Origin of the sequence: Enterobacter sp. BNK-8, from assembly GCF_048685095.1 — a bacterium.
Lineage (GTDB): Bacteria > Pseudomonadota > Gammaproteobacteria > Enterobacterales > Enterobacteriaceae > Enterobacter > Enterobacter quasiroggenkampii.
Map to the genome: position 1 here is coordinate 1,085,855 of NZ_JBLQTN010000001.1, position 56,573 is coordinate 1,142,427.

Consider the following 56,573-nt stretch of genomic DNA (forward strand, 5'->3'; position numbering starts at 1 on the left):
CACGCGGCGGGCGTCGCCGCTGACCTGCAGCACGTCGCCTTTGTTGAGCACCACGTTGTCGTCGATAGGCATCTCAATCTGGCTGCGGATCACGCGGTTGAGGAAGCAGCCGTGGTCGGTCAGCTTCAGCTGCGCCAGGCGGCGGCCCACGGCGTTATGGTTTTTCACCACGATCTCTTCTGTGACGATGCGCATGTCGAGCAGATCGCGGTCGAACACCTCTTTGCCGTTACGGAAGCTCGGGTCGAGACGGGCGTGGGCGTCCGGGTAACCTACCAGCGCGATGTCATCGCCCATCTGCAGCACCGCGTCGCCGTCCGGGTTCGCCAGAATGCCGTTGCGGCGGATACGTTCGATGTAGCAACCCGTCTGGCGGTAAATCCCCAGCTCACGCAGATTTTTGCCGTCAGCCCAGGCAACCAGCTCTGGTCCGACGCGATAGGCGCGGATCACCGGGAGATAGACTTTACGTTTGGAGTCGGTATCGAGACCGCGCTCGCGGGCGATTTGCTGGGCGCTGGTCTGCAGATCCTGGTGCTGCAGTTTTGGCAGGTAGCGTGCGCCGACAATCAGGCTCACAAGACCAATCAGATAGGTCAGGGCATAGCCCAGGCTCAGGTGGTCGAGTGCGGTAGAAAGCTGCGCGCCGGCCATGCCGGAATGGCGCAGGGTATCACCGGCACCCACGAGCACAGGGGTGGACGTCATGGAGCCTGCCAGCATACCGGCCGTTAACCCGATATCCCAGCCAAACAGTTTACCCAGCCCTAACGCGATCAGCAGCGCGCTGCCGACCATTACCAGCGCCAGCATCAGATAATTTTTGCCGTCGCGGAAGAAAATTGAAAAAAAGTTCGGTCCCGCTTCCACGCCAACACAAAAAATAAACAGCATAAAACCTAAGTTGAGCGCGTCCGTGTTAATGCTGAAGTGCTGCTGGCCTAATAATAAGGAGACGACTAAAACGCCAATGGAATTACCAAGTTGAACTGAACCCAGGCGCAATTTACCCAGGCAAAGGCCCAGCGCCAGTACCACAAATAATAACAGGATGTAATTCCCATTTAACAAGTCTGCGACGTTTATATTCACGGAGGCTAACTTCTTGTTTACCAGTAAGTTGTTGAATGAAAGGACTTTTTGGGCTACTGTTTTCTGGGTCAGGGAAAGGCGTTAACGCTCCCTGTTTCCTGCTTTATTCCCTAAAACATTAGCTGGCGTGTAGTTTAATCGTATTAGCTACTGACAGCTACTGATTATCGCATCACCCTGTGCGTACTTTGGCAAGGATTGCCGCATTGCTTTATCTGACTGGGCGTCTACCCGACGAAAGTGTATTTGATAGAGATAAGTCAGGAGGATAGTTTGAACATTAAACGAAACTGGGCGGGGGTGATCAGCTGCTTTTTGCTGTTCACGGTCGTATGCATGTCGCTTGCTTTTAACGTGAAAGGGGCATTCAGGGCATCGGGTCATCCGGAGCTGGGGCTGCTCTTTTTTACGCTGCCGGGGGCTGCTGCCAGTTTTCTCTCCCGTAAAGGGGAGGTAGTGAAGCCGCTGCTGGGCGCCATGCTGGCTGCGCCGCTCTGTTTGCTGCTGATGCGCTTGCTCTATATCTCAACGCGGAGTTTCTGGCAGGAGCTGGCATGGTTGATGAGCGCTGTATTCTGGTGCGCCCTTGGCGCGCTCTGCTACTTATTTGTGCGCAGTCTGTTTCATAACCGGCGGCATCACAAATAAAAACGCCCTCTCGGTGAGGGCGTCTTCACATTACTGGGCAGCAAACAGGCCCAGATGCTCTTTGGCGTAAGCTTCAAAGTCAGTACAGCCGCCGATGTGTTTCTGATCGAGGAAGATCTGCGGTACGGTTTCAACCGGCTTACCGACGGTTTTCTCGAGATCCGCTTTCGTGATACCTTCCGCGTGGATATCCACGTAGCGGAAGTTGAAGTCATCGCGCTCTTCGGTCAGTTTCTCAGCCAGCTCTTTCGCGCGTACACAGTATGGGCACCCTGGACGACCAAAAATTACTGCAAACATTTCTCTCTCCTCAAAAAACAAGCCTGACGGCGAATAAGACATATAGTGCCCGATAACCTGCCGCCATTAAAGAAGGTTTCGCCTGTCGCTTTGATACAGTCAGGCTATGTTTCGCCAATTACATCGCGCAAATCATTGCCTATACTGGCTGGCATAAGGTTTAAGCACGACAAAGAGAGAGAAGATGACACCCACAATTGACCTGCTCCGTTCCCACCGTTCCATTCGCCACTTCACCGATGAGCCGATTACCGAGGCGCAGCGTGCCGCGATTATTGACAGCGCCAGGGCGACCTCGAGCTCCAGCTTCCTGCAGTGCAGCTCCATTATCCGCATTACCGACCCGGCCATGCGCGAGCAGCTGGTGACGCTGACCGGCGGGCAGAAGCATGTGGCCCAGGCGGCGGAGTTCTGGGTGTTCTGCGCCGACTTCAACCGTCATCTGCAGATCTGCCCTGAGGCCGAGCTCGGGCTGGCCGAACAGCTACTGCTGGGGGTGGTGGATACTGCGCTGATGGCGCAAAACGCCTTCACGGCGGCAGAGTCGCTGGGGTTAGGCGGTGTCTACATTGGCGGCCTGCGTAACAACATCGAAAGCGTGACCGAGCTGCTGAAGCTGCCAAAACACGTGCTGCCGCTGTTTGGCCTGTGCCTCGGCTGGCCTGCGGATAACCCGGATCTGAAGCCGCGCATTCCTGCGGCGATGCTGGTGCATGAAAACCACTACCAGCCGGTCGATCAGGACGTCCTGAATCAATACGATGAAGAGCTGGCGAACTACTACCTGACGCGCGGCAGCAATAACCGTCGTGATACCTGGACTGACCATATTCGTCGCACCATCATTAAAGAAAATCGCCCGTTTATTCTTGATTATCTGCACAAACAGGGCTGGGCGACGCGATAGTCCATTTATCCTGCGCCTGCCTGCGTATATGATACGCAGGCTTTTTCCATGTCTTCAGAGAGGTGCAGGGTGAAAATTGCCATATTGTCCGGGATGGAACGCTCTATTCATGTAAGCGCCTGAGAGAAGCGGCGGCGAAACGCGGGCATCAGGTTGAGATCCTCGACCCGATGTCCTGTTATATGAACATCGACCCGGCCGCCTCGTCGATTCACTACAAAGGTCGCAAGCTGCCGCATTTTGATGCAGTCATCCCCCGCATCGGCTCCCAGATTACCTACTACGGCACCGCCGCGCTGCGCCAGTTCGAGATGCTGGGTAGCTATCCGCTCAACGAATCCGTCGCCATTTCCCGCGCCCGCGACAAGCTGCGCTCGCTGCAGCTCCTTGCCCGTCAGGGGATCGATCTCCCCGTCACGGGGATTGCCCATTCACCGGACGACACCAGCGATCTGATCGACATGGTGGGCGGCGCCCCTTTGGTGATCAAGCTGGTGGAAGGCACCCAGGGCATTGGCGTGGTGCTGGCGGAGACGCGTCAGGCAGCGGAGAGCGTGATTGACGCCTTCCGCGGGCTGAATGCCCACATTCTGGTGCAGGAGTATATCGAAGAGGCCAAAGGGCGCGACATCCGCTGCTTCGTCGTGGGAAACGAGGTGGTGGCAGCCATTGAGCGTCAGGCCAAAGAGGGCGATTTCCGCTCTAACCTTCACCGCGGCGGCGTCGCGCGTGTAGCCGATATCAGCGACCGGGAGCGGGAGATTGCGGTGAAAGCCGCGCAAACCCTGGGGCTGGACGTGGCGGGTGTAGACCTGCTGCGCGCAACGCGCGGGCCGCTGGTCATGGAGGTGAACGCCTCGCCGGGGCTGGAAGGCGTGGAAAAAACCACAGGGGTCGATATTGCGGGTAAAATGATCTTATGGATCGAGCGTCATGCGACGCCGGGCTACTGTCTGAAAACGGGTGGTTAAATGGATTACCGCGCGCTTTTTGAGTACCCTATGTGAAGTTTTTATTAAAGAGGCTGCATCGCGATGGATTTACAGGTCGTACCTACACTGGATACGTTACGTCAATGGCTTGATGATGCCGGAATTACGTTCTTCGAATGCGATTCCTGCCAGGCGCTGCATCTGCCTCATATGCAGAATTTCGACGGCATTTTCGATGCCAAAATCGATCTGATTAACGACGTGATCCTTTTCTCCGCGCTGGCCGAAGTGAAGCCGTCCGCGTTACTGGCGCTGGCCTCCGACCTGTCGGCCATCAATGCCAGTTCTTTGACGGTGAAGGCATTTCTCGACATACAGGATGATAATCTGCCAAAACTGGTCGTTTGCCAGTCTTTATTCTCCGGGGCAGGGCTGTCGTTCAAGCAGTTCGCCTGGTTTATGCGCCTGAGCGAAGAGCAAATTTCGATGGTCATGATGGAAGCCAATGCACACCATCTGCTGTATAGCGCGGAAGATGATGCAGAGAATAATGATGCATCTCCCAATTTTCTTCACTAAGCCTGTCTGACTTTTGCGCAGTCGCTGCCATGGCGGCTGCAGAAGGCCATTTTTTCTGCTGCTTTTAACCTTCCTTTAAAGAATTATTCACCTCCCTGAAGGCCGTTTCGGCTTATCACGTAGACTTAACCTGCATAAAAAATTGATAAAAGGCGTTTTTTCGTCTGGGCTATAGCCGGAGACACGGGCTACAGTTATTCTTGCGATGCTTCAAAAAGCGAGCGGAAGCTGCCGGGTAAAGAGGTTTCTTTTTATTTTGAGCAGAGCGACAAACTATGCATGATTTTTGCATATATCCAGATTGCACAGTTTTAGTTCGTTTGTTAACGAGCTTTCAGAAGGAATAACACTATGATCGCCTTGAATAAAAAATGGTTATCGGGTCTGGTTGCGGGTGCTCTGATGGCCGTCTCTGCCGGCACGCTCGCTGCGGAACAAAAAACGCTGCACGTTTATAACTGGTCTGACTATATTGCTCCCGACACGGTGGCAAATTTTGAAAAAGAGACCGGCATTAAAGTGGTCTACGACGTGTTCGATTCCAACGAAGTGCTGGAAGGAAAACTGATGGCGGGCAGCACCGGGTTTGACCTCGTGGTGCCTTCCGCAAGCTTCCTCGAGCGCCAGCTGACGGCAGGCGTCTTCCAGCCGCTGGATAAGAGCAAGTTACCGAACTGGAAAAATCTCGATCCGGAAGTGCTGAAGCTGGTGGCCAAGCATGACCCGGACAACAAATACGCGATGCCGTATCTCTGGGCGACCACCGGTATCGGCTTTAACGTCGATAAAGTGAAGGCGGCGCTGGGCCCGGACGTGAAGCTGGACAGCTGGGACGTGGTGCTGAAGCCGGAAAACCTTGAGAAGCTGAAAAGCTGCGGCGTCTCCTTCCTCGATGCGCCGGAAGAGATTTTCGCGACCGTGCTGAACTACCTGGGCAAAGACCCGAACAGCAATAAGGCGGATGATTACACCGGCCCGGCGACCGATCTGCTGCTGAAGCTGCGTCCAAACATTCGTTACTTCCACTCTTCCCAGTACATTAACGACCTGGCGAACGGCGACATCTGCGTCGCGATTGGCTGGGCAGGGGACGTATGGCAGGCGGCTAACCGCGCGAAAGAGGCGAAAAACGGCGTGAACGTCTCTTACTTCATTCCGAAGGAGGGGGCGCTGGCCTTCTTTGACGTCTTCGCGATGCCGGCTGACGCGAAAAACAAAGACGAAGCGTATCAGTTCCTCAACTACCTGATGCGTCCTGACGTGATCGCCCACATCAGCGACCACGTTTACTATGCGAACGGTAACAAGGCCTCCGTGCCGCTGGTGAGCGAAGAAATCCGTAATAACCCGGCTATCTATCCGCCAGCAGATGTGTTCGCCAAGCTCTTCACCCTGAAAGTCCAGGATCCAAAAATTGACCGCGTGCGTACCCGCGCGTGGACCAAGGTGAAAAGCGGTAAATAACGGCGTTTGGTATTGCTGCCCGGAGGCGCTATCGCTTACCGGGCCTCTACAACCCGTAGGCCGGGCAAGCGTTAGCGCCGCCCGGCGATGCGCACCCTGACGGTGCGTTTGCACCAGTTTTGATCTCTACCGGAGAACACCCCGTGAATGACGCGATCCCCCGCCCGCAGGCGAAAGTCCGTAAAGCGCTGACCCCGCTGCTTGAAATTCGTAACCTCACCAAATCTTTTGATGGCCAGCATGCCGTGGACGACGTCAGCCTGACGATCTATAAAGGCGAAATTTTTGCCCTTCTGGGGGCCTCCGGCTGCGGTAAATCGACCCTGCTGCGCATGCTGGCCGGTTTTGAACAGCCTACCGCCGGGCAGATCGTGCTCGACGGCGTGGATCTCTCCAGCGTGCCGCCGTATCAGCGCCCGATCAACATGATGTTCCAGTCCTACGCGCTGTTTCCGCATATGACGGTGGAGCAGAACATCGCCTTCGGCCTGAAGCAGGACAAGCTGCCGAAAGCCGAAATTACCGCGCGCGTGGCCGAGATGCTGAGCCTCGTGCACATGCAGGAGTTCGCGAAGCGTAAGCCGCACCAGCTCTCCGGCGGCCAGCGTCAGCGCGTGGCCCTGGCCCGCAGCCTGGCAAAACGCCCGAAACTGCTGCTGCTCGACGAACCGATGGGCGCGCTGGATAAAAAGCTGCGCGACCGTATGCAGCTCGAAGTGGTCGATATCCTTGAGCGCGTGGGGGTGACCTGCGTGATGGTGACCCACGACCAGGAAGAGGCCATGACTATGGCCGGACGTATTGCGATCATGAACCGCGGCAAGTTCGTGCAGATTGGCGAGCCGGAAGAGATTTATGAGCATCCGACCACCCGCTACAGCGCGGAGTTTATCGGCTCGGTTAACGTCTTCGAAGGGCTGCTGAAAGATCGTCAGGAAGACGGTCTGGTCATCGAATCGCCGGGGTTGCAGCATCCGCTTAAGGTTGATCCGGATAACTCGGTGGTGGATAACGTGCCGGTCTACGTCGCGCTACGTCCGGAGAAGATCATGCTCTGTGAAGACCCGCCTGCTGATGGCTATAACTTTGCCGTCGGGGAAGTGGTGCACATTGCCTATCTGGGCGATCTCTCTATCTATCACGTGCGCCTGAAAAGCGGGCAGATGCTCAGCGCGCAGTTACAGAACGAACATCGCTATCGCAAGGGACAGCCGACCTGGGGCGACGAAGTGCGCCTGTGTTGGGATGCAGACAGTTGCGTTGTGCTGACGGTATAAGGAGCGGCCAATGAGTACACTTGAACCTCCAGCCCGCGTCGAAAAGCCGGGCGGCTTTGCCCACTGGCTGACGCGCATGCAGATGAAGCACGGCCGCAAGCTGGTGATCGCCATGCCATACGTGTGGCTGATCCTGCTGTTTCTGCTGCCGTTCCTGATTGTTTTCAAGATAAGCCTGGCGGAAATGGCGCGGGCGATCCCGCCTTACACCAACCTGCTGGACTGGGCCGACGGGCAGCTGACGCTGACCTTAAACCTGGGTAACTTCCTGCAGCTCACCGACGACCCGCTCTATTTCGAAGCCTATCTGCAGTCGCTGCAGGTGGCGGCGATCTCGACGCTCTGCTGTCTGGTGATGGGCTACCCGCTGGCGTGGGCGGTGGCGCACAGCAAGCCGTCGACGCGAAATATCCTGCTGCTGCTGGTGATTTTACCGTCGTGGACCTCGTTCCTGATCCGCGTTTACGCGTGGATGGGGATCCTGAAAAACAACGGCGTGCTAAATAACTTCCTGATGTGGCTCGGGGTTATCGATCAGCCGCTGACGATCCTGCACACCAATCTCGCGGTCTATATCGGCATTGTGTACGCCTATCTGCCGTTTATGGTGCTGCCGATCTACACGGCGCTGACCCGTATCGACTACTCGCTGGTAGAAGCGTCGCTCGATCTCGGTGCCCGTCCGTTAAAAACTTTCTTCAGCGTCATTGTCCCGCTGACCAGGGGCGGCATTATCGCCGGGTCGATGCTGGTCTTTATCCCGGCGGTGGGGGAGTTTGTGATCCCGGAACTGCTCGGCGGGCCTGACAGCATCATGATTGGCCGCGTGCTGTGGCAGGAGTTCTTCAATAACCGCGACTGGCCGGTGGCCTCGGCGGTGGCGATCGTGATGCTACTGCTGCTGATCGTGCCGATCATGTGGTTCCACAAGCATCAGCAGAAACAGATGGGAGATCACGGATGAACAACTTACCGGTAGTGCGCTCCCCGTGGCGAATTGCGATCCTGGTTATCGGCTTTACCTTCCTGTATGCGCCGATGCTGATGCTGGTGATCTACTCGTTTAACAGCTCCAAGCTGGTGACGGTATGGGCAGGCTGGTCGACGCGCTGGTACAGCGAGCTGTTCCACGATGATGCGATGATGAGCGCGGTGGGGCTGAGCCTGACCATCGCGGCGCTGGCGGCGACCATGGCGTCCGTGCTGGGCACGATCGCCGCACTGGTGATGGTGCGCTTCGGGCGTTTTCGCGGTTCAAACGGCTTCGCCTTTATGATCACCGCTCCGCTGGTTATGCCGGACGTGATCACCGGTCTCGCGCTGCTGCTGCTGTTCGTGGCCCTGGCACATGCCATCGGCTGGCCGGCGGACCGCGGGATGCTCACCATCTGGCTGGCGCACGTCACCTTCTGTACCGCCTATGTCGCGGTGGTGATCGCCTCGCGCCTGCGCGAGCTGGATCGCTCCATTGAAGAGGCGGCGATGGATCTCGGCGCGACGCCGCTGAAGGTCTTTTTCATCATCACGCTGCCGATGATTATGCCGGCGGTGATCTCCGGCTGGCTGCTGGCGTTTACCCTGTCGCTCGACGATCTGGTTATCGCCAGCTTTGTTTCCGGCCCGGGGGCGACGACGCTGCCGATGCTGGTCTTCTCCAGCGTGCGCATGGGGGTCAACCCGGAGATCAACGCCCTGGCCTCTATCATCCTCGGCGTGGTCGGAATTGTCGGATTTATCGCCTGGTATTTGATGGCGCGCGCGGAAAAACAGCGCGTGCGCGATATCCAGCGTGCAAGACGCGGCTGAAGGATTTAAAATTTCCAGTGATGTGCCGCGCATGACGCGGCACTGTTTTTCAGGGAAGTAAAACATTGGGATTATTAAAAAAATCACGTATTACGCACGCACGTCCTAACGTACCTGCACTGGTTCAGGTGGCGGCGCTCGCCATTATTATGATCCGCTGCCTGGACGTGCTGATGATTCTGAATACCCTGGGTGTGCGCGGCATCGGTGAATTCATTCACCGCAGCGTGCAGACGTGGAATCTGACGCTGGTCTTTTTGAGCAGTCTGGTGCTGGTGTTTATCGAGATCTACTGCGCGTTTTCGCTGGTTAAAGGGCGCAACTGGGCGCGCTGGGTCTATATGCTGACGCAGATTACCGCGGCGAGCTATCTCTGGGCCGCTTCGCTGGGGTATGGCTACCCGGAGCTGTTCAGTATTGCCGGTGAGTCCAAACGCGAGATCCTGCGCGCGCTGTTTATGCAGAAACTGCCGGACATGCTGGTGCTCTTTCTTCTCTTCGTTCCGGCCTCCAGTCGACGGTTCTTCCGCCTGCAATAATGTGTATACACGTCATCCTTCAAGCCGTCTCTGCGTTGGCCGCGTCTGTTCACCCCAGTCACTTACTTGAGTAAGCTCCTGGGGATTCTCAGACTTGCCGCCTTGATACAACTTGAATGATTTTGTGTATATAATCGCAGCCCTCGTGATTTTTAAGGTTTTCATATGCAGTGCGCACTCTATGACGCCGGACGCTGCCGCTCCTGTCAGTGGATAGAACAACCGGTCTCTCAACAACTCACCGCCAAAATGGCCGACCTGCAACAGCTGCTGGCAGAACACGCGGTGGGCGAGTGGTGCGCACCCGTCAGCGGCCCGGAACAGGGTTTTCGCAACAAAGCCAAAATGGTGGTCAGCGGCAGCGTGGAAAAACCGCTGCTGGGGATGCTGCACCGCGACGGCACGCCGGAAGATTTAACCGACTGCCCGCTCTATCCCGACTCCTTTGCGCCGGTCTTTGCCGCACTCAAGCCGTTTATTGCCCGGGCAGGGTTAACGCCCTATAACGTGGCCCGCAAGCGCGGCGAGCTGAAATACCTTCTGCTGACGGAAAGCCAGATCGACGGCGGCATGATGCTGCGCTTCGTGCTGCGCTCTGAAACTAAGCTTGAGCAGCTGCGCGCGGCGCTACCGTGGCTGCAGGCGCAGCTTCCGCAGTTGAAGGTCATTACGGCGAACATTCAGCCGGTGCATATGGCGATCATGGAAGGGGAGAAAGAGGTTTTCTTCACCGACCAGCACGCGCTGGCGGAGAGCTTCAACGGCGTGCCGCTGTGGATCCGCCCGCAAAGCTTCTTCCAGACCAACCCGACCGTGGCAAGCAGCCTGTACGCTACCGCCCGCGACTGGGTGCGTGCGTTGAACGTTCACCACATGTGGGATCTGTTCTGCGGCGTGGGCGGGTTTGGCCTGCACTGCGCCACGCCGGAGATGCAGCTCACCGGCATTGAGATCTCTGCCGAAGCGATTGCCTGCGCGAAGCAGTCCGCCGCCGAACTGGGGTTAACGAATCTGCACTTCCAGGCGCTCGACTCCACGCAGTTCGCGACCGGCCAGGGCAACGTGCCGGAGCTGGTGCTGGTCAACCCGCCGCGCCGCGGCATCGGCAATGCGCTGTGCGACTACCTGAGCCAGATGGCGCCGGAATACATCATCTATTCCAGCTGCAACGCGCAGACCATGGCGAAAGACATTGCGCAACTACCGGGCTATCGCGTTGAACGCGTTCAGCTTTTTGATATGTTCCCGCATACCGCGCATTATGAAGTGTTGACGTTGCTGGTGAAAACGCACTAATCCTCAACATCGCCCGGTGGCGCTGCGCTTACCGGGCCTACGATCCGGAGTAGGCCGGGTAAGGCGTAGCCGCCACCCGGCTTTGTTTGCTCAACCCTGGAATGCGACTCCCGCCTCTGTTTTAAGCCAGCGTGGCGCTTTCAACTGGTCGGCAAAATAGCCTGTCAGCTCAAAGAGCAGATCACCCATCACGCGGGCTGACTCCGGCGCAAGTACCCCCCCTATTAAGAGTTGCGTAATCTCCTCACAATAACGGCACAGTTGATCAGGCTCCGCGTTGAATGCAGGTTCTCTTTCTGGGAAAATGTCCACCGTTAATCGTTCATACAAATGCTGCGGCACAGGTTCCAGCAGCATCGGGCGGAGCAAGGCAAGACAGGTGGCGAGGCGGCCACAGAGCGCGATTTTTCTGGCAGGATCGGTTTCTTCAACCAGCGCTTCGCAGTAGCGCTGGCAATTGTCGGCCAGATCGGTGAAATCGGTATTGTGATTAACAGGAAGTGTGAGAAGTGTGTCTGAAAAAGACGAGACGATCGACATATAAACATCCTCAGTATGTTGGTTTGTTACCTTCCAAATCTTCAACAAAATGTGAACTCTTCATCCCGGCGAAATCAGGTAAGCTTACGTCATAAGAAATGAATGAAGGCTTACCCATGAAGCAGATCCTGCTGGTGGAAGACGACCACGATATCGCGGCGCTTCTGCGACTCAATTTAGAAGACGAAGGCTACGCCATCACCCACGAGCCCGACGGGGGCAACGCCCTGCAGCGTCTTGAAGCACAGACGTGGGATGCGGTGATCCTCGACCTGATGCTGCCCAACGTGGACGGTCTGGAGATTTGCCGCCGCATCCGTCAGATGACGCGCTACCTGCCGGTGATCATCATCAGCGCCCGCAGCAGCGAAACCGACCGCATCACCGGGCTGGAAACCGGCGCCGACGACTACCTGGCAAAACCGTTCTCCGTGCAGGAGCTGATTGCGCGTATCAAAGCACTGTTTCGTCGCCAGCAGGCGATGGGGCAGGCGCAAACCGACGGACACATTCAGGCGCACGGACTGACCATCGATCCGCTGGCGCGCAGCGTGCTGCTTCACGGCCAGGTGGTGGACCTCACCCCGCGCGAGTTCGAGTTGCTCTACTTCTTTGCCCGTCATCCCGGCGAGGTGTTCTCCCGTCTGGCGCTGCTGGAGCAGGTCTGGGGCTACCAGCACGAAGGCTACGAGCACACCGTCAACACCCATATCAACCGCCTGCGCATCAAGATAGAGAAGGACGCCGCCGAGCCGGAGATCATTCGCACCGTCTGGGGCAAGGGCTACAAATTTGCGGAGCCGCAGCATGATGCGTCGCTTTAGCCTGAGCCAGCGCCTGACGCTGCTCTTCATCCTGCTGATGATGCTCTGCGCCGCCGTCGCCTGCGCGGTACAGCTCTACAGCAGCATGCAGTACGGTAATGCAATGGTGCAGCGTTTGTCGGGTGGGCTGGCGCAGCAGATCGTCCAGCGCGAACCGATTCTTGACGCGCAGGGCCGGGTCGACCGCAGCGCGCTGAAACCGCTGTTTGGCCGGCTGATGACCTTTAATCCGAGCGTTGAGCTGTACGTTATCTCTCCTGACGGCGATATCCTCGCCGATGCCGCACCGCCGGGCCATATTCAGCGGCAAAAAATCGACCTGGCGCCGGTGCAGAGCTTCCTGAGCGGCACCGTCATGCCGGTACTGGGCGACGATCCGCGCAGTCAAAATCAAAAAGTCTTCAGTGCCACGCCGCTGCGGCAGGACGGCGAGCTAAAAGGCTATCTGTACATTATCTTGCAGGGCGAGGAGTCAAACGCTCTGGCGGAAATGGCCTGGCACAAGGCGCTGTGGAGTACCGTCCTGTGGTCACTGCTGTGGGTCGCGCTGTTTGGGCTGCTGGCAGGGCTGCTGGTCTGGTACTGGGTCACGCGTCCGGTCAAACAGCTGACGGTGGAGGTCGCCGGGCTGGAGCAGGACAGCATGAGCGCAATCAGGCTGCTGGCGGCACAGACGCCGGACGCGGCGGCAAAAGATGAAGTGGCGATCCTGCGCAACAGCTTTATCGAGCTGGCGCGCAAAATCACCCAACAGTGGGATCGGCTGGCCGACAGCGATCGCCAGCGCCGGGAGTTTATCGCCAATATTTCGCACGATCTCCGCACGCCGCTGACCTCACTGCTGGGGTATCTCGAAACCCTGTCGCTCAAATCCGCCACCCTGACGCCGCAGGAGCACCAGCAGTATCTCGCCACCGCGCTGCGTCAGGGGCAAAAAGTCCGGCATCTTTCGCAGCAGCTGTTTGAGCTGGCGCGCCTGGAGCACGGCGGCATTAAACCCCAGCGCGAGCGGTTCGCAATGGCGGAGCTGATTTCCGACGTGGCGCAGAAGTTTGAGCTCACCGCCCGCACGCGAGAGGTCAATCTGCATATTGACGTGCCGGGGCCGCTGCCGATGGTAAACGCCGATGTGTCGATGATTGAACGCGTGGTGACCAACCTGCTGGATAACGCGATGCGCCATACGCCGGGCGGCGGAGAAATTCGCCTGGCGGTGTGGCAGGAAAATGAACAGCTGCAGGTCGAAGTGTCCGACAGCGGAACGGGCGTGGATGCCTCGCTGCGCGATGATCTGTTCCAGCGGCCGTCGGCGCTCAATACCCAGGCCTCGCGGGAGAATCGCGGCGGGTTGGGGCTATTAATCGTGAAACGGATGCTGGAGCTGCACGGGGGCGGGATCAGGCTAATGGAGTCGGTGAGCGGGGCACGGTTCAGGTTCTTTGTGCCGTTATGAGAGAGTGCCGGGCGGCGCTGCGCTTGCCCGGCCTACAAATCCCCCCGTAGGCCGGGTAAGGCGAAGCCGCCACCCGGCAAAAGACATTACTGCGGGAACCACTGCTCGCTGATTTTCTGGTACGTCCCGTCCGCTTTAATCGCTTTCAGCGCGCCGTTCAGTTTTTCCAGAAGCGCTTTGTTATCCGGACGTACCGCGATGCCGAGGCCCGTGCCGAAGTACTGTGGATCGGTCACTTTCTCGGTAGCCGTGCCCAGTTGCGGGTTGGTTTTGAGCCACTCGTTCACCACGGCGGTGTCGCCGAAGACGCCGTCGATACGGCCATTTTTCAGGTCGATAATCGCGTTCTGGTAGCTGTCATAGGCCACGGTCTTCACTTCAGGATGTTTGTCCTGCAGGTATTTCTGGTGCGTGGTGCCGTTTTCCATCCCGATGCGTTTGCCTTTCAGCTGATCGAAAGAGGTATACGCGCCTTTCTTCGCAATCACCACCGCCGAGTTGGCGTAGTACGGGTCGGTGAACGCGACCTGCTTGCTGCGCTCAGGCGTGATGTCCATCCCGGAGATCACCGCGTCGTATTTTTTGAACTTCAGCGACGGGATCAGGCTGTCAAAAGCATGGTTAGTAAAGGTGCAGTCGGCCTGCATCTGTTTGCACAGCGCTTTCGCCAGATCGATATCGAAACCGACGATCTGGTTGCTGGCATCCAGCGACTCAAACGGCGGATAGGTGGCGGACACGCCGAAATTGATTTTATCCGCAGCGGATGCGCCAGCGGCGAAGGTGGCGAGTAATGCGGCCAGAACTAACTTTTTCATTGTAATGCTCCCGTCTGTCTTATTGATGCGCCGTGTCTGCGGCCTGGATGTACAATGCCAGTTAATGAATTTATATGCAATAAAAATGATTAAGTATTATTTTTATCGCAAAAAAAAAGCGGATAACCCATCAGGTTACCCGCTTTATGAATACCGTTTTATGCATTCGCGTGGTTAATTTCTGCGCTCAAACGCCAGCGCTTTACGCTCAATCAGGCGCATCATCAGCGTCAGCAGACCGTTCACCACCAGATACACCACGCCCGCCGCGCCGAACACCATTACGTCATAGGTGCGTCCATACAGCAGTTGTCCGTGGCCCATCACTTCCATTAGGGTGATGGTGTAGGCCAGCGAGGTACTTTTGAACACCAGCACCACTTCGTTGGAATAGGAGGAGAGGGCGCGCTTAAAGGCGTACGGCAGCAGGATTGCCAGCGTGTCTTTCTTGCTCATGCCCAGCGCCCCGCAGGACTGCCACTGGCCTTCCGGGATGGCGCGGATCGCCCCGTAGAACAGCTGGGTGGTATAGGCCGCGCTGTTCAGTGAAAGGGCAATCAGGGCGCACAGCCACGGTTCAGAAAGCAGATGCCAGATAACCGGATAATCCTGCAGCGACGGGAACTGGCCCGGGCCGTAGTAAATCAGGAAGATCTGCACCAGCAGCGGCGTACCGGTAAACAGGGTGATGTACCCGCGCACAATCCACACCAGAACAGGCGTTTTCAGCGTCAGGATGATGGTGAAGATGAGCGCCAGGATCAGCGCCACGATAATGGACGCCACGGTCAGCGTCAGGCTGGTGTGCAGCCCTTTCATCAACTCGGGAAAGTATTCAAGCATCAGCCTGGTCTCCGTTCAAAGCGCGTCGCTCGCAGGTCAATACGCTTGAGGATGTACTGACTGAGCAACGTGATCACCAGGTAGATCGCCGCCGCCACAATGTACCAGGTAAACGGCTCCTGGGTACGGGTGGCGATGCTTTTGGTTTGCAGCATTAAATCGTTAACGCTAATCAGGCTCACCAGCGCGGTATCTTTCAGCAGCACCAGCCACTGGTTGCCGAGCCCCGGCAGGGCATGACGCCACATCTGCGGCATCACCAGACGGAAAAAGATGGCGGATTTCGACAACCCTAACGCCTGACCCGACTCCCATTGTCCCTGCGGCACGGCTTTCAGCGCACCGCGCAGGGTTTGCGACGCGTACGCGGAGTAGAGCAGGGAGAGGGCAATCACGCCGCACAGGAACGGGCTGACGTCGAAGTTTTCAATCTGCATCTGCACAGGGATCTGCGCAAAGCCAAGATTGATCGTGAAGCCGTCAGACAGCGTCAGCAGCAGCTGTGAGGAGCCGAAATAGATAAACAGGACCACCAGAATTTCCGGTAGCCCACGCAGCACGGTGACCAGCGCGGAGCCTGTCCAGGCGACGGGGAACCATTTCGCGGATTCCCACACCGCAAAGAACATCGCTAGCACGAGGCCGATAATCAGTGCGCAAACGGCAAGGCCGACGGTCATCCCGGCGGCGCTTGCTAAAGGAAAAATTTCATTCATCAGGAATTACTTCTGGAACCATTTTTTGTAGATGGTTTCGTAGGTGCCGTCTTTCTTCACTTTTTCCAGCGCAGCGTTGAATTTCTGCTGCAGCTCAGTGTTGCCCTGACGAACGGCAATCCCCAGACCGGTACCGAAGTAATCCTTATCGGTCACTTTGTCGCCCACTGGCGCCAGCTTGTCGTTGGCTTTCAGCCACTCGGTCACCACCGCGGTATCACCAAATACGCCGTCGATACGGCCATTTTGCAGATCCAGCTTCGCGTTCTGGTAGCTGTCATACGGAACGGTGGTGATTTCCGGATGCTTATCCATGATGAATTTCTGGTGCGTGGTGCCGTTCTGCACGCCCACTTTCTTGCCTTTCAGCTGATCGACAGAGGTGAATTTACCTTTCTGACCAATGAACAGGGCGGAGTTGTCGTAGTAAGGGGTGGTGAACAGCACCTGCTTTTCACGCTCGGGGGTGATGTCCATACCGGCCATCACGGCGTCGATACGGCGGAACTTCAGGCTTGGGATCAGGCTGTCGAACGCCTGGTTGCTGAAGGTACAGGTTGCATCGATCTCTTTACACAGGGCGTTAGCCAGGTCCACGTCGAAGCCCACAATTTTGTTGTTCGCATCAATGGACTCAAACGGAGGGTAAGAGGCTTCCGTCGCGAAACGAATGGTCTGGGCTGCGGTAGCGGAAAGGGTAACGCCAGCAAGCAGCACGGCAAGTAATACTTTTTTCATTATATTTCCCCTGACACAATCAATGAGATAAATAGTTTTTGAAGGCATCGGTTTGCGGGTTAGCGAAGCAGCTCGCATCACCTTGCTCAACGATATACCCATTTTCCATGTAGACCACACGGCTGGCGGTTTTGCGCGCCACTTCCACTTCGTGGGTGACGATAACCTGCGTAATATTGGTTTCCGCCAGCTCGCGAATGATGCTCACGATCTGGGCGGTGATTTCCGGATCCAGCGCCGCCGTCGGTTCATCAAACAGCAGCACCGCAGGCTCCATCATCAGCGCACGGGCAATGGCCACGCGCTGTTGCTGACCACCGGACAGGTGCAGCGGGTAGCGGTCGCTGTAGGGCTTAAGGCGCAGACGCTCCAGCAGCTTTTCGGCACGCGCAATCGCCTGATCCTTGCTTAACCCCAGCACGCGGCACGGGGCTTCAATCAGGTTCTGCAGCACGGTCAGGTGCGGCCAGAGATTGTATTGCTGGAAGACCATGCCGACGTTTTGACGCAGTTCGCGAATCGCCTTATCAGACGGCGTCTTAGCGAAATCAAAATGGTTACCGGCAATCGCGAGCGTACCTGAACGGGGCATCTCAAGCAGATTAAGAACACGCAGAAGGGAGCTTTTACCTGCACCGCTTGGGCCAAGCAAAACCAGCGTTTCGCCTTCCGGGCAGTTTAGCGTGATGTCAAACAGCGCCTGGTGTGCGCCGTAGAAGCAGTTAATGCCGTTTAGTTTAATACTCATCGGGGCAGTCTTTACTCATCCAGGCAATCTATAGCAATTGAGGCCGCAGATAGTACCGTTGACAGAATAGTTATGCAATATTTCTGCGTTAAAAGTTAAATATAACCCGTATTTCCTCTTAAACATAGCACAAAATAGCGAATGGCAAGGTCGGCGAGTATAAATGTCGGCATTCCGCAAGAAATGCCGGACATTTTACGGGGGTAACATTTTTATCATTGATGAATCAGCGGTTCTCAATCGACTGGCGAAGCGTGCCTGCCGGGGCATGAACGCTGCCGCCCACGTAGCGTACGTCGTCCACCGCCCAACACTGTCCTTCACGGATCATCAGCACTTCGTCCTGCCAGGTTTGGGTGCCCTGCGTCAGCTTCACGCGCAGTGGAATATTACGGGCATCCGTGTTCGGGATGGTTGACGCGCTGGCCACTTCTGCGCTGTCCGGTAGCGTGGTGCGGCTGGAGAACGGATCGGATTTCAGCAGCGCGTTGTGCTGCGGATCGCGGGTGGCATCGTTAAGCAGTTTTGCCAGGCCATCGCTCAGATACGGGCGCAGGCCGGTAAGATCGTTGCTGCGGTGCTGGATGCGATAATCATAGAACTGCTGCGCCACGGTGTCCGGGCCGCCCTCAATGCAGGGGCCGCTGCGGGTACCAATATCCTTAAAGGCAGGCGTGACCGTGGTGGTACAGGCGCTGAGCACCAGCGCGCAGGGCACCAAAAGTGTTAAAGCTGAATAGCGCATGTTGATTTCCTTATTTATTAACTATCCTTTCAATCATAGCGTAACGAACCGATAATGCTGTGCCTAAGGCATTGAACGCTAAAGAAGGAGAGAAACCATGCAGTTTTCAACAACGCCAACCCTGGAAGGGCAGACAATTACCGAGTACTGCGGCGTGGTCACCGGCGAAGCGATTCTCGGCGCCAATATCTTCCGTGACTTTTTTGCCGGTATCCGCGATATCGTGGGTGGCCGCTCGGGTGCATACGAAAAAGAGCTGCGCAAAGCCCGCGAAATCGCCTTCAAAGAGCTCGGCGAGCAGGCGGAAGCCCTCGGCGCGGATGCGGTCGTGGGGATTGATATCGACTACGAAACGGTCGGTAAAGATGCCAGCATGCTGATGGTGAGCGTGAGCGGTACGGCGGTGAAAACCCTGCGATGACGCGTTTGTTTACCCCCCTCCTGCTGGCGCTGCTGCTGGCAGGATGCGTCACGGAAAAGGGGATCGTTGATAAAGGCGCCTACGAGCTGGATATGCGTCATCAGGCGCAGGCGGCTTACCCGCGCATTAAGGTGCTGGTGATCCACTACACCGCGGATGATTTTGACAGCTCGCTGGCCACGCTGACGGATAAAAACGTCAGCTCTCACTATTTGATCCCTGCCAGCCCCCCGGCGCCAGACGGCAAGCCGCGCATCTGGCAGTTGGTTCCCGAGAGCGAGCTGGCCTGGCATGCGGGCATCAGCTTCTGGCGCGGTACAAACCGCATCAACGATACCTCTGTCGGCATTGAGCTCGAGAACCGCGGCTGGCAAATGCGCGACGGCGTGAAAACGTTTACTCCGTTTGCGCCTGCGCAGATTGCGGCGCTGGTGCCGCTCGCCAAAGACATTATTACCCGCTACAACATCAGACCTGAAAATGTGGTGGCCCATTCGGACATCGCCCCGCAGCGTAAAGACGATCCCGGTCCGCTGTTTCCGTGGCAGCAACTGGCTCAGCAGGGGATAGGTGCCTGGCCCGATCCTGCCCGCGTGGCGTTCTATATCAATGGACGGCCGCGCTATCAGGAGGTCGAACGAGGGGCGCTGCTCGATGTGCTGAAGCGCTATGGCTACGAGGTGCCGGACAACGCCACGGAACAGCAGCAGAAGAGGGTGATCTGCGCGTTTCAGATGCACTTCCGCCCCGCGCTGTGGAACGGTGTGGCTGACGTAGAAACCCTGGCCATCGCCGAGGCGCTTTTAGAGAAATACGGGCAGGGGTAGTCCTTCAGGACTGCCCCCTGACCAGGTCATATTACCTTATTTTCTATGAGATTAATCTTAAGTACATTCTCAATTCATTTTTAGTTAATTGACTTAAAAATACCCTCATTTAAGATAGACGTATAGCTTGCTAAGTAATAACAAAAAATAACACCTGCTTATTGCTCTTATTTCACTTCTTCCAGAAGTTTTTATCAGGATTATACGAATAGTTCGGTGGTTCCACCGTGGCCCCTTTTTATCTAAAATTAACATCTTAATTCGGGTATAACAATGTTAAGCATTTACGGCAGAAAATTGCGTCCGCATCATGAAATGGAAAACATTATTTCCGCAACAGAAGGATATGAAGAAAAAACGTTAAAGAAATGGCAAAAAATTACCACCGTCGACAATGAATTTATTCATGTTATCGTCAGCGGTGAAGTGGAATTTCGCCGCGAATCCGACGAGCTCTGCATGTTCACCCTGCAGGGGCAGTGCGTGTTTGGACTCTCTTCCATTTTTTATCATTCATCCCATATGTATGGCCTGGTCCGCTCGAATACCGTAGTGCGTTCGATTCCTAAAGACGCCTTTTCTCAGCTTATGACGGAGAAAGGCTTATGGCCTGAGCTTACCAAAGTGCTGGCCTGGTATATCTGCATGCTGAGCAAGCGTGATGACGTGCTGGTCGCCCGCAGCGCCTATTCTGTTGTGCGCGAGTTTTTGCTGGAGATTAATGAACTGATTGTCCATCATCAACGCGATATTAACGTTTATGATTATATTCAGGAATACACCAACCTGGCACGCAGCACCATTATCAAAATTCTTTCTGACCTGAAAAAAGGTCAATATATTGTGGTGGAAAAGGGTCGACTCCTTAACATCACCAACCTGCCTGAAAAATATTAACTATTCCAGCCGGTCTCCTTTTTCACTTAACGGAGACCGGGAACTTTCTTTATGTAATGTGCTGGCCTGAGCATTATCCTGCGTTTCGTCAACCGGCGGCGCGGGTATTTTTCCTTGCGAATAATCCTGCTCCTGTTCTTTTAACGCCTGCTTAAACAGCTCGGTTAATGAACCGTCGTCACCGTCCGTGCGGGCGGGGGCTGCATCGTCGTGCGCTTGCGTGCCGGGGAGAGTATCCCGCGAGGTATCGTGCGGCACCGTGCCGTCCGGCGCTTGTTGCCAGTCGGCGTCGTCGCTGTTAATCGGCAGATCCTGCATGGCAGGGACGTCGGCCTGCACCGGCGCGGGTTTCGGGTGCGGATGCGGGAACGGCTTACTCACATACACGTAGTGCATGTCGGAAAGCTGCGTTTCAGGCTTCGCCACGTGCACTTTTTTTATCGGCTCCGGCGCAGGGTGGCGCAGTTGCCAGTAAACGTGGGCGTACAGCCCCGCCATCAGCATGACGCAGAGGCTTACTATTCCTAACAAGGCGTTAGAAACGATCTTTCTCAGGCTGGGCATGCGGTACGAAAACCAGACCGCTTCCCCGGAAACGTAGCTGCGCTGAGCCGCAAGACAGATGGTAGACATTAGGAATGCTTCTCCTGCGTTTTCGCGTCCGGCGCGGCGTGGGTGGTCTGAAGCAGCACGCTCGGCGTGGTGTTGGTGTCACGCATTAACTGCATCAGCGTATCTTCCCCGGGAATGCCGTCGACGCGCAGATGCATTTTTTGCTGGAACTCGCGGGTGCGTTTCATCATCTCCGCCGTCCAGGTTTGCGCGTGGGTTACCGGTTCGGCAAGGGCCTGGCTCAGCTGCTGGTCAAGCCAGGCCAGCTCTTTGCCGTCGCTGGCGGCGCTGATGGCGTCTTTGCCTTCCGGCGTCAGGCGGTGGAGCTGGGTATAGTTGCCGGTGGCATGCTGGTTAAACCAGTGACGGCTTACCTGCCAGGTGCGGTTGTTCATCAGCAGGTCGAGTGAGTTATCACCGACGCGGGCGACCACGGCATAGTTAAGGTGGTTGCCGGTTTTCAGTTCACTCACCCACGGATACCCTTCCTGTGCCAGCGCATCCGGGGAAGCATTTCCCTGCTTACACATCAGGTTCACCTTCGCGGCGTTCTGGCACAGGGCATCCTCCGCCGAGGCGTCATACCCCCACATCAGATAGAGCTGATGCATCGCATCCGGCTGATTAACCACCTCGTTGTCGATAACCGGCACCACCGGCGCCTGAACTTTTGGCGTCTGCTGTTTCCAGCTGGCAGGCACCGGCAGTTGAATCGGAAGTCTTGCACCGATCGAAGAGGTCAAATACCAGCCGCAGGCGGCGAACAGTACGGAGGCGAATAAGCCCACGGTAGCCAGGCGCTTACCGTGTTTTTTCGCGGGCAGGATCTCACCTGCCGCCAGGCGCAAATGACGCGGGCTGACCTGGGCTGCACGTTCGGTCCAGGCGGCAAGCATCGACAGGTGCGCCAGCTCGTTCAGCTTACTGATATTCCCTTTAGTCAGGGCATGCATTTTACGTACCCGCGCCGGGGTTAACGGCGCGTGCTCACCCCCGTGCGCTTCACACTGCGCCTGAACGTAGCTGAGAAACTCCCGGCAGGTAAGGGGACGCAGGGTGTGACAGGTATGCGCATATTCACGCAGTTCAGGCTGCTGCATCAGCGCGGTATCCCGATCCGCTGGCCCCATCAGCACGACGGACAGGCGAAACTCCAGCTCCTGCGCACGCGTCAGCAGCAGAGCCAGCACCTCCCGACAGGTCTCTTTCATGGCATCGGTATGGCTAATCACCAGCACTTTCGTCCTGCTTTTCCCTCCCTGCCACTGGTGCAGGATGGTATCCACCGCCTGAAGCCGGTTTTTGCTCTCTTTCGTTCCCGGGTTGAGCTTATACAGCAGGCTACTGGCACTCAGTTTTGGAAACGCATTGATAGCAATAACGGCAGGGGAAGTGGATTTCAGGGCGTCGCTGAACTGGCCCAGCAGCGGGGCATCGTCAGCAAAGAGCCCAATAACCCCCGCCTGTTGGGTTTTCTCTTTCAGCAGGTTGAAAATATCCTGATGATACGGCACGAAGAAATCGCCCGAGGCGCGGGTGATTTTTCGAAAAGGCGGGTGATTAAATTTAAAATGACTCTGATACATAGCGACTTACCGTCTCTGGACATGAATAGCAATGGTCCGGAAAAGTACGGCAAGGCTGCATCATGGTCAATTTACGGACAGGGTAAAAATAACCTGTTGGCTACCTCTAACACCGCTCTTTTTGACGGTCAATCTTTTTCTTTATCAAAGTTAACGGCGAAGCAGGTGGTCGATTATCTGGCCGCTAATTACTATTTATGCCACATATTGGCGCAGCATGATGCTGCTTATTTTCGCTTTGCTAAAGGCCAGATGAATAATGAGGTTCTCACTTCTTTCACGGTGGATAACGCCCTGTATTATGTTTGTATTGCTGATTTTTTGCGGTCAGCAAGGCTACGTCATTTTTAAAGATTATAAAAAAGTGACGAATAAGCTGGCGAACGCAGCGGCGAAACCGCAAAAAAGACGTCAGGAAGAAAAGGCTTTTTCACTTTTCACCGCCGCCGTGCGTCAGGATAGCCTGCCTGCGGCCGCGAAAGCCCCGCTCGCCGCCGAAATTGAGGGGATCGTCCGCAGCGACGATGCCTGGCTCTCCTTCGCCGTGATCAAAACGCCGGGGGACAGAAGAGCTATCGCGAAGGCGAGGCGCTGACCGGTTTTAACGATGCCTTTATTCAGGAAATTAACAAAGACAATGTGGTGGTTAATTACGAAGGTGCTACGCAGGTACTGGCGTTAAATAAACCTGATTATTTTAAGGGCGGCGTAGACAGCGGTCCGGTAACCAAATCGACGAAAGATGCAGGTGCGGAAAGCGTGCATCTGGATGATTATCTGGTGTTAAAACCACTTATCGAAAAGGGCCAACTGGAAGGCTACAACATTAATCCAAGGAATGCCTCTGCCTTCTACAGCCATTCCGGGCTGGAAAAAGGCGATGTGGCGGTAAAAGTCAATTCTGTCGATATGACCGATGCAGCAAAGGCAAAAAATATTATTGCCAACTGGTCGAAAATGAAAGAAGCGGAGGTCGTCGTCAGACGTCACGCTCACCTTGAAAATATTCGGGTCAATGTTCTAAACAATTAACAAGTGTACAGACATGAAGAAATTTCCTTGGGCGTGCGTGGCGCTGACCGCATTGTCGTTATATTCCAGTTCGCTGCTCGCAGCTAACTTTAGCGCCAGCTTTAAAAATACCGATATCCGCGAGTTTATTGATACGGTAGGCCGCAATCTGAACAAAACCATTCTGGTCGATCCGTCCGTTCAGGGCACGGTGTCGGTCAGAACCTATAACGTGCTGACGGAAGATGAGTATTATCAGTTCTTCCTGAGCGTGCTGGACCTGTACGGCCTGTCGGTGATCCCGATGGATAACGGCATGGTCAAGGTGGTGCGTTCAAGCATTGCCCGCACCGCCGGTGCGCCGCTGGCCGACGGTAAAAATCCGGGCAAAGGCGACGAAATCATCACCCGCGTCGTGCGCATGGAAAACGTGCCGGTGCGCGAGCTGGCCCCGCTGCTGCGCCAGCTCAACGATGCCACCGGCATCGGGAACGTGGTGCACTTCGAGCCGTCCAACGTGCTGCTGCTAACCGGTAAAGCCTCGGTGGTCAATCGCCTGGTGGATCTGGTTCAACGCGTGGACAAAGACGGTATTCAGCGCCGCGAGATTGTGCCGCTGCGCTTTGCGTCCGCTAAAGAGCTCTCCGACATGTTGAACAACCTCAACAATGAAGAGCAGAAGGGGCAGAACGCGCCGCAGCTGGCCACCAAAGTGGTGGCAGATGACGAAACCAACAGCCTGGTGATCAGCGGCTCGGAAGACGCGCGCATGCGTACCCGCTCCCTGATCCATCAGCTGGATCGCGAGCAAAATAACGAGGGGAATACCCGCGTCTTCTATCTCAAGTATGCCAGCGCCACCAAGGTGGTTCCGGTCCTGACCGGCATTGGCGAGCAGCTGAAGGATAAGGCGGGCGCGCCGAAGTCGAAAGCCGCGCCTGCGTCCAGCGATCTGAACATTACCGCCGACGAGGCAACCAACTCGCTGGTGATTACCGCCCAGCCTAACGTGATGAACTCTCTGGAGAAGGTGATCGACAAGCTCGACATCCGTCGTCCACAGGTGCTGGTGGAAGCCATCATCGCGGAAGTGCAGGACGGTAACGGCCTGGATCTCGGCGTGCAGTGGACCAGCAAGCACGGCGGCGTACAGTTCGGCTCAACCGGCCTGCCTATCAGCCAGATTAAAAACGGCACCATGAAGGGGGCGAGCTTCACTGGCCTGGCGACCGGCTTCTTTAACGGCGACTTCGGTGCCCTGATGACCGCGCTCTCCACCGACGGCAAGAACGACATTCTCTCCACCCCAAGCGTGGTCACGCTGGATAACAAAGAAGCGTCGTTCAACGTCGGGCAGGATGTGCCGGTGCTCTCCGGCTCGCAGACTACCAGCGGCGACAACGTCTTTAACTCCGTTGAGCGTAAGACGGTCGGTACCAAGCTGAAAATTGTGCCGCAGATCAACGATGGCGACATGATCCACCTGAAGATTGAGCAGGAAGTCTCCAGCGTCGACAACAGCGCGACGGAGGACGCCAGCCTCGGCCCAACCTTCAACACCCGCACCATCAACAACGAAGTGATGGTACACAGCGGCCAGACGGTGGTGCTTGGCGGCCTGATGGAAAACGTCACCAAGCAGTCGGTTTCCAAAGTGCCGCTGCTCGGCGATATCCCGCTGGTTGGTCAGCTGTTCCGCTACACCTCGCAGGATACCTCGAAGCGCAATCTGATGGTGTTTATCCATACCACCGTCCTGCGCGACGACGATAACTTCAGCGCGGCGTCGAAAGAGAAATATGACCAGATCCGCGCCCGCCAGCAGCAGCGCGTGGAGGAGAAGAAGCTTGGTATTATTGAACCGTCCGACAGCGCGGTGCTGCCAGCCTTCCCGTCGGCCAGCGCCGCGCCGGCCACGACCCGCGCCAGCACGTCGCGCAATCCGTTTAAAAACTAAGGCGGAGGGCGCAACGTGGATGAACTTAGTAAAACGCTCTGCAGCAGCAGTTACGCAAAGGATAACGGCGTCCTGTTTTACAACAACGACGTCTACATTCGCGAGGATGCTCCCGCGTTTGCCCTGCTGGAGATGCGCCGGGTACTGGGACGCCCCTTCGAGCCGACGATCCTCGCCCCTGAGGCCTTTGAGGAGATGCTGGCCAAAATCTGGCAGCAGAGCAGCGGCGTCTCCCAGCAGCTGGTGGACGATATGGACGCGGATATCGACCTGATGGCGTTAACCGAGGAGATCCCGGATAACGAAGATCTGCTCGATAACGACGAAAACTCGCCGGTGATCCGCCTGATCAACGCCATTCTCGGCGAGGCGGTGAAGGACGGCGCGTCGGATATCCACATTGAAACATTCGAACGGACGCTGAGCATTCGCTTCCGCGTTGACGGCGTCCTGCGCCCGGTTCTCCAGCCTGCGCGCAAGCTCGCGCCGCTGCTGGTGTCGCGCATCAAGGTCATGTCAAAACTCGACATCGCCGAAAAACGTCTGCCGCAGGATGGTCGTATCTCCCTGCGCATTGGCCGCAAGGCCATCGACGTGCGCGTCTCGACCATTCCGTCCCAGTACGGCGAGCGCGTGGTGATGCGCCTGCTCGATAAAAGTAACCTCAAGCCCGACATCAACAAGCTGGGCCTGATTGATGAAGAGCTGGAGAAGTTAAAAGGGCTGATTGACCGCCCGCACGGCATCATCCTGGTCACCGGGCCCACGGGCTCCGGGAAAAGTACCACCCTGTACGCCATTCTCTCGGCGCTGAACGGCCATGAACGCAACATTCTGACCGTCGAAGACCCGATTGAATACGAGCTGGAAGGGGTGGGGCAGACCCAGGTGAACCCGCGCGTGGACATGACCTTTGCCCGCGGGCTGCGCGCCATCCTGCGTCAGGACCCGGACGTGGTGATGATCGGGGAGATTCGCGACGGCGAAACCGCGCAAATTGCGGTGCAGGCCTCGCTCACCGGTCACCTGGTCATGTCTACGCTGCACACCAACAGCGCCGCCGGGGCTATCACCCGTCTGCGGGATATGGGGCTGGAGTCGTTTTTAATCGGTTCATCGTTGCTCGGTGTCATTGCCCAGCGTCTGGTGCGTCGGCTGTGTACGCACTGCCGCACCACCAGTCCGCTGGACGCCAATGAAAAAGCGCTGTTCAGCTTCATGGCGACGCCGCCGAAAGCGATTTATCGCGCGGTGGGCTGCGAGCATTGCCGCCAGAGCGGCTATCAGGGACGTGCGGGTATTCATGAATTCCTGGTGGTGGACACCGCCATGCGTCGCGCCATCCATGAAGATAAAGATGAGATGTCCATCGAAACGCAACTCTTTAAGCAGGCCTACAGCCTGCGCGAAAACGGGCTGCTGAAGGTGATCAGCGGCGTCACCTCTCTGGAAGAGGTGATGCGCGTCACCGCCGAGCGTGGAGGGGATGAGTAATGGCCCTCTACGCATGGACGGCAACGGATGCGGCGGGCAAAACCCGGCGCGGCACGCTGCAGGCCGAAGGGCAAAAGCAGGTTCGCCAGACGTTACGTGAGCAAAAGCTGATGCCCGTCAGCATCTCCGAAACGCGCGAGGCGGCGGCGTCCGGGAAAGCGAAAACCGGGGCGAAGCTCTCCACGCCGGTGCTGTCGATGTTTACCCGTCAGCTCTCCACGCTGGTCAACGCCGCTCTGCCGCTGGAGAGCGCGCTGAAGGCGATCTCGAAGCAGACGGAGGACAAAAAGCTGGCGGCGATGGTGGTGGAGATCCGCGAGAAGGTGGTGGAAGGGCATACGCTGTTCGACGCCTTCAGCCAGTTTCCGCGCACCTTCGACAAGCTCTACTGCACGCTGGTGATGGCCGGTGAAAAAACCGGCCACCTCGGCGACGTGCTGGAGAAGCTGGCGGAGTACAACGAGCAGCGCCAGAAGATGAAGAGCAAGCTGACGCAGGCGATGGTCTACCCGATCACCCTGACGGTGGTGGCCATCGCGGTCATTAGCATTCTGCTGGTGGCGGTGGTGCCGCAGGTGATCGAGCAGTTCACCCACATGAAGCAGCAGCTGCCGATCACCACCCGCACGCTGATTGCGGTGAGCGATTTCCTGCAGGCGTACGGCATCTATATTGTCGGGATCCTGGCCGGTGGGGTTATCGGCTTTAAGACCTGGCTCAGAAACGCTAAAAACCGCTTTCGCTGGCACAGCTGGCTGGTGAACGGCTCGCCGATTAAAAAGCTGGTGTGCGCCATCAACAGCGCCCGCTATATCCGCACGCTCAGCATCCTGCAGGCGAGCAGCGTGCCGCTGCTTGAAGGGATGTATATCGCGATGGACGGTATCGAAAATCTCTACGCCCGGCAGGTGCTGGAGCAGGCGGCGGATACCGTGCGCCAGGGGGCATCGCTCTATGCCGCGCTGGAGCAGGCGAAATTATTCCCGCCCACCATGCTGTACATGATTGCCTCCGGTGAAGAGAGCGGCGAATTAGGCAACTTAATGGACCGCGCGGCGGAAAACCAGGAGTCGGCGCTACAGCATCGTATTACGTTAACGCTGTCGGTATTTGAACCGGCGCTGGTGGTCTCCATGGCGACGATTGTTTTATTCATCGTGCTGTCAATATTACAGCCGCTTCTGCAACTTAATAATATGGTAGGTTAAATCATGGCTATAAAAACAAAACGTCTGGCTCGCCAGGCGGGGTTCACCTTGCTCGAATTAATGGTGGTGATCGTTATTCTCGGCGTTTTAGCGAGTATGGTGGTGCCAAATTTAATGGGTAATAAAGAAAAAGCGGACGCGCAAAAGGCGACCAGCGATATTGTTGCGCTCGAAGGCTCGCTGGATATGTATAAGCTCGATAACCACCGCTACCCGACCACCGAGCAGGGCCTGCAGGCGCTGGTGACCAAACCTGAGATCGCGCCTATTCCCAACGGCTACCGCGCCGACGGCTATATTCGCCGCCTGCCGCAGGACCCGTGGGGTAACGATTATCTGCTTGTCAGCCCGGGTGAACACGGCGCCGTAGACGTCTTCTCTGCCGGTCCTGATGGCGAAGCCAATACCGCAGACGATATTACGAACTGGTCTCTGGATAAGAAAGAGAAATAATGAAGCGTCAACGCGGCTTTACGTTGCTGGAAATTATTCTGGCGCTGGTGATATTTGCCAGCTGCGCCATGATGGTTGTATCAACAATACCCTCACGCAGCGGTGCGGATATATTTGGTCAGCAATTAAAAGCCCTCGTTGATTATGGTTCAGACCGCGCGGTAATGGACGGAAATATTGTCGGGCTGGTCATCACTACCGATAACTATCAGCTGGTCACGCTCGACGATAAAAACGGCGAACGTCGCTGGGTGCCATTATCCGCAGGCCGTATTACCACGAAGGGCGATTTCCCGGAAGAGATGCACGTATCGCTTTCGCCTCAGCGTCTGGCGGCGACCGTCGAGGCCGACCCCCAGATCCTCTTTCTGCCGGACGGCGAGATTGGCCGTTTTACGCTGACGCTGCAAAGTTACGACAAACAGCATCACTTCCGCGTGGTGTCGCAGGGCGCTGCCCCGGTATCGGTAGAAAACGATGACTAAAGGCAAGGTTAAGCAAAACGGGATGACGCTCCTGGAGGTGATGGTGGCGCTGGTCATTTTCTCCACCGCCGCGCTGGCGCTGATGAATTCCGTCTCCCTGAACGTACGCTTCACCCACGGGCTGGCCGACACGCTGCAGGCCAGCTGGGTTGCGGAAAATCAGCTGGCAGAAGCCCAGCTTGGTAAAGCCGATTTTCCCGATGCCGAGGAGCAGGGGACGGAAATTATGGGGGGACGCAGCTGGTACTGGCACAAGCAGCGGGTGAAAACCGCCAATAGCGGCTGGGCCAATGCCATCCGCGTTTACGCCGAAGGTGATGAAAGCCAGCCGGTCATTTCGCTTCAGATTATCGGGCCGGGAGAAGAGAGCAAGTGAAGACGATCCGACGCCAGCGCGGTTTTACCCTGCTGGAGATCATGATTGCGCTGACCATCTTCGCGGTCATCAGCACCCTGGCCTGGCAAATTCTGGACGGCGCGATGCGCACCAGTTCAGCCACGGATGCCAGTGCGGCAAAGCTCAACCAGCTTCAGCGTGCCTGGAGCCTGATGGAGCGCGATTTTTTCCAGCTGCAGGCGCGGGCGCCGCGCAACGAGCCGGGCCTGTTTTTGCAGGATGGCGATGCGGTTGAATTCACCACGCTGAACGGCGTAAGCGGCACGGTCCAGCTGGAGCGCGTGCGCTGGCGGCTGGAAGAGGGGCGCCTGTATCGCGACGTCTGGCCGGTCATTGACAGCCCGGCAGACGTCAAACCCGATGAAGTACCGATTGTCAGCGAGGTGAAATCGATGCAGTGGCGGTTTTATCGCAAGGGCTGGCAAAAAAGCTGGGGTGAGTCCGCCCATCTGCCAGACGGCGTGGAGCTCACGCTGACCATGGAAAATGGCGAAACCTGGCGCTGGGTGTTTACCACGCCGGGAGATATGCCGGAAGCGGCGGCACCGCAGCCGGGCACCGAAACGGCGGCACCGGCGGCGGAAAATGCACCCGCCCCGCAACGTGCGCCTGCGCCGGACGTGAAGCCATGAGCCGGATACATCAACAACGCGGCGTTGCCCTGCTGGTTGTGCTGATCCTGTTGGTCATGATGTCGGCCCTGGCGGCCAAAATCAGCCAGCAGTTCTGCCGTAATTTGCAGAAAACCCACTATCAGATGAGCCAGCAGCAGCTGCGCTGGGCAATGCAGGCGCAGGAAAAGGTGGTGAAAGACCGCCTGCAGAGCGACGCCAGCGGCGAGAGCAAACCGCTCGACCCGGAGGGCGACTGGCACCAGCCGCTGGAGACGCAGGGTGAAGACTATACGGTGGTCAGTCAGGTCGAGGACGCGCAGGACTGCTTCAACGTCAATAACCTGCTGGCCGCAGACAAAGTGGCTCAGGATCAAACGGCGTCAGCCGTGCCGGAAAAACCGCGAAAAGAGAAGATTGTCGAACAGATCCTGACGGACGGCGGCGTCAGCCAGACGACGGCGGAAGAGGTTTATCAGCAGCTGGTGGATTATCTCGACGGCGACACCACAACGGTGAAAGAGGGCGCGGAGACGGACGCCTGGGCTGGCGTGGTGCCGGCGCGTCAGCCAGCGAATCAGATGATGCGCACCCTTGCCGAGATAAAGCTGCTGCCGGCGTTTCCTGCTGCGGCGTACCCGAAGGTGAGCAAGCTGTTATGCGCGCTGCCGGACTCCGCCAGCAAGGTGGATGTCAATACCCTGACGCCGGAGCAGGCTCCCTTACTGGCAGCCCTGTTCCCGGGAAAACTGACCGCGGACGATGCCGTTCGCCTGATTGCGTCGCGGCCGGAGACCGGCTGGGAAAGTATGGAAGTCTTCAGCAAAGCGCTGGAACAGGCCTTCCCGCAGCTGAAGGACAATCTCCCGCAGGTGGCTGAGGTTCTCTCCATCAACAGCCGGTATTTCCGCGTCAACTATACCGGCAATACCGATGAGTTAACGCTTCGCGTGGTGAGCCAGCTTCAGGTGAATAACGAAGCCGGTGAAATTGTGACGTGGCAACGTCGTTACCGAATGATTGAATAAGAAAAGTAGAACGTTATGAAACAGGTCCTTTTTGTTCGTCCCGACAGCCGTGAGGACGGGAAAATCATGTGGTGTGAGTCGGGAAGCGAACAGGTTACAACCCTGGACACCCCGCAGGCGCTGCATACCCTTGCCGATCATCCGCTGGCCGCGCGCGTCTGTCTGCTGCTGCCCGCCAGCGAGATGATCTTCCGCCACTTTACGCTGCCGAAGAAAGTCGCGTCGCAGGCGACCGCCTTCTCGTGGATGGCGGAGGAGACCCTGATCGGCGAGGTGGACGATCTCCACTGGACGGTGCTGAACAAAAAAGGCGCCGAGGTGGACGCGGTGGCGATAGATACCGCCCGCCTGCAGCAGTGGCTGACCCGCTTTCACGAGGCGGGTCTGAAGGTGATTCAGGCCCTGCCGGACGCCTGGCTGCTGCCGGTGACGGCGGGCGGAAGCACGCTGGTCGCGCAGGAGGAGAACTACTGGCTGCGCTTATCCCCGCATACCGCCTGTAACGTTGAGGCGGGTCTCTTGCCGCTGCTGATGCAAAAAGCCGGAGACGGCGAGGTGCGTTGCTACGGGGAGATCCCGCCAGGCGTTGAGGTTGACGACCAGCTGGCGGGCGAACATCCGCTGGTGCTGATCCAGCCCCAGTGGCAGGCGTGCCGCGTCAACCTGCTGCACGGTGCGTTCAGCGCGAAGGCGACCAGCGCGAGGGCGGCGAAAGGGATGAAGGCCGCCGTCGCGGCGATGGGGCTTCTCTCTCTGGGCCTGCTGCTCGGCCCCCGCATCGCCCTGGCGTGGATGCTGGTCGATCAGGAAAATCAGGTCCAGCAGGAGATGGTCCAGCTCTATCAGCACCATTTTCCTAGCATGCGCCAGCAGACCAACATCAAGTACCACTTCGGGCAGAACATCAAGAAGCAGCCTAAGGGCATTTTTTTGCAGATGGACGAGCTGGAAAAAATCCGTCAGTCCGTTCCGTCAATGGAAATTACGCTGCTTGAATATGACGACACGCAGGGGGGCCTGACGTTAAGCGTGAGTGCGCAAAACGAGCAGGCGTTACAGGACTTCATTCATCAGGCCAGCGCGAATTTTGATTTTACGTTACAGCCTATTTCAAAGGACGCGCCGTATACGGCCATGATTACAGGGAAATATAAATGAAAGGGCGAATTGCACAGCTTAAATCTCGTTATCAACAATACAGCGTCAGAGAACAACGCATTTTAAAAATAGCGGCGGGAGCCTTATTCGGCGCCGTCATCTATTACGCGGGGGTAATACCCCTGGATAACATGATAAAAAATAGCCAGGCGACGCTGGCGCGACAAACTGAAACGGTAAACTGGATGAAAACAGAAATTGATAAAAACCATCTGCCGGTGCTACAGGTGAAAACCGATAATCCACGCAGCGTGGTGGAGAATAGTGCGCATGAAATTAACCTGACCTTGACCGATATTCGCCAGGACGGTCAGACCCTGGCCTTTGTGGTGAACCGGGTCAACGTCTATGAATTAAAAAACTGGCTGCGTGAGATGAACCTCGCCTCCGGTGTCAGGCTGGAGAAAATAAACCTCACGCCGGTGGATCACCTGAGCGACGTGAAGGCCGAAATCCAGCTGACCTGGAAAAAAGTGGCATGAACGGGCTGATGCTCATCAGGGAGAGTTATCCCGTCGGGTTTGCCGCGATGAGCGGCGTGCTCGGCGCGATCCTGGGGAGCTTTCTCGGCGTCGTGGTGGACCGCGTGCCGGGGATGGTGATGGAGGAGGCGTGCCGCAGCAACCTGCTTTTCCCGGCATCGCATTGTCCCGTCTGCCAGCATGCGCTGCGCGCCTGGGAGAATATCCCGCTGCTGAGCTGGCTGGCGCTGCGGGGACGCTGCCGCTGCTGTCAGTCGGCGATTCCGCTGCGGTTATTTTTACTCGAACTGGTGATGGCGCTGTTCTTTGGCGTCACCGCCTGGTGGATACCGGGCTTAGCATCCCTTTTCTCGCTGTGGGTGCTGGCGGCCTTTCTGCTGCCGCTGGCGATGATTGATAGACAGCACCAGCTGCTGCCCGACTGCCTGACGCAGCCGCTGCTGTGGGCCGGGCTGCTGTTCCACGCCTTCAGCCACGGACTGCCCCTGCGTGATGCGCTGCTGGGCGCGGTGGCGGGCTATCTTTCGCTCTGGCTGGTGTACTGGGCGTTTCGTCTGCTCACCCGCCGGGAAGGGCTGGGCTACGGCGATTTTAAGCTGCTGGCGGCGCTGGGCGCCTGGTGCGGCTGGCAGGCGCTGCCTGAGATTGAATTAATTGCCGCATTAAGCGGCATCGTGGGTTATTTGCTTTTAAATAAATTAAATAAAAATAACCTCACCATCGCTTTCGGACCTTATCTGGCTTTTGCTGGAATAGCACTCTATACCAGCCAGTTATTTGCGCTCACATATTAAATAACCGGGTCAAGTTTTTTTATCAATTTTTTCGACGGGGAAAGAGAAGGACGATCTTTTATCCTCAGTGTATCGTAAAAGGCATAAGCTACACGGAGTTTTAGCTTGTATCTTTTAATGGAGGAATACAACGCGTCTTTAAGGTTTGGGTAACGGCTGTCTGCGTATTTAAAAAACGCACTATGTGAATAATATTCCATGTTTTAAAGGAAGACATGGGTCAATTACGTTTACGAATAAATTTATCAGGAAATAAAAATGAAATTTATTAAGCCTAAATATCTGGCGCTCTTTATTGCAGCGGCAACCGGTTCTGCATTCGCAGCTGCGCCAGGTGCACCGACCATCGGCTACGGCAATGACAAATTTGCGCTGGTGGAAGTGGATCAGGCCGCGCAGGATTACAACAGCCTCGTCAAGGTGCATAACGACGGCGTGGATGTGAAAGTCGAGTGGAACGTGTGGAGCGGCGACGCGCCAACCTCTGCAAAAGTGCTGCTCGATGGTCAAACCGTGTGGACCGGTGCAGCCGGTGCAAGCGGCTCAGCCACCTTTAAGGTGAAAAAAGGCGGACGTTATCAGGAACAGGTGGAAGCCTGTAACGCCAGCGGCTGTACCAAAAGCGCCAGCAAGCTGATCATCGTGGCGGACACCGACGGCAGCCATCTGCTGCCGCTGAACGCACCGCTGCAGGAGAACAACAAAACGTTCGCCAAACATCCTGATAAAGTGGTTGCGGCGTACTTCCCTGAATGGGGCGTTTACGATCGTAACTTCCCGGTTGATAAAATCCCGGCTGCAAACCTTAACCACATCCTCTATGGCTTCATTCCAATCTGTGGCGGCGACGGCATTAACGACGGCCTGAAAACCGTTGAGGGCGGCAACAGCTTCTCCGTGCTGCAGCGCGACTGCGCCGGACGTCCGGACTTTACCGTGGCCATCCATGACCCGTGGGCTGCTCTGCAAAAACCGCAGGCGGGCGTCGCCGACTGGGACGACCCGTACAAAGGGAACTTTGGCCAGCTGATGGCGCTGAAAAAAGCGCATCCTGACCTGAAAGTGCTGCCATCCATCGGCGGCTGGACCCTGTCCGACCCGTTCTACCACATGGGCGACCCGGCAATCCGCTCTCGCTTCGTGGCCTCCGTGAAGGAGTTCCTGCAGACCTGGAAATTCTTTGACGGCGTGGACATCGACTGGGAATTCCCGGGCGGCGGCGGCGTGACTGAAACCAAAGGCAACCCGCAGCAGGATAAAGCCACCTACACGGCGCTGATTCACGATCTGCGTACCATGCTGAACGAGCTCTCCGCGCAGACGGGTCGTACCTATGAGCTGACCAGCGCCGTGGGTGCAGGCCGCGACAAGATCGAAGACGTGGATTACACCACCGCTCAGCGCGACCTCGACCATATCTTCCTGATGAGCTACGACTTCTACGGCGGCTGGAGCAACACCGAGCTGGGCCACCAGGCCGCGCTGCGCGCGCCGTCATGGCGTCCGGACACGAACTACACCACCGAGAACGGCGTGGACGCGCTGCTTGCTCAGGGCGTACAGCCAGGCAAGATCGTGGTGGGTGCGGGAATGTATGGCCGCGGCTGGACTGGCGTGCATGGCTACACCGGCGACAATCCGTTCACCGGTACCGCAACCGGCATGGTGAAAGGCACCTGGGAACCGGGCGTAGTGGACTATCGTCAGATTATGAACGAGTACAAAGGCAAGCCAGGCTGGGAATCCGGCTACGATGCGACTGCCGAAGCGCCGTACGTCTTCAATAAGGCAACGGGGGATCTGATCTCCTATGAAGATGCACGCTCTACCACGGCAAAAGGGAAGTACGTGCTGTCGAAAAACCTGGGCGGCCTCTTCGCCTGGTCTATCGACTCCGATACCGGCGACATCCTGAACGCGATGAACGAAAGCCTGATGGGCGGCTCTGCGCCAGTTGATCCGGTCGTGACCAACCATGCGCCGGTTGCCACCGCGGTTGACCAGACGGTAACCGGTCCGGCTACCGTGACCCTGGACGGTTCGGCTTCAACCGATCCAGACGGTGATGCCATCACCTACAAATGGACCCAGATCTCTGGCCCATCGGTGACCCTCACCAACAGCACCAAAGCGAAGGCTTCCTTCAACGTGGCGGCCGTCACCAGCAACCAGACGCTGGCGTTCCGACTGACCGTGACCGACGCGAAGGGGCTGAGCAACTCCGCTGATGTTCAGGTCGTTAACAAAGCGCCAAAAGCGAACCAGGCGCCGGTGATTAACCCAATGCAGAACGTCACCCTGCAGGCAGGCGAAACCTATGCCCTGCACGCGCAGGCGGCGGATCCAGACGGTGATGCGCTGACCTACGCCTGGAGCGTACCGGCTGATATGCACGCGACCGGTACCGATAGCGCGAACGTGAACATCACCGCGCCTGAGGTGAGCTCTGAGTCGTCCTATACCCTGAGCGTGGTGGTGAGCGATGGCAAGACCAGCGTTCAGTCCAACGTCCAGGTCGTGGTCACACCAAAACCGGCTGACGAAGTGACGCCTCCGGCAGAAGACGTCACCCCGCCTGCGGATGAAGTGACGCCACCGTCAGACGAGGTGACCCCGCCGTCTGATGAAGGTACGGCGACCGGCAGCTGCGATAAGCCTGTTGACGCCAACGCCAGCAAATATCCGGCGTGGGAATCCAGCAAAATTTACAACACGGGCGATACCGTCAGCTTCGACCATCTGGTGTGGAAAGCGAAATACTGGACGCAGGGCAACCAGCCTGACTTCGGCGTGGACGCATGGGAAATGGTAAGCAACGTGAAGATGAACTGGCGCTCTGACCTGGCATACAACGGCGGCGAAACCACGACCTACCAGGGTAACGTTTACCGCGCGAAATGGTGGACACAGGGTGATAACCCGGCCAACAGCGACGTATGGGTGAAAGAAGGCGCATCAACCGATTGCAAATAACCTTCTGAACCGTGAATTGCGGGAATGATATCAACCCGCAATGGTTGGTCACACCCCACTTCGGGTGTGACCAACACTTCAGAATGATCGCTAATTATGAGCAGGAAGAGGTTCAGTATTTAAGAGCAGGTGCTCATGAAACGCGTGATTTTATTTTTACTGCTGTTTAGTCAAAGCGTATTTGCGAACTGTTGGGATAACGCCGGACATTATTATCACGTCGATCCGTGGCTGTTATATGCGATTGCCAAAGTGGAATCCGGAATGAATCCCTACGCGGTAGGCTGGAACCACGACGGCACGCGTGACGTCGGGTTGATGCAGATTAATAGCTCGCACTTCAGCGAGTTAGAGCGTCAGGGGATTGATGAGAACCAGCTTATGACTGAGCCCTGTACCTCCATTATGGTCGGCGCGTCCATCCTGTCCGGGATGATAAAAGTGTATGGCTATAACTGGGAAGCGGTAGGCGCCTATAACGCCGGGTTGAAAAAAGAAAATTATCCGCAGCGCATGCGTTATGCCCATAAAGTGTGGGCGAAGTATCAGCAAATAAAGTCGGGTAAATAACGATAGCGTCATTTTTGTTTTTTGAAGAATTCCTTTTGGTGTTCTTCAGAAAATGAAAAAGAACCACACTCTCAGGCTTATTTATTAAGGGAGTAATACATAAGCCGGGAATGTACTCACCCTAGTTGCTTAAATACAGGATTATTTGAAATGACGAAAAGGACATTACTGAGCGTTCTCGTGGCGGGAGCATGCATTGCACCCTTTATGGCGCAGGCTGCATCACTGCAGGCGGCCAGCAGCGAGCCGTACACCATGAAAGCCAGCGATCTGGCGAAAAAGGAAAAAGAGCTGACCAATTTCCCGCTGATGGTTTCGGTGAAAGACACCATTGCGACTCTGGACAACAGCCTCGTTGAGCAGATTGAGCCAGGTCGTGCGTCGAACCCTGACAACGTCAAGCGCGTGGAAGGGATCGTGAAGGCCAGCGACTGGGAATATCTCTTCCCGCTGCGCGCTCAGTCTTACACCTACAGTAACTTCCTGAAGGCTGTTGGTAAATTCCCGGCACTGTGTAAGACCTATAACGATGGTCGCGACAGCGACGCCATTTGCCGCAAAGAGCTGGCGACCATGTTTGCCCACTTTGCGCAGGAAACCGGCGGTCATGAAAGCTGGCGTCCGGAAGCCGAATGGCGTCAGGCCCTGGTTCACGTTCGTGAAATGGGCTGGACTGAAGGCCAGAAAGGCGGCTATAACGGCGAATGTAACCCTGACATCTGGCAGGGGCAGACCTGGCCATGCGGTAAGGACAAAGACGGCGATTTCGTAAGCTACTTTGGCCGCGGCGCGAAGCAGCTGTCTTACAACTACAACTACGGTCCGTTCTCGGAAGCGATGTTTGGCACCGTCCGCACCCTGCTCGACAAGCCTGAGCTGGTGGCGGATACCTGGCTGAACCTGGCGAGTGCGATCTTCTTCTTCGCCTATCCGCAGCCGCCAAAACCAAGCATGCTGCAGGTTATCGATGGCACCTGGCAGCCAAACGATCACGATAAAGCCAACGGCCTGGTTCCTGGCTTCGGCGTGACCACCCAGATCATCAACGGTGGCGTAGAGTGCGGCGGTCCGACCGAGATTGCCCAGTCTGAAAACCGCATCAAGTACTACAAAGAGTTCGCGAACTACCTGAAAGTGCCAGTTCCGGCGAATGAAGTGCTGGGCTGCGCCAACATGAAGCAGTTCGATGAAGGCGGCTCCGGCGCGCTGAAGATCTACTGGGAGCAGGACTGGGGATGGAGTCCGGATACGCCGGACGGTAAGACCTACTCCTGCCAGCTGGTGGGTTACCAGACGCCGTTCAGCGCGTTCAAAGAGGGTGACTACACCAACTGCGTTAAGAAGTTCTATAACGTGAACATCATTAACGATGACGGCTCGGCAGTGACCCCAGGCGAAGACAAAACTCCGGCAGACACCAAGCCGCCAGCGGATACCACGCCAGCGGAAGATACCACCCCTGTTGAACCGGCAACCGTGAATCACGCTCCTGTGGCGCAGATTGCGGGCCCAATCGGGGCAGTTGAAGCGGGTGCGCAGGTTTCCCTGAGCGCGGAAGGCTCCACAGACGCCGACGGTAACAAGCTGACCTACACCTGGCGTTCCCAGGATGGCCAGACCGTGACCGGTCAGGACAAAGCGGTGGTGACCTTCAAGGCACCAGAGTCTGCAACGGCTCAGCAGTACGAAATCGGCCTGACCGTCAGCGATGGCGAACTGACCAGCACCACGTCCTACCTGCTGAACGTGAAAGCGAAAGCCACGTCTAAGGACGAAGGCACTTCCGGCTCTTACGCCGCGTGGAGCGCGAACAGCAAGTACAACGCAGGTGATATCGTGAACAACCACGGTAAACTGTTCCAGTGCAAACCGTTCCCGTACAGCGGCTGGTGTAACAACTCTCCGGCATACTACGAACCAGGCGCTGGCCTGGCGTGGGCAGATGCCTGGACAGCTCTGTAAAAGCAAACGGCAACCCTCGGGTTGCCGTTTTCGTACATGAGGCTAATGGGGCGAGGGGGCAGTACGGAGCAGTTGTAGGCCCGGTAAGGCGAAGCCGCCACCGGGCAAAAAGGCTAGCGATGAAGCTTCCCGTGATCCCGTAACCACGCCGCCGTGCGCATAATCCCTTCATCCAGCGTAACAACCGGTTTATACCCCAGCTCATTCTCCGCCCGCGAAATATCCAGCGTGAAGTCAAAGTTGAGTTTAGAGACGCCGTAATGCGTCAGCGCAGGCTCTTTGGCTGTTTTACTGCCAAAGCGCTCCATGCTGCGGGCAATCATATCCAGCATGGGATAGGGAACAGAACGGATACGGCAGTCGATCTGCAGCTCGTCGATCAGCCGCTGCACAATGCTGCGCAGCGTGCAGGGTTCGCCATTAGTGATGTTATAGGCGCGACCGGAGATCAGCTTATCGCAGTCCGGCTGGCTGGCCAGCCACATGGCGTGAACGGCATTTTCGTAATAGGTCATATCCACCAGCGCATCGCCGCCGCGCGGCAGCAGCACGCTGCCGTAGTGGTGCATCATCTGCGCCAGACGGGGAATAAATACCTTGTCGTGCGGCCCGAACAGGCTCTGCGGACGCAGGACCGTAAAGCGGGTATGCGGGTTTGACTGCGCCAGCAGGTCAATGACCTCTTCGCTGGCCGCCTTGCTGCGGGCAAATTCACAGGCAAAGCGGGCAGGGCGGAAATCTTCCTGCACGTCGCGATGGTGGTGATAGTCGAAATAGAGTGACGGTGAAGAGATATGAATAAAGTTACGCACGCCCCAGGCAACGGCCCATTCACCCAGACGGCGGGTGGCCCGCACGTTGGCCAGATCGAAGGCTTCCTGGGTCCCCCACGGGGAGGTAAAACTGGAACAGTGCCATAGCGTGTCGATACCGGCGAGCATCACTTTCGCCTGCGAGGAGACGAGCTCCGTCAGGTCGGCATGGACGAACTCTGCGCCCATTTTTTGCAGCAGTTTACCCATCGCTTCGTTGCGACCGGTAGCCCTGACGCTGATGCCTTTATTGCGCAGAAATTCGACCGCATTTCGGCCTAAGCCGCTGGTCGCCCCGGTAACCAGTACCTTCATAGCTATCCACTGTGTTGAAAAGAATTTCGTGCGCATTCTTTCGTGAATTACGGCGCTATGCAATGGGAAAGGTGAAAGAAAGAGAGTTTTATTTAGATCTTTTCCGTCTTTTGTTCTGCCCGTTGTGCAATGCGTTTCGCCATGCCCCGGAAGATAAACAGGTGGGCAGGGATCATCAACAGCCAGTAGAACAGACCCGGCATTCCATGCGGATGCCACCATGCGCGGACGTCCAGTTCACGATGATCGCCTTTGTCTTTCAGGGTAAAGCAGAGTCGGCCCAGCCCCGGGGCTTTCATGCCGAACAGCAGCGCCAGCTGTTTTTCCGGCTCGACAATAATCACCTTCCAGCTGTCAACCGCGTCACCCACCTCAAGATACGGGCGTGCCGGGCGGCCTTTTGCCAGCCGGTGGCCCACCAGCAGGTCCAGTGCCCCGCGCGTTTGCCAGAGGAGATTACCGAAGAAATACCGTTCTTTGCCGCCAATCTGGTTCACCACCTCCCACAGCGCGGCCAGGCTGGCGCCGGTTTTCATCGTACAGCCCGCCTGTTTCGGGTAATAACCATACTCCGGCCGCCAGCGGGCAAAGGCCTGGGCGTCGTAACCCCAGTCGCTGGAGTTCACCAGCTTTTCTTCTTCCTTGAGCGTGTTGCGCACGGCATCGTCAAAGCGGATCAGGTCCTGAGGAATTAAGGCGCGCAGCGCGCGATCGTCGGCCAGTAAATCATGCTTCAGCCCCTGAATAAGCGCTTTGGCGGTCGTCGGCGGCACCGAGGTGATGACATTCAAAAACCACACCGAAATCCAGCGGGTCGGGAAGGGAATGGGGATCAGCCAGCGGCGGCGTCCGCTGACGCGCATGAAATGTTCGAACTGCTCCTGATAGCTCAGCACGTCCGGGCCTGCCGCCTCGAGCACGCGGTGTTGCTCCGCCGGATGATCCAGCAGGGCCACCAGATAATGCAGCAGGTTCTCCAGCGCAATCGGCGTGGTGCGCGAACGGACCCAGCGCGGCGGCGTGAGCACCGGCAGGTTGTAGACCATATCGCGCATCACTTCGAAGGCGGCAGAGCCTGCGCCGACGATGATCCCGGCGCGCAGTTCGGTGACGGGGATATTTGCCCCCCGCAGGATGTCCGCCGTCAGCTGGCGGGCGCGCAGGTGATCGGACTGCTCGTGTTCAGGCGCCTGGAGTGAACTGAGAAAAATCACCTGCTTCACTGGGGTTTGCAGCAGGGCATCGCGGACATTCATCGCCACCTGACGCTCGTGGGCGATAAAATCCCCGCCTTCGCCCATGCTGTGCACCAGGTAGTAAAGGGTGTCGACCCCGTCCAGTAGCGTGGGAAGTGACTTCGGCCAGTTGAGGTCAACGTTGTGACAGGTAACGCCCGCTAAACTGAGTTTTTGCAGGCGTTCGGTGTTGCGTGCCGCAGCCAGCACCTGGTGCCCCTGCTGGCTTAACGCCGCGGTGAGATGCTGACCGATATACCCGCTGGCGCCGAGCACCAGAATGCGTTGCGGCACGTGCTGCTCCTTATCGCTGTAAAAACGCCTGCCAGTGTTTCACCACGTCGGCCAACTGCTCGCGGCTGACGTCGAGATGCGTGACCAGACGCACGACAGGCGAGGCGTTGATCAGCACGCCACGTGCTTTCATAAATTCACCCAGCGCAGCGGCGTGGTCATCGCCCACGCGAACGAACAGCATGTTAGTGTCGTGGCGCATCACGTCGGCGCCAATTTCACGCAGCTGCGCCGCCATCCACGCGGCGTTGTCGTGATCGTCCTTCAGACGCGCCACGTTGTTTTTCAGGGCATACAGCCCCGCAGCTGCCAGAATACCCGCCTGACGCATGCCGCCGCCGGTCATTTTGCGCCAGCGGTTGGCACGCTTGATGTAGTCCGCATTGCCGACGAGCAGGGAACCCACTGGGGTACCTAGCCCTTTAGAGAGGCAGATGGTGAATGAGTCGCAGTATTGCGTAATCTCTTTCAGTTCGCAGCCGTACGCCACCACGGCGTTGAAGATGCGCGCGCCGTCCACGTGCAGGCCCAGCCTGCGTTCGCGGGTAAACTCCCATGCGGCTTTCAGGTATTCGCGCGGCAGCACTTTGCCGTTGTGGGTGTTTTCAAGGCTGAGCAGCCTGGTGCGGGCGAAGTGAATATCATCGGCTTTGATTTTCGCCGCGACCTTGTCGAGCGGCAGAGTGCCGTCCGGCGCGGCGTCAATCGGTTGCGGCTGAATGCTGCCGAGCACCGCGGCACCGCCGGCTTCGTAAAGGTAGTTATGCGCGCCCTGGCCGACAATGTACTCTTCACCGCGCTCGCAGTGGCTGAGCAGCGCCACCAGGTTGGCCTGCGTGCCAGTGGGCAGGAACAGCGCGGCCTCTTTTCCGCTCAGCTCTGCGGCATAGCGCTGCAGTTCGTTGACCGTCGGGTCGTCGCCGTAGACGTCGTCCCCGACCGGGGCGGCCATCATCTCTTCGAGCATGGCGCGACTCGGGCGGGTAACAGTATCACTGCGTAAATCAATCATGGCATGTCCTTATATTTAAAAAGGCGATGCCAGATGTTTTACCTGAGCCAGTTGGTTTTTGCCAGTTCGATCACCTCGTCACCGCGACCGCTGATGATGGCGCGCAGCATGTACAGGCTAAAGCCTTTGGCCTGCTCAAGCTTGATCTGCGGCGGGATCGCCAGCTCCTCTTTGGCGACGACCACATCCACCAGTACCGGGCCGTCGATGGAGAAGGCGCGCTGCAGGGCTTCATCCACCTCGGAGGCTTTCTCCACGCGGATGCCGGTGATGCCGCAGGCCTCGGCGATGCGGGCAAAGTTGGTGTCGTGTAGCTCGGTGCCGTCCGTCAGATAGCCGCCGGCCTTCATCTCCATCGCCACGAAGCCCAGCACGCTGTTGTTGAAGACCACGATTTTCAGCGGAAGCTTCATCTGCACCACCGACAGGAAATCGCCCATCAGCATGCTGAACCCGCCGTCGCCGCACATCGCCACCACCTGGCGCTCCGGCGCTGTCGCTTTTGCGCCCAGTGCCTGCGGCATGGCGTTGGCCATCGAGCCGTGGTTGAACGAGCCGAGCAGACGGCGCTTGCCGTTCATTTTCAGGTAGCGTGCCGCCCAGACGGTTGGCGTGCCTACGTCGCAGGTGAAAATGGCATCGTCGTCCGCGAAATGGCTGATCTGCTGCGCCAGATACTGCGGGTGAATGGCTTTGTCGCTCGGTTTGGCGAGATCGTCCAGACCCTTGCGGGCATCGCGATAGTCGCTTAGCGCTTTATCGAGGAACTTGCGATCGGTTTTCTCTTCCAGCAGCGGCAGCAGGGCGGCAAGGGTGGATTTGATGTCGCCCACCAGCGCCATATCGACCTTGCTGTGCGCGCCGATGCTGGCCGGGTTGATATCAATCTGAATGATTTTGGCATCCGTCGGGTAGAACGCGCGATACGGGAACTGGGTGCCGAGCAGGATCAGCGTGTCGGCGTTCATCATGGTGTGGAAGCCGGAAGAAAAACCGATCAGTCCGGTCATGCCCACGTCGTACGGGTTATCGTATTCGACGTGCTCTTTGCCGCGCAGGGCGTGGACGATCGGCGCTTTCAGCTTACCGGCAAATTCCAGCAGCTCCTTGTGCGCGCCCGCGCAGCCGCTGCCGCACATCAGGGCGATATTGCTGGCGTAACGCAGCAGTTGCGCCAGCTTTTTCAGCTCCTCCTCGGCTGGCGTCACCACCGGCTGCGGCGCGTGATACCAGTGGGTGCTGGCCCCTTCTGGCGCAGCCTTGAGGGCCACGTCGCCCGGAATAACGACCACCGAAACGCCGCGATTTAGCACGGCCTTGCGCATGGCGATCGCCAGAACCTGCGGGATCTGCTCCGGGGATGAAACCAGTTCGCAATAGTGGCTGCATTCACGGAACAGCTCCTGCGGATGCGTCTCCTGAAAATAGCCGCTGCCGATTTCGGACGAGGGGATGTGGGCGGCAATCGCCAGCACCGGCACGTGATTGCGGTGGCAGTCGAAGAGACCGTTGATCAGGTGCAGGTTACCTGGCCCGCAGGATCCGGCGCAGACGGCCAGTTCACCGGTAAGCTGCGCTTCAGCACCTGCGGCGAACGCGGCAACCTCTTCATGGCGGGTCGGCATCCATTCGATGGTCTTCATCTTGTTAAGGCTGTCGCTGAGTCCGTTCAGGGAATCGCCGGTGACGCCCCAGATACGTTTTACGCCAGCCTGTTCGAGCGTTTTCGCTATATATGCAGCCACGGTTTGTTTCATGGTTGTCCGTCTCCTTTTTGTGATAACGCTTACAAGCTTAGAAGAAAGTCTCCGTATTGCCCGTCAAATCCCCCCAATTAAAAGGCGCTTTTCACGCGCAATTATTCGGCATAATCTGGTGATACCTCAGTGAAAACAGGAATCATTTCAAATGGTTAAATCATTGTTAATTGCTGTTAATGAAAAGCTATCGTGCGACGATCTTGGCAAACTCTTGTTACGACTTGCCGTCGGCGGGCTGATGCTCTTTCACGGTTTGCATAAGCTGTTTGGTGGGGTGGGCTTTATCAGCGGCATGCTGGTGGAGAAAGGGCTGCCGGGGTTTATTGCCTACGGCGTGTTGATTGGCGAAGTGGTGGCGCCGATCCTGATTATTGTCGGGCTCTTTACGCGCCCGGCCGCGCTGGTGTTGGCGTTTACGATGATCGTGGCATGGCTGATGGTGGGAATGGGGGAAACGCTCGCCCTTGATAAGGTTGGGGCATGGGCGATTGAAAGCCTGGTGTACTTCTTTATCGGCTCGCTGGCGGTGGCGTTTTTAGGCGCAGGGCGGTTTGCGCTGGGAAAAGCGCCTGCGTGGCGGTAGGGGTTGGAATCTGTTCCGAGGGAAGGGGTCTACGGACCCTTTTTATTGGTGAGTTTTAACTTGTTGATTTCACAACGGTGAATTGTAGGTGGTGAAAAAGGAGTTACGGAGAATTTTAGGGGGATTTCTTTATATCACAAGAAGATAGGTGTAGATTGTTCCAGTTCACTGCCGTACAGGCAGCTTAGAAATGTGGTGATGTCGCTCCCTAATGTTCCGGCAAGTTCACTGCCGTACAGGCAGCTTAGAAAAGGAAGTAATCAAGAGCCCGGAAAAGCTGGAAGTTCACTGCCGTACAGGCAGCTTAGAAATGCCAGTCACTTAAGCCAGGAATTGGATATCAGTTCACTGCCGTACAGGCAGCTTAGAAAAACGCGGGCAACGGTAGCTTTTGCGATTGAATGTTCACTGCCGTACAGGCAGCTTAGAAAAGTCCAACCCATCTTTAGAGCGTGAGCTTAATGTTCACTGCCGTACAGGCAGCTTAGAAAGCACAGGAGACCTCACGGTGTTCGCGCCGGTTGTTCACTGCCGTGCAGGCAGCTTAGAAATAGCTGTGGCGGCCGGGGTTTTTTTTCGTCCGGTTCACTGCCGTGCAGGCAGCTTAGAAAGAAGATGAGCGCGTTACCTGCGTAATCTGAGTGTTCACTGCCGTGCAGGCAGCTTAGAAAGGATGGTCATTCGCAAAATTAACATCGCCATAGTTCACTGCCGTACAGGCAGCTTAGAAAACGAAACGAAAGTCTATAACCGGCGCATCGCTGTTCACTGCCGTACAGGCAGCTTAGAAATGACGGTTCGGTCTCCCGGCCATCGTTCTGACGTTCACTGCCGTTCAGGCTGCTTGGAAAGTTCCGTTCGTCGCGATAAGGCCAAGAGGATTTGTTCACTGCCGTACAGGCAGCGTAGAAAGCACTTCAGCCGGGTAAGCGTCGGTGGTTAGGGTCGAATGCCGAACAGGCAGTAGGCACAACGTAGGCCGGGTAAACGTAGTGCCACCCGGCAAAAAAGCCCGGTGGCGCTGACGCTTACCGGGCCTACGAACGAACGTTTATCGTTTATGCGAGAACCAAATCCCCCTGCGGATGGCACGAGCATGCCAGCACGTAACCCTCGGCAATTTCCGCGTCGGACAACGTCATGGTGCTGTTGACGGTGTACTCCCCGGAAACCACCTTCGTTTTACAGCAGCCGCACACCCCGGCACGGCAGGCCGCCGCCACCGGCACGTGGTTGCTTTCCAGCGCCTCCAGCAGCGTGGTCCCCACGCGGCCAAAGAAGGTCTGCGCAGGCTGCAGTTTGGTAAACGTAATCCCGCTGGTTGCTGCTTCCGCCACCGGCGTGAAGAACTGCTCTTTGAAGAAACGGGTCACGCCGAGCGCTTTCACGTCTTCTTCCACGATAGCCATGTACGGCGCCGGGCCGCAGGTCATCACGGTGCGGTTCGCGATATCCGGCACGCTTTGCAGCAGCTCGCGGCTCAGGCGACCGGGAATAAAACCGTGCGTCGCGTGATGTTCCGCTACCAGCGTCACCGGGTAGTTGTGCCACTCCTCGGCAAAAATGACATCGTCCGGAGAGCGCACGCTGAAGATCACCTGCACGTCGGCCTGCGGGCGGTTTTTTGCCAGCCAGCGGCGCATTGACATAATCGGCGTCACGCCACAGCCTGCCGCCAGCAGCAGGAATTTCTCTTCCGCTTTGTCGTCACAGGTGAATTCACCCTGCGCATCGGACAGCCAGATATAATCCCCGCGCTTCACGTCCCGGGTCAGCCATTCTGAACCGGCTCCGCCTTCAATGCGACGGACGGTAAGCGTGATGTACTCGCTCACGCCCGGCGTGGAAGAAAGGGTGTAGGCGCGCAGGGTGTCTGCCGAATGGCGAACGCTAACCAGCGCATACTGACCCGCACGGTACGGATAGTAGTCGTGGCACAGCAGCGACAGCGTCCACACATCCGGCGTCTCCTGATGGATGTGATGAACCTGCATGCGCCACGGGCAGTGTGAGGTTGGCATGGTCATGAGTTACTCCTTACGCGCTCAGCAGCTGCTTCATATCGTCTTCAACGTTGGTCACGGAGCGCAGACCGAATTTTTCATTGAGCACCGCCAGCAGGTCCGGCGTCAGGAAGCCTGGCGCGGTCGGGCCAGTCACGATGTTAGTCACGCCCAGAGAGAGCAGGGTCAGCAGGATGACAATCGCTTTCTGCTCAAACCACGAGAGCACCAGTGACAGCGGCAGGTCGTTCACGCCGCAGCCCAGTTTCTCCGCCAGGGTAACGGCCAGAATGATGGCCGAATAAGCATCGTTGCACTGGCCCGCATCGATCAGGCGCGGCAGGCCTTCGATGTCGCCGAAGTCCAGCTTGTTGAAACGGTATTTGCCACACGCCAGGGTCAGGATCAGGCAGTCTTCCGGCACGCGGGTGGCGAAATCGGTAAAGTAGTTACGCTCGCCGCGCGCGCCGTCGCAGCCGCCGACGAGGAAGATGTGGCGCAGCTTTTCACGGCTGACGAGATCGATCAGCGAATCGGCGGCACCGAGCAGGGTTTCACGACCGAAGCCGACGGTGATCAGGTGCGGGATCTCGCTGTACGGGAAGCCTGCCATCTGCTGCGCCTGGGCGATAACCGGACCGAAATCGTCACCTTCAAGATGACTCACGCCCGGCCAGCCGACGATGCTGCGGGTCCAGATGCGGTCGTCATACGCGCCCACGGTCGGGTCGATGATGCAGTTAGAGGTCATCACGATAGGGCCAGGGAAGCGGGCAAATTCCACCTGCTGGTTCTGCCAGCCGCTGCCGTAGTTACCGATCAGGTGCTTAAACTTACGCAGCTCCGGATAGCCGTGCGCCGGCAGCATTTCACCGTGGGTATAGACGTTAACGCCGGTGCCTTCGGTCTGCTTCAGCAGGTTGTAGAGATCTTTCAGGTCATGACCGGAGATCAGGATACATTTACCCTCGGTCGCTTTGACGTTGACCTGCGTTGGGGTCGGATGGCCGTAGGTGCTGGTTTCACCGGCGTCCAGAATGCTCATCACCCTGAAGTTCATCTGCCCGATTTCCATCGAGCATGCCAGCAGCGCGTTCATATCGGCAGGCCAGGTGCCCAGCCACGCCATGATTTTATGGTATTGCGCGTAAATGTCGTTGTCGTATTGACCGAGCACATGCGCGTGCTCCATATAGGCTGCCGCGCCTTTCAGGCCGTACAGGCACAGCAGGCGAAGGCCGAGAATGTTCTCGCCAATCGCCGCTTTGTCTTTATTCGGCGTGAATTCTGCCGCCTGACGCTGCAGCTCGCCCAGATCGTCACTCACCAGCTGAAGGTCTGACATCGGGTTTTCCACGCGGGCGCAGGCATCCGCCTTCAGACACTGCGCTTTCAGCGCTTCACGCAGGGCAATGGCTTCGCGGGCATAGCCAACAATGCGCGGAGAGTCGAAGTTAACGTTGGTTAGCGTGGAGAAGAAGGCGCGCGGGGCGAAGCTGTCGACGTAGTGGTCGATGATGCCATATTCGCGGGCTTTAAACGCCCATGCGGAAAGGCCTTGCAGGGCCGCAATCAGCAGGTCCTGAAGGTCAGATGTTTCTGCGGTTTTGCCGCACATACCCTGTGCATAAGAGCAGCCATTGCCTGCCGGGGTACGGATGGTTTGTTCACATTGCACACAAAACATAATCACACCTGTTAAAGTTATATTTAATATACATGTTTAAGGTTATGCCTGTGCCAGAACGGTGAAAAGGGCTTTTTACTACAAAATAGAGGGAGATTGATTTAGCGCAATTTTGGCGGCAGGAACCCTACCGCCAAAGAAGTATCAGGCCGAGAAGACGGCCATCAGAACCGGAACCAGCAGGCTTAAAATAAAGCCGTGAACGATGGCGGCGGGCACCATCTCCAGCCCGCCAGAGCGTTGTAACACTGGCAGGGTAAAGTCCATCGACGTCGCGCCGCACAGGCCCAGCGCGGTAGAGCGGCTGCGGCGAACCAGTCCTGGGATCAGCATAATGGCGAGCAGTTCACGCGCCAGATCGTTAAAGAAGGCGGCGCTGCCAATCACCGGACCGAATGATTCGGTCAGCAAAATACCGGAGAGGGAATACCAGCCAAAACCTGACGCCATCGCGAGGCCGGTTTTCAGCGGCAGGTCGAGAATAAAAGCGTTAATCACGCCCGCCACCATGGAACTGGCGATAACAATGACCGCGACCATCATTCCCCGACGGTTCAGAACAATTTGCTTCAGCGTCATGCCATTATTTCGCAGCTGGATACCGATCAGGAACAGCAGGAAGATCAGCGTATATTCACTGGCCTCTGTTGCGTGCTGTAAAAACGCCCAGCCGGTCAGCCCAAGCAGAAAACCGAGCACCACGACGCCGCACAGTTTTAATGATTCCAGCGCCATCGCAATTCGGGAAGGCAGCTTTTCCTGATGATGATGGTTTTTCCACGGAACGGTGCGCTCAAGCCAGAATAATGCGGCGATATTACACAGCAAAATAACCACCACGGTGACCACCGAATAATGCAGGATGGAAAGCAAATTCGTCGCCAGATTATCCAGGAAGGCCAGGCTTATCCCCATAAAGAAAAGAATGACGTAAACAATCCAGCTGAGAAAACGGTTGATGAGCCGTAATGCGGATTCTCTGTGCAGCGGAATAAGGTAGCCCACAATCAGGGGCAGCAGAATAATGAGGAGTCCTGAAAACATGAACAGCCGGTCCTTTTGAGTATCTGTTGAGCGCCAGAGACACTACCCAATAAAGGCTGTCAGGTAAAGGAGCAATAAAAAAGCCGGGTGGCGGCTGCGCCTTACCCGGCCTACAAGTGCACTTTCACGTAGGTCGGGTAAGCGTTAGCGCCGCCCGACACCGCGCGCAATTAATCGCGTTTTTCCAGCAGGGTGCGGTACAGCACGCCACCCAGGATACCGCCGATAATCGGCATGACCCAGAACAGCCACAGCTGCTCAAGCGCCCAGCCCCCCTGGAAGATGGCGACGGCGGTACTGCGCGCCGGGTTAACGGAGGTGTTGGTGACCGGAATCGAAATCAGGTGAATAAGGGTCAGCGCCAGACCAATCGCAATAGGGGCAAAGCCTGCTGGCGCGTGTTTATCGGTTGCGCCGTGGATCACCAGCAGGAAGCCTGCGGTCAGCACAATTTCAATCACGATGGCTGACAGCATGGAATAACCGCCCGGAGAATGCTCGCCGAAGCCGTTAGAGGCGAAGCCGCTGGCCGCCGCGTCGAACCCGGCTTTACCGCTGGCAATCACGTACAGAACGCCCGCTGCGATAATACCGCCAACCACCTGGGCGACAATATAACCAATCACCTCTTTCGCCGGAAAACGACCGCCGGCCCATAAACCTAACGTTACTGCCGGGTTAAAATGACCGCCGGAAATATGCCCCACGGCAAAGGCCATGGTTAATACGGTTAAACCAAATGCCAGCGCGACGCCGACAAAACCGATACCTAATTCCGGGAATGCTGCTGCCAGAACGGCGCTACCGCAGCCACCAAATACCAGCCAGAATGTACCAAAGCATTCTGCAGCCAATTTTCTAAACATAACCACCTCAAATAATTTTCCGCACGCTTTCCCGCGCGCGGGATATATCGCCATAAAGGGATGACGACTCAAAGAGTCCGTATTTTAAAAACCAACAACACCCCTTCGCCACTTAAATAAATTCGATTAATTTGATTTAAGGCAATGTGATGTCAATCCTTGTTCAAATCAGCGGTAAATAGAGCATAGACCAATTCTCGCCACGGTGAATGTTGTGCTGTCGTGACAGGGCGCCTCCCGCTATACTGCTGATAACTTAAAGGAAAAAGTGTTCATTGCGCGGGGGATTTATGCTTCTCGAACGTGTGGAAATTGTCGGGTTTCGCGGTATTAACCGCCTGTCGCTGCAGCTGGAACAGAACAACGTCCTGATCGGCGAGAACGCGTGGGGTAAGTCCAGCCTGCTGGATGCGCTGACGTTACTGCTTTCGCCCGAAGACGATCTGTATCACTTCGTTCGCGATGATTTCTGGTTCCCGCCCGGCGACGTGACGGGGCGCGAGAAGCACCTGCATATCATCCTGACGTTCCGCGAATCCGAGCCCGGACGGCATCGGGTGCGTCGCTTCCGCCCGCTGTCACCCTGCTGGGTGCCGTGCGATGACGGCTTCCACCGGATTTTCTATCGGCTGGAGGGTGAAATGGCGGAAAACGAGGGCGTGTTGACCCTGCGTGATTTTCTTGATGAGAAAGCCAGTCCGATCCCGCTGGACAATATCGACGATCTGGCCCGCCACCTGATCCGCCTGACGCCGGTGTTGCGCCTGCGCGACGCGCGTTTTATGCGGCGTATACGTAACGGTACCGTCCCGAATATGCCGGAAGTGGAAGTCACCGCCCGCGAGCTGGATTTTCTGGCAAGAGAGCTGGTGTCGCGTCCGCAAAATCTGACCGATGGTCAAATTCGTCAGGGGCTGTCCGCGATGGTACAGCTTCTGGAGCACTATTTTTCCGAGCAGGGGACGTCGGAGTCGCGCCATCGCCTGATGCGCCGCCGCTCTCATGACGAGCAGCGCAGCTGGCGCTACCTCGATATCATTAACCGGATGATTGACCGGCCCGGCGGTCGTACCCATCGTGTGATTTTGCTGGGGCTGTTTTCAACGCTACTGCAGGCCAAAGGCACTGTTCGTCTTGACCGGGACGCCCGGCCGCTGCTGCTGGTGGAAGACCCGGAAACGCGCCTGCATCCCATCATGCTCTCCGTGGCATGGCATCTGCTGAACCTGCTGCCGCTCCAGCGCATTACGACCACCAATTCCGGTGAGTTATTATCGCTAACGCCGGTAGAGCACGTCTGTCGTCTGGTGCGTGAATCTTCCCGCGTCTCCGCCTTCCGCTTAGGTCCGGGGGGATTGAACGCGGAAGACGGGCGGCGCATCGCGTTTCATATTCGCTTTAACCGCGCGTCGTCGCTCTTTGCCCGCTGCTGGCTGCTGGTGGAAGGAGAGACGGAAACCTGGGTCATCAACGAACTGGCGCGCCAGTGCGGCCACCATTTTGATGCGGAAGGCATTAAGGTGATTGAATTTGCCCAGTCGGGATTAAAGCCGCTGATAAAATTTGCCCGCCGGATGGGGATCGAGTGGCACGTTCTGGTCGACGGTGATGAGGCGGGCAAAAAATATGCCTCCACCGTACGCAGCCTGCTGAATAACGAGCGAGAAGAAGAGCGCGACCATTTAACCATGCTGCCCGCCATGGACATGGAGCACTTTATGTATCGTCAGGGGTTCGACGACGTATTCCACCGAATTGCCATGGTGCCGGTCGATGTCCCGATGAACATGCGGCGCGTGATCGCCAAAGCTATTCATCGTTCTTCAAAACCGGATTTAGCCATTGAAGTGGCGACGGAAGCGGGGAGACGGGGCGTGGAGGCGGTGCCGACCCTGCTGCGGAAGATGTTCTCCCGCGTGCTATGGCTGGCACGCGGGAGAGCGGATTAACGTTGAGTCGCCTGGTTCACCTGCTGAATCAGGCTATCCAGCAGCGCGTAGCGGCGGCGATATTCGGAACGCTTTTTGCTCGCGATCTCTTCCATCGGTTTGCGCGGCATGACGAGGGGCAGCATAAAGTTGCCGCTATCCTGCTTTTCACCGCCGATGGAGATCCAGAAACTGTCGTAATCGGCCAACAGTTTCCCCTCTTTTTTCTTGCGGTAGCGCCAGCTGCGATAAATATGGGTGTCGTTACTGACGGCGACAATCTGTTCTACCGGGAAGGCGGTGCCGAGCGTCATGGCGGCTTCGACCAGCAGACGTTTCGGGAACAGACCATGGCAGGCCTTCGTCGCGCCCTGGATCAGCTCATGGGGAACGTGGGCTTTTGCGCCCTGCAGGCCGCCGATAAACAGCGTCGATTTTCCCTCAAACTGGCACAGGGTGAAGGTCATCTCGGCCAGCACCGTATTCTGATGGTCGCAGAAGGCGAGGGTGGCTTCCCCTTCTTTATCCAGAAACGCATCGGCGCACAGGCGGACGGTAAATTGCTCTTCATCTTTACCGGTTAAGGTGAGCAGCGTGAAGCCCTTTTTCGACAGATAGCCCGAGAGCAGCGATGCCGGCATATGGCGGCTCATCGTTTGATAGTGCCAGTTAAGGGACTCAAGGACCTGCTGGCGATTCATATTCACCGTCAGCCAGGGGCGATGCAGACGGCACGGCAGTCCTGGCTGTACCTGCAGCATTTGCATCAGGCTCGGCTGTTTTGCAAGGCTCGTCAACAGGCGAGCGGTACTTACAGGCGTCGCCAGCGAACGTAGCATGAATTTACGTCGATAGGCGGGGTTTTGCCACGCCAGCCCTGGCGTGAGCTTACCGGAAGCCAGATGACTGAAGAGCTGCCAACCCGATGCAGGCTGTGGCAGGTTTGAAAAAGGTGTATCGACGATGGAAGACATGTTAGATCCTGCTTCTTGATGAAGATTTCCATTTCAGCAGGCGAACGTTCAACGTCTCGTAAACAAATTGTGACGATTTCGGAGAACAGGGGTTTCGTTGAGGAGTCGTTTAGATAGAATCAGCATTTATCATTGCCAGAACATTTATTTGGAATATTTATGAACCTCAAGGGAAAACGCAGAACGCTGTTTCTGCTGCTGGCGGTCGTGGTGTTAGCCGGTGGATACTGGCTATGGCAGGTGCTGAATGCGCCAGTGCCGCAGTATCAGACGCTGATTGTTCGCCCGGGCGAACTGCAGCAAAACGTCCTCGCGACGGGCAAGCTTGATGCCCTGCGCAAGGTTGACGTCGGCGCGCAGGTCAGCGGTCAGCTGAAAACGCTGTCGGTTGAGATTGGCGATAAGGTGAAAAAAGGCCAGCTGCTCGGCGTGATCGATCCTGAACAGGCTGAGAACCAGATCCGCGAGGTGGAAGCCACGCTGATGGAGCTGCGCGCGCAGCGTGCGCAGGCGCAGGCAGAGCGTAACCTGGCCCAGGTGACGCTGACCCGTCAGCAGGCGCTGGCCAAAACCCAGGCGATCTCGAAGCAGGATTTAGACACGGCCACCACGGAACTGGCGGTGAAGCAGGCGCAGATTGGCACGATTGACGCGCAAATCAAACGTAACCAGGCCTCGCTGGATACGGCAAAAACCAACCTCGACTACACCCAGATCGTGGCGCCGATGGCCGGTGAGGTCACTCAGATCACCACGCTGCAGGGGCAGACGGTGATTGCCGCGCAGCAGGCGCCAAACATTCTGACGTTGGCGGACATGAGCACCATGCTGGTCAAAGCCCAGGTCTCCGAGGCGGATGTGATCCATCTGAAGCCGGGGCAGAACGCCTGGTTTACGGTGCTGGGCGACCCGCAGACGCGCTACGAAGGCGTGCTGAAGGACATTCTGCCGACGCCGGAAAAAGTGAACGATGCCATCTTCTACTATGCCCGTTTTGAAGTGCCGAACCCGAAGGGCGTGCTGCGTCTCGACATGACCGCGCAGGTGCATATTCAGCTGACTGGTCTGAAGAACGTGCTGACCATTCCGCTCTCTGCGCTGGGTGAATCCGCCGGGGAAAGCCGCTATAAAGTGAAAGTGCTGCGCAACGGCGAAACGCGCGAGCGCGAAGTGGTGATTGGCGCGCGCAATGACACCGACGTGGTGGTGGTGAAAGGGCTGGAAGAGGGTGAGGAGGTTGTTGTCAGTGAAAGCCTGCCCGGAGCCGCGAAATGACGGCATTGCTTGAGCTGAAGGACATTCGCCGCAGCTATCCGTCGGGCGATGGGCCGGTGGAGGTGCTGAAGGGCATCTCCCTGCGCGTGGAAGCGGGCGAGATGGTGGCGATTGTCGGGGCATCGGGTTCCGGTAAATCGACGCTGATGAACATTCTCGGCTGTCTGGATAAGCCGACCAGCGGGACCTATCGCGTGGCCGGAACGGATATCTCCACGCTGGATGGCGACGCGCTGGCGAAGCTGCGCCGGGAGCACTTCGGTTTTATCTTCCAGCGTTACCATCTGCTTTCTCACCTCAATGCCGCGCAGAACGTGGAAGTTCCGGCGGTCTATGCGGGCGTCGAGCGGAAAAAACGGCTCGAACGCGCGCAGATGCTGCTGACGCGTCTGGGGCTGGCGGAGCGGGTGGAGTACCAGCCCTCGCAGCTGTCCGGCGGCCAGCAGCAGCGCGTGAGTATTGCCCGCGCCCTGATGAACGGCGGGCAGGTGATCCTCGCGGATGAGCCAACCGGCGCACTCGACAGCCATTCCGGCGAAGAGGTGATGGCGATCCTGCACCAGCTACGCGATCAGGGGCATACGGTCATTATCGTGACCCACGATCCGCAGGTGGCGGCGCAGGCGGAGCGAATCATTGAGATCCATGACGGCGAGCTGGTCAGCAACCCGCCGCCGCGTGAGTCCAGGGCTGCGGCGCCGAAAGAAGTGCTTCCGGCATCAACCGGCTGGGGACAGTTTTCCAGCGGCTTTCGTGAAGCACTGACCATGGCCTGGCTGGCAATGGCGGCCAATAAAATGCGTACCCTGCTGACCATGCTCGGCATCATCATCGGTATTGCCTCGGTGGTGTCGATTGTGGTGGTGGGCGATGCGGCCAAGCAGCTGGTGCTGGCCGATATCCGCGCAATCGGCACCAATACCATTGACGTCTATCCCGGCAAAGACTTCGGGGACGACGAGCCGCAGTATCAGCAGGCGCTGAAATACGACGATCTGGCGGCCATTCAGAAGCAGCCGTGGGTCAACTCCGCCACGCCTGCGGTGTCGCAGAATCTGCGCCTGCGGGTGGGCAATGTTGACGTGGCTGCCAGCGCGAACGGCGTCAGCGGGGATTATTTCAACGTCTACGGCATGACCTTCAGCGAAGGTGCCACCTTCAACGCCGAGCAACTGGCGGGCAGGGCGCAGGTGGTGGTGCTGGACGCGAATTCGCGCAGACAGCTCTTCCCCAATAAAGCCAACGTGGTGGGCGAAGTGATCCTGGTCGGCAACATGCCTGCCACGGTCATCGGTGTGGCGGAAGAGAAACAGTCGATGTTTGGCAGCAGCAAGATCCTGCGCGTCTGGCTGCCCTATACCACCATCTCCGGGCGGATTATGGGGCAGTCCTGGCTCAACTCCATCACCGTGCGCGTGAAGGAGGGCTACGACAGCGCGCTGGCCGAGCAGCAGCTGGAGCGGCTGTTAACCCTGCGCCACGGGAAGAAGGATTTCTTCACCTGGAATATGGACGGCCTCTTGAAAACGGCGGAAAAGACCACACGTACTCTTCAGCTGTTCCTCACGCTGGTGGCGGTGATTTCGCTGGTCGT

The 56,573-nt window shown here is 57.2% G+C and carries 53 protein-coding genes, 2 pseudogenes and 1 CRISPR repeat array (2 of these 56 running past the window's edge); of the genes and pseudogenes, 35 read left to right on the forward strand and 20 right to left on the reverse strand.

The window, feature by feature from the left end:
• A protein-coding gene (locus ACMGGU_RS05225) for an aspartate:alanine antiporter (protein ID WP_014169303.1) crosses the window boundary here: on the reverse strand, positions 1–1,092 show its 5' portion. 594 nt of this gene lie to the left of the window's left edge; the window shows 1,092 of its 1,686 coding nt (coding positions 1–1,092); it begins with the start codon at positions 1,090–1,092; the stop codon falls past the left edge of the window.
• A gap of 273 nt (positions 1,093–1,365) precedes the next feature.
• On the opposite strand from ACMGGU_RS05225, the gene ACMGGU_RS05230 reads away from it, so the two are divergent.
• Positions 1,366–1,740 (forward strand): inner membrane protein YbjM, encoded by a 375-nt coding sequence (locus tag ACMGGU_RS05230; RefSeq protein ID WP_048027093.1) that lies wholly within the window; start codon positions 1,366–1,368, stop codon positions 1,738–1,740.
• Positions 1,741–1,770: 30 nt separating this feature from the next.
• Here the strand turns inward: ACMGGU_RS05230 and ACMGGU_RS05235 are convergent, their stop codons facing one another.
• Entirely contained in the window at positions 1,771–2,040 is a 270-nt protein-coding gene (locus ACMGGU_RS05235; RefSeq protein ID WP_006809455.1) for a GrxA family glutaredoxin, read from the reverse strand.
• Between the two features lie 184 nt (positions 2,041–2,224).
• On the opposite strand from ACMGGU_RS05235, the gene nfsA reads away from it, so the two are divergent.
• The 9 genes and pseudogenes from nfsA (at position 2,225) to rlmC (ending at position 10,840) form a co-directional block, all read left to right on the forward strand.
• The gene (gene nfsA, locus ACMGGU_RS05240; protein WP_045908437.1) at positions 2,225–2,947 is read left to right on the forward strand and encodes a nitroreductase NfsA; all 723 of its coding nucleotides are present in this window, start codon (positions 2,225–2,227) and stop codon (positions 2,945–2,947) included.
• A 69-nt stretch (positions 2,948–3,016) separates the two neighbouring features.
• Positions 3,017–3,918 (forward strand): annotated as a pseudogene (rimK, locus tag ACMGGU_RS05245) (30S ribosomal protein S6--L-glutamate ligase).
• Between the two features lie 63 nt (positions 3,919–3,981).
• Positions 3,982–4,458 (forward strand): YbjN domain-containing protein, encoded by a 477-nt coding sequence (locus ACMGGU_RS05250; RefSeq protein ID WP_003858385.1) that lies wholly within the window; start codon positions 3,982–3,984, stop codon positions 4,456–4,458.
• Between the two features lie 351 nt (positions 4,459–4,809).
• Positions 4,810–5,922 (forward strand): spermidine/putrescine ABC transporter substrate-binding protein PotF, encoded by a 1,113-nt coding sequence (gene potF / locus ACMGGU_RS05255; protein ID WP_262807887.1) that lies wholly within the window; start codon positions 4,810–4,812, stop codon positions 5,920–5,922.
• Positions 5,923–6,065: 143 nt separating this feature from the next.
• Complete coding sequence (potG, locus tag ACMGGU_RS05260; RefSeq protein WP_021240929.1) at positions 6,066–7,199, forward strand: putrescine ABC transporter ATP-binding subunit PotG; 1,134 nt, start codon at positions 6,066–6,068, stop codon at positions 7,197–7,199.
• Positions 7,200–7,209: 10 nt separating this feature from the next.
• Positions 7,210–8,163: a putrescine ABC transporter permease PotH gene (potH, locus tag ACMGGU_RS05265; protein WP_048222227.1), complete on the forward strand. Its 954-nt coding sequence runs from the start codon at positions 7,210–7,212 to the stop codon at positions 8,161–8,163.
• Positions 8,160–9,005 carry a putrescine ABC transporter permease PotI gene (gene potI, locus ACMGGU_RS05270; protein WP_008503447.1) on the forward strand — a complete coding sequence of 282 codons (846 nt, stop codon included), beginning with the start codon at positions 8,160–8,162 and terminating at the stop codon, positions 9,003–9,005. The genes potH and potI overlap by 4 nt, the downstream gene beginning before the upstream one ends.
• A gap of 65 nt (positions 9,006–9,070) precedes the next feature.
• Positions 9,071–9,544 (forward strand): YbjO family protein, encoded by a 474-nt coding sequence (locus tag ACMGGU_RS05275; RefSeq protein ID WP_045908434.1) that lies wholly within the window; start codon positions 9,071–9,073, stop codon positions 9,542–9,544.
• A gap of 165 nt (positions 9,545–9,709) precedes the next feature.
• A complete protein-coding gene (gene rlmC / locus ACMGGU_RS05280) occupies positions 9,710–10,840 on the forward strand; it encodes a 23S rRNA (uracil(747)-C(5))-methyltransferase RlmC (RefSeq protein ID WP_252073617.1) in 1,131 nt (376 codons plus the stop codon).
• A 90-nt stretch (positions 10,841–10,930) separates the two neighbouring features.
• Here rlmC and ACMGGU_RS05285 read toward each other — a convergent pair whose 3' ends face one another.
• Complete coding sequence (locus ACMGGU_RS05285) at positions 10,931–11,380, reverse strand: hypothetical protein (RefSeq protein ID WP_048222233.1); 450 nt, start codon at positions 11,378–11,380, stop codon at positions 10,931–10,933.
• A 116-nt stretch (positions 11,381–11,496) separates the two neighbouring features.
• Here ACMGGU_RS05285 and ACMGGU_RS05290 point away from each other — a divergent pair, with 116 nt between their 5' ends.
• Together ACMGGU_RS05290 and ACMGGU_RS05295 are read left to right on the forward strand one after the other, a co-directional pair.
• A complete protein-coding gene (locus ACMGGU_RS05290; protein ID WP_025912904.1) occupies positions 11,497–12,204 on the forward strand; it encodes a response regulator transcription factor in 708 nt (235 codons plus the stop codon).
• The gene (locus ACMGGU_RS05295) at positions 12,188–13,657 is read left to right on the forward strand and encodes a sensor histidine kinase (protein WP_048027102.1); all 1,470 of its coding nucleotides are present in this window, start codon (positions 12,188–12,190) and stop codon (positions 13,655–13,657) included. Before ACMGGU_RS05290 ends, ACMGGU_RS05295 begins: the two co-directional genes overlap by 17 nt.
• 86 nt (positions 13,658–13,743) lie before the next feature.
• On the opposite strand, the gene artJ is transcribed toward ACMGGU_RS05295, so the two are convergent.
• The 6 genes from artJ to ACMGGU_RS05325 form a co-directional block, all read right to left on the reverse strand.
• Entirely contained in the window at positions 13,744–14,475 is a 732-nt protein-coding gene (gene artJ, locus ACMGGU_RS05300; protein WP_021240923.1) for an arginine ABC transporter substrate-binding protein ArtJ, read from the reverse strand.
• Between the two features lie 174 nt (positions 14,476–14,649).
• Entirely contained in the window at positions 14,650–15,318 is a 669-nt protein-coding gene (gene artM / locus ACMGGU_RS05305) for an arginine ABC transporter permease ArtM (protein ID WP_024907847.1), read from the reverse strand.
• Positions 15,318–16,034, reverse strand: a complete 717-nt coding sequence (gene artQ / locus ACMGGU_RS05310; RefSeq protein ID WP_023310941.1) for an arginine ABC transporter permease ArtQ — start codon at positions 16,032–16,034, stop codon at positions 15,318–15,320. The genes artM and artQ overlap by 1 nt, the downstream gene beginning before the upstream one ends.
• Positions 16,035–16,040: 6 nt before the next feature.
• Positions 16,041–16,772, reverse strand: a complete 732-nt coding sequence (gene artI, locus ACMGGU_RS05315) for an arginine ABC transporter substrate-binding protein ArtI (RefSeq protein ID WP_008500032.1) — start codon at positions 16,770–16,772, stop codon at positions 16,041–16,043.
• A 19-nt stretch (positions 16,773–16,791) separates the two neighbouring features.
• Positions 16,792–17,520 carry an arginine ABC transporter ATP-binding protein ArtP gene (gene artP / locus ACMGGU_RS05320; protein WP_008500030.1) on the reverse strand — a complete coding sequence of 243 codons (729 nt, stop codon included), beginning with the start codon at positions 17,518–17,520 and terminating at the stop codon, positions 16,792–16,794.
• Between the two features lie 226 nt (positions 17,521–17,746).
• The gene (locus ACMGGU_RS05325) at positions 17,747–18,265 is read right to left on the reverse strand and encodes a lipoprotein (RefSeq protein WP_023335076.1); all 519 of its coding nucleotides are present in this window, start codon (positions 18,263–18,265) and stop codon (positions 17,747–17,749) included.
• 97 nt (positions 18,266–18,362) lie between these two features.
• On the opposite strand from ACMGGU_RS05325, the gene ACMGGU_RS05330 reads away from it, so the two are divergent.
• The 3 genes from ACMGGU_RS05330 to ACMGGU_RS05340 all read left to right on the forward strand — a co-directional run bounded on the left by ACMGGU_RS05330 (position 18,363) and on the right by ACMGGU_RS05340 (position 20,410).
• Positions 18,363–18,686, forward strand: a complete 324-nt coding sequence (locus ACMGGU_RS05330; RefSeq protein ID WP_023310944.1) for a heavy metal-binding domain-containing protein — start codon at positions 18,363–18,365, stop codon at positions 18,684–18,686.
• Positions 18,683–19,513: an N-acetylmuramoyl-L-alanine amidase gene (locus ACMGGU_RS05335; RefSeq protein WP_196353140.1), complete on the forward strand. Its 831-nt coding sequence runs from the start codon at positions 18,683–18,685 to the stop codon at positions 19,511–19,513. The genes ACMGGU_RS05330 and ACMGGU_RS05335 overlap by 4 nt, the downstream gene beginning before the upstream one ends.
• A gap of 273 nt (positions 19,514–19,786) precedes the next feature.
• A complete protein-coding gene (locus ACMGGU_RS05340; protein ID WP_045908427.1) occupies positions 19,787–20,410 on the forward strand; it encodes a helix-turn-helix domain-containing protein in 624 nt (207 codons plus the stop codon).
• Here the strand turns inward: ACMGGU_RS05340 and ACMGGU_RS05345 are convergent, their stop codons facing one another.
• Positions 20,411–21,043: a hypothetical protein gene (locus ACMGGU_RS05345; RefSeq protein WP_126534832.1), complete on the reverse strand. Its 633-nt coding sequence runs from the start codon at positions 21,041–21,043 to the stop codon at positions 20,411–20,413.
• A complete protein-coding gene (locus ACMGGU_RS05350) occupies positions 21,043–22,608 on the reverse strand; it encodes an ExeA family protein (protein WP_262796032.1) in 1,566 nt (521 codons plus the stop codon). Before ACMGGU_RS05350 ends, ACMGGU_RS05345 begins: the two co-directional genes overlap by 1 nt.
• Positions 22,609–22,629: 21 nt before the next feature.
• Here ACMGGU_RS05350 and ACMGGU_RS05355 point away from each other — a divergent pair, with 21 nt between their 5' ends.
• From ACMGGU_RS05355 to ACMGGU_RS05430, 16 genes and pseudogenes are all read left to right on the forward strand, one after another.
• Positions 22,630–22,959 (forward strand): hypothetical protein, encoded by a 330-nt coding sequence (locus ACMGGU_RS05355; protein WP_126534830.1) that lies wholly within the window; start codon positions 22,630–22,632, stop codon positions 22,957–22,959.
• Positions 22,910–23,640: pseudogene (gene gspC / locus ACMGGU_RS05360) on the forward strand (type II secretion system protein GspC). The gene ACMGGU_RS05355 and the pseudogene gspC overlap by 50 nt, the downstream one beginning before the upstream one ends.
• A gap of 13 nt (positions 23,641–23,653) precedes the next feature.
• Positions 23,654–25,576, forward strand: coding sequence for a type II secretion system secretin GspD (gene gspD / locus ACMGGU_RS05365; RefSeq protein ID WP_045908423.1), 1,923 nt, complete (start codon positions 23,654–23,656; stop codon positions 25,574–25,576).
• Between the two features lie 15 nt (positions 25,577–25,591).
• Positions 25,592–27,070, forward strand: a complete 1,479-nt coding sequence (gspE, locus tag ACMGGU_RS05370) for a type II secretion system ATPase GspE (RefSeq protein ID WP_048222252.1) — start codon at positions 25,592–25,594, stop codon at positions 27,068–27,070.
• Positions 27,070–28,278 carry a type II secretion system inner membrane protein GspF gene (gspF, locus tag ACMGGU_RS05375; RefSeq protein ID WP_048027125.1) on the forward strand — a complete coding sequence of 403 codons (1,209 nt, stop codon included), beginning with the start codon at positions 27,070–27,072 and terminating at the stop codon, positions 28,276–28,278. Before gspE ends, gspF begins: the two co-directional genes overlap by 1 nt.
• Positions 28,279–28,281: 3 nt before the next feature.
• Positions 28,282–28,731 carry a type II secretion system major pseudopilin GspG gene (gene gspG, locus ACMGGU_RS05380; RefSeq protein WP_008500018.1) on the forward strand — a complete coding sequence of 150 codons (450 nt, stop codon included), beginning with the start codon at positions 28,282–28,284 and terminating at the stop codon, positions 28,729–28,731.
• The gene (gene gspH / locus ACMGGU_RS05385) at positions 28,731–29,216 is read left to right on the forward strand and encodes a type II secretion system minor pseudopilin GspH (protein ID WP_048027127.1); all 486 of its coding nucleotides are present in this window, start codon (positions 28,731–28,733) and stop codon (positions 29,214–29,216) included. The genes gspG and gspH overlap by 1 nt, the downstream gene beginning before the upstream one ends.
• The gene (gspI, locus tag ACMGGU_RS05390) at positions 29,209–29,592 is read left to right on the forward strand and encodes a type II secretion system minor pseudopilin GspI (protein ID WP_196346053.1); all 384 of its coding nucleotides are present in this window, start codon (positions 29,209–29,211) and stop codon (positions 29,590–29,592) included. Before gspH ends, gspI begins: the two co-directional genes overlap by 8 nt.
• A complete protein-coding gene (gene gspJ / locus ACMGGU_RS05395; RefSeq protein ID WP_196364815.1) occupies positions 29,589–30,245 on the forward strand; it encodes a type II secretion system minor pseudopilin GspJ in 657 nt (218 codons plus the stop codon). The genes gspI and gspJ overlap by 4 nt, the downstream gene beginning before the upstream one ends.
• Entirely contained in the window at positions 30,242–31,252 is a 1,011-nt protein-coding gene (gene gspK / locus ACMGGU_RS05400; RefSeq protein ID WP_420300316.1) for a type II secretion system minor pseudopilin GspK, read from the forward strand. The genes gspJ and gspK overlap by 4 nt, the downstream gene beginning before the upstream one ends.
• 15 nt (positions 31,253–31,267) lie before the next feature.
• The gene (gene gspL / locus ACMGGU_RS05405; RefSeq protein WP_069719528.1) at positions 31,268–32,410 is read left to right on the forward strand and encodes a type II secretion system protein GspL; all 1,143 of its coding nucleotides are present in this window, start codon (positions 31,268–31,270) and stop codon (positions 32,408–32,410) included.
• Complete coding sequence (gspM, locus tag ACMGGU_RS05410) at positions 32,407–32,892, forward strand: type II secretion system protein GspM (protein WP_045908415.1); 486 nt, start codon at positions 32,407–32,409, stop codon at positions 32,890–32,892. Before gspL ends, gspM begins: the two co-directional genes overlap by 4 nt.
• The gene (locus ACMGGU_RS05415) at positions 32,889–33,686 is read left to right on the forward strand and encodes a prepilin peptidase (RefSeq protein ID WP_111966995.1); all 798 of its coding nucleotides are present in this window, start codon (positions 32,889–32,891) and stop codon (positions 33,684–33,686) included. The genes gspM and ACMGGU_RS05415 overlap by 4 nt, the downstream gene beginning before the upstream one ends.
• A gap of 258 nt (positions 33,687–33,944) precedes the next feature.
• Positions 33,945–36,659 carry a glycosyl hydrolase family 18 protein gene (locus ACMGGU_RS05420; protein WP_069719526.1) on the forward strand — a complete coding sequence of 905 codons (2,715 nt, stop codon included), beginning with the start codon at positions 33,945–33,947 and terminating at the stop codon, positions 36,657–36,659.
• Positions 36,660–36,794: 135 nt separating this feature from the next.
• Positions 36,795–37,229, forward strand: a complete 435-nt coding sequence (iagB, locus tag ACMGGU_RS05425) for a type III secretion system invasion protein IagB (protein ID WP_048027141.1) — start codon at positions 36,795–36,797, stop codon at positions 37,227–37,229.
• Between the two features lie 150 nt (positions 37,230–37,379).
• Positions 37,380–39,191 (forward strand): glycoside hydrolase family 19 protein, encoded by a 1,812-nt coding sequence (locus ACMGGU_RS05430; protein WP_395299923.1) that lies wholly within the window; start codon positions 37,380–37,382, stop codon positions 39,189–39,191.
• Positions 39,192–39,304: 113 nt separating this feature from the next.
• On the opposite strand, the gene ACMGGU_RS05435 is transcribed toward ACMGGU_RS05430, so the two are convergent.
• From ACMGGU_RS05435 to poxB, 4 genes are all read right to left on the reverse strand, one after another.
• Complete coding sequence (locus tag ACMGGU_RS05435) at positions 39,305–40,318, reverse strand: NAD-dependent epimerase/dehydratase family protein (protein ID WP_032649241.1); 1,014 nt, start codon at positions 40,316–40,318, stop codon at positions 39,305–39,307.
• A 92-nt stretch (positions 40,319–40,410) separates the two neighbouring features.
• Positions 40,411–41,847 carry an SDR family oxidoreductase gene (locus tag ACMGGU_RS05440; protein WP_395299924.1) on the reverse strand — a complete coding sequence of 479 codons (1,437 nt, stop codon included), beginning with the start codon at positions 41,845–41,847 and terminating at the stop codon, positions 40,411–40,413.
• Between the two features lie 10 nt (positions 41,848–41,857).
• Positions 41,858–42,859: a low-specificity L-threonine aldolase gene (gene ltaE, locus ACMGGU_RS05445; protein WP_234081801.1), complete on the reverse strand. Its 1,002-nt coding sequence runs from the start codon at positions 42,857–42,859 to the stop codon at positions 41,858–41,860.
• Between the two features lie 38 nt (positions 42,860–42,897).
• Entirely contained in the window at positions 42,898–44,616 is a 1,719-nt protein-coding gene (poxB, locus tag ACMGGU_RS05450; RefSeq protein ID WP_023343670.1) for a ubiquinone-dependent pyruvate dehydrogenase, read from the reverse strand.
• Positions 44,617–44,767: 151 nt separating this feature from the next.
• On the opposite strand from poxB, the gene ACMGGU_RS05455 reads away from it, so the two are divergent.
• Entirely contained in the window at positions 44,768–45,202 is a 435-nt protein-coding gene (locus tag ACMGGU_RS05455) for a DoxX family protein (RefSeq protein WP_045908406.1), read from the forward strand.
• A 163-nt stretch (positions 45,203–45,365) separates the two neighbouring features.
• Positions 45,366–46,114: direct repeats of the CRISPR family, unit length 28 nt; unit sequence GTTCACTGCCGTACAGGCAGCTTAGAAA.
• Between the two features lie 146 nt (positions 46,115–46,260).
• Here the strand turns inward: ACMGGU_RS05455 and hcr are convergent.
• The 4 genes from hcr to aqpZ form a co-directional block, all read right to left on the reverse strand.
• A complete protein-coding gene (gene hcr / locus ACMGGU_RS05460; RefSeq protein ID WP_395299925.1) occupies positions 46,261–47,229 on the reverse strand; it encodes an NADH oxidoreductase in 969 nt (322 codons plus the stop codon).
• A gap of 10 nt (positions 47,230–47,239) precedes the next feature.
• Positions 47,240–48,892, reverse strand: a complete 1,653-nt coding sequence (hcp, locus tag ACMGGU_RS05465) for a hydroxylamine reductase (RefSeq protein WP_395299926.1) — start codon at positions 48,890–48,892, stop codon at positions 47,240–47,242.
• Between the two features lie 144 nt (positions 48,893–49,036).
• Complete coding sequence (locus ACMGGU_RS05470) at positions 49,037–49,936, reverse strand: lysine exporter LysO family protein (protein WP_045908403.1); 900 nt, start codon at positions 49,934–49,936, stop codon at positions 49,037–49,039.
• A gap of 170 nt (positions 49,937–50,106) precedes the next feature.
• Positions 50,107–50,802, reverse strand: coding sequence for an aquaporin Z (aqpZ, locus tag ACMGGU_RS05475; protein WP_008499998.1), 696 nt, complete (start codon positions 50,800–50,802; stop codon positions 50,107–50,109).
• 290 nt (positions 50,803–51,092) lie between these two features.
• Between aqpZ and ACMGGU_RS05480 the strand changes: the two genes are divergently transcribed.
• Positions 51,093–52,751 (forward strand): ATP-dependent endonuclease, encoded by a 1,659-nt coding sequence (locus ACMGGU_RS05480; protein ID WP_048222285.1) that lies wholly within the window; start codon positions 51,093–51,095, stop codon positions 52,749–52,751.
• Here ACMGGU_RS05480 and ACMGGU_RS05485 read toward each other — a convergent pair.
• Positions 52,748–53,704, reverse strand: a complete 957-nt coding sequence (locus ACMGGU_RS05485; RefSeq protein WP_395299928.1) for a VirK/YbjX family protein — start codon at positions 53,702–53,704, stop codon at positions 52,748–52,750. The two genes, ACMGGU_RS05480 and ACMGGU_RS05485, sit on opposite strands and share 4 nt — an antisense overlap.
• A gap of 159 nt (positions 53,705–53,863) precedes the next feature.
• Here ACMGGU_RS05485 and macA point away from each other — a divergent pair, with 159 nt between their 5' ends.
• Together macA and macB are read left to right on the forward strand one after the other, a co-directional pair.
• The gene (gene macA, locus ACMGGU_RS05490; RefSeq protein WP_045908400.1) at positions 53,864–54,979 is read left to right on the forward strand and encodes a macrolide transporter subunit MacA; all 1,116 of its coding nucleotides are present in this window, start codon (positions 53,864–53,866) and stop codon (positions 54,977–54,979) included.
• Positions 54,976–56,573, forward strand: the 5' portion of a protein-coding gene (gene macB / locus ACMGGU_RS05495; RefSeq protein ID WP_045908399.1) for a macrolide ABC transporter ATP-binding protein/permease MacB. The gene runs 343 nt beyond the window's last position; the window shows 1,598 of its 1,941 coding nt (coding positions 1–1,598); it begins with the start codon at positions 54,976–54,978; its stop codon lies beyond the right edge, outside the window. Before macA ends, macB begins: the two co-directional genes overlap by 4 nt.

What these genes read in the sequence shown, in the direction of transcription:
- ACMGGU_RS05235 (WP_006809455.1), bottom strand. Translation starts at nt 2,040, where the DNA reads ATGTTTGCAGTAATTTTTGGTCGTCCAGGGTGCCCATACTGTGTACGC.
- nfsA (WP_045908437.1), top strand. Translation starts at nt 2,225, where the DNA reads ATGACACCCACAATTGACCTGCTCCGTTCCCACCGTTCCATTCGCCAC.
- ACMGGU_RS05250 (WP_003858385.1), top strand. Translation starts at nt 3,982, where the DNA reads ATGGATTTACAGGTCGTACCTACACTGGATACGTTACGTCAATGGCTT.
- potF (WP_262807887.1), top strand. Translation starts at nt 4,810, where the DNA reads ATGATCGCCTTGAATAAAAAATGGTTATCGGGTCTGGTTGCGGGTGCT.
- potH (WP_048222227.1), top strand. Translation starts at nt 7,210, where the DNA reads ATGAGTACACTTGAACCTCCAGCCCGCGTCGAAAAGCCGGGCGGCTTT.
- potI (WP_008503447.1), top strand. Translation starts at nt 8,160, where the DNA reads ATGAACAACTTACCGGTAGTGCGCTCCCCGTGGCGAATTGCGATCCTG.
- rlmC (WP_252073617.1), top strand. Translation starts at nt 9,710, where the DNA reads ATGCAGTGCGCACTCTATGACGCCGGACGCTGCCGCTCCTGTCAGTGG.
- ACMGGU_RS05285 (WP_048222233.1), bottom strand. Translation starts at nt 11,380, where the DNA reads ATGTCGATCGTCTCGTCTTTTTCAGACACACTTCTCACACTTCCTGTT.
- ACMGGU_RS05290 (WP_025912904.1), top strand. Translation starts at nt 11,497, where the DNA reads ATGAAGCAGATCCTGCTGGTGGAAGACGACCACGATATCGCGGCGCTT.
- ACMGGU_RS05295 (WP_048027102.1), top strand. Translation starts at nt 12,188, where the DNA reads ATGATGCGTCGCTTTAGCCTGAGCCAGCGCCTGACGCTGCTCTTCATC.
- artJ (WP_021240923.1), bottom strand. Translation starts at nt 14,475, where the DNA reads ATGAAAAAGTTAGTTCTGGCCGCATTACTCGCCACCTTCGCCGCTGGC.
- artM (WP_024907847.1), bottom strand. Translation starts at nt 15,318, where the DNA reads ATGCTTGAATACTTTCCCGAGTTGATGAAAGGGCTGCACACCAGCCTG.
- artQ (WP_023310941.1), bottom strand. Translation starts at nt 16,034, where the DNA reads ATGAATGAAATTTTTCCTTTAGCAAGCGCCGCCGGGATGACCGTCGGC.
- artI (WP_008500032.1), bottom strand. Translation starts at nt 16,772, where the DNA reads ATGAAAAAAGTATTACTTGCCGTGCTGCTTGCTGGCGTTACCCTTTCC.
- artP (WP_008500030.1), bottom strand. Translation starts at nt 17,520, where the DNA reads ATGAGTATTAAACTAAACGGCATTAACTGCTTCTACGGCGCACACCAG.
- ACMGGU_RS05325 (WP_023335076.1), bottom strand. Translation starts at nt 18,265, where the DNA reads ATGCGCTATTCAGCTTTAACACTTTTGGTGCCCTGCGCGCTGGTGCTC.
- ACMGGU_RS05330 (WP_023310944.1), top strand. Translation starts at nt 18,363, where the DNA reads ATGCAGTTTTCAACAACGCCAACCCTGGAAGGGCAGACAATTACCGAG.
- ACMGGU_RS05335 (WP_196353140.1), top strand. Translation starts at nt 18,683, where the DNA reads ATGACGCGTTTGTTTACCCCCCTCCTGCTGGCGCTGCTGCTGGCAGGA.
- ACMGGU_RS05340 (WP_045908427.1), top strand. Translation starts at nt 19,787, where the DNA reads ATGTTAAGCATTTACGGCAGAAAATTGCGTCCGCATCATGAAATGGAA.
- ACMGGU_RS05345 (WP_126534832.1), bottom strand. Translation starts at nt 21,043, where the DNA reads ATGTCTACCATCTGTCTTGCGGCTCAGCGCAGCTACGTTTCCGGGGAA.
- ACMGGU_RS05350 (WP_262796032.1), bottom strand. Translation starts at nt 22,608, where the DNA reads ATGTATCAGAGTCATTTTAAATTTAATCACCCGCCTTTTCGAAAAATC.
- ACMGGU_RS05355 (WP_126534830.1), top strand. Translation starts at nt 22,630, where the DNA reads ATGAATAGCAATGGTCCGGAAAAGTACGGCAAGGCTGCATCATGGTCA.
- gspD (WP_045908423.1), top strand. Translation starts at nt 23,654, where the DNA reads ATGAAGAAATTTCCTTGGGCGTGCGTGGCGCTGACCGCATTGTCGTTA.
- gspF (WP_048027125.1), top strand. Translation starts at nt 27,070, where the DNA reads ATGGCCCTCTACGCATGGACGGCAACGGATGCGGCGGGCAAAACCCGG.
- gspG (WP_008500018.1), top strand. Translation starts at nt 28,282, where the DNA reads ATGGCTATAAAAACAAAACGTCTGGCTCGCCAGGCGGGGTTCACCTTG.
- gspH (WP_048027127.1), top strand. Translation starts at nt 28,731, where the DNA reads ATGAAGCGTCAACGCGGCTTTACGTTGCTGGAAATTATTCTGGCGCTG.
- gspI (WP_196346053.1), top strand. Translation starts at nt 29,209, where the DNA reads ATGACTAAAGGCAAGGTTAAGCAAAACGGGATGACGCTCCTGGAGGTG.
- gspK (WP_420300316.1), top strand. Translation starts at nt 30,242, where the DNA reads ATGAGCCGGATACATCAACAACGCGGCGTTGCCCTGCTGGTTGTGCTG.
- gspL (WP_069719528.1), top strand. Translation starts at nt 31,268, where the DNA reads ATGAAACAGGTCCTTTTTGTTCGTCCCGACAGCCGTGAGGACGGGAAA.
- gspM (WP_045908415.1), top strand. Translation starts at nt 32,407, where the DNA reads ATGAAAGGGCGAATTGCACAGCTTAAATCTCGTTATCAACAATACAGC.
- ACMGGU_RS05415 (WP_111966995.1), top strand. Translation starts at nt 32,889, where the DNA reads ATGAACGGGCTGATGCTCATCAGGGAGAGTTATCCCGTCGGGTTTGCC.
- ACMGGU_RS05420 (WP_069719526.1), top strand. Translation starts at nt 33,945, where the DNA reads ATGAAATTTATTAAGCCTAAATATCTGGCGCTCTTTATTGCAGCGGCA.
- iagB (WP_048027141.1), top strand. Translation starts at nt 36,795, where the DNA reads ATGAAACGCGTGATTTTATTTTTACTGCTGTTTAGTCAAAGCGTATTT.
- ACMGGU_RS05430 (WP_395299923.1), top strand. Translation starts at nt 37,380, where the DNA reads ATGACGAAAAGGACATTACTGAGCGTTCTCGTGGCGGGAGCATGCATT.
- ACMGGU_RS05435 (WP_032649241.1), bottom strand. Translation starts at nt 40,318, where the DNA reads ATGAAGGTACTGGTTACCGGGGCGACCAGCGGCTTAGGCCGAAATGCG.
- ltaE (WP_234081801.1), bottom strand. Translation starts at nt 42,859, where the DNA reads ATGATTGATTTACGCAGTGATACTGTTACCCGCCCGAGTCGCGCCATG.
- poxB (WP_023343670.1), bottom strand. Translation starts at nt 44,616, where the DNA reads ATGAAACAAACCGTGGCTGCATATATAGCGAAAACGCTCGAACAGGCT.
- ACMGGU_RS05455 (WP_045908406.1), top strand. Translation starts at nt 44,768, where the DNA reads ATGGTTAAATCATTGTTAATTGCTGTTAATGAAAAGCTATCGTGCGAC.
- hcr (WP_395299925.1), bottom strand. Translation starts at nt 47,229, where the DNA reads ATGACCATGCCAACCTCACACTGCCCGTGGCGCATGCAGGTTCATCAC.
- hcp (WP_395299926.1), bottom strand. Translation starts at nt 48,892, where the DNA reads ATGTTTTGTGTGCAATGTGAACAAACCATCCGTACCCCGGCAGGCAAT.
- ACMGGU_RS05470 (WP_045908403.1), bottom strand. Translation starts at nt 49,936, where the DNA reads ATGTTTTCAGGACTCCTCATTATTCTGCTGCCCCTGATTGTGGGCTAC.
- aqpZ (WP_008499998.1), bottom strand. Translation starts at nt 50,802, where the DNA reads ATGTTTAGAAAATTGGCTGCAGAATGCTTTGGTACATTCTGGCTGGTA.
- ACMGGU_RS05480 (WP_048222285.1), top strand. Translation starts at nt 51,093, where the DNA reads ATGCTTCTCGAACGTGTGGAAATTGTCGGGTTTCGCGGTATTAACCGC.
- ACMGGU_RS05485 (WP_395299928.1), bottom strand. Translation starts at nt 53,704, where the DNA reads ATGTCTTCCATCGTCGATACACCTTTTTCAAACCTGCCACAGCCTGCA.
- macA (WP_045908400.1), top strand. Translation starts at nt 53,864, where the DNA reads ATGAACCTCAAGGGAAAACGCAGAACGCTGTTTCTGCTGCTGGCGGTC.